Annotated in this window: 50 protein-coding genes and 5 pseudogenes (1 of these 55 only partly in view); 8 read left to right on the top strand and 47 right to left on the bottom strand. The window is 63.7% G+C overall.

The window, feature by feature from the left end; translation table 11 throughout:
* From HFGMBDPB_RS09195 to HFGMBDPB_RS09185, 3 genes are all read right to left on the bottom strand, one after another.
* On the bottom strand, window positions 1-1138 hold the 5' portion of the coding sequence (locus HFGMBDPB_RS09195; RefSeq protein ID WP_212645280.1) for a porin. Its footprint begins 14 nt before the window's first position; only the first 1138 of its 1152 coding nucleotides appear in the window; the start codon lies at window positions 1136-1138; the stop codon falls past the left edge of the window.
* Between the two features lie 91 nt (window positions 1139-1229).
* Entirely contained in the window at window positions 1230-2063 is an 834-nt protein-coding gene (locus HFGMBDPB_RS09190) for a shikimate dehydrogenase family protein (protein WP_212645279.1), read from the bottom strand.
* Between the two features lie 35 nt (window positions 2064-2098).
* Window positions 2099-3493: an MFS transporter gene (locus tag HFGMBDPB_RS09185; protein WP_203400766.1), complete on the bottom strand. Its 1395-nt coding sequence runs from the start codon at window positions 3491-3493 to the stop codon at window positions 2099-2101.
* Window positions 3494-3679: 186 nt separating this feature from the next.
* Here HFGMBDPB_RS09185 and HFGMBDPB_RS09180 point away from each other — a divergent pair, with 186 nt between their 5' ends.
* Together HFGMBDPB_RS09180 and HFGMBDPB_RS09175 are read left to right on the top strand one after the other, a co-directional pair.
* Entirely contained in the window at window positions 3680-4450 is a 771-nt protein-coding gene (locus HFGMBDPB_RS09180) for an IclR family transcriptional regulator domain-containing protein (protein ID WP_012206241.1), read from the top strand.
* A gap of 17 nt (window positions 4451-4467) precedes the next feature.
* Entirely contained in the window at window positions 4468-4905 is a 438-nt protein-coding gene (locus tag HFGMBDPB_RS09175; protein ID WP_249343398.1) for a nuclear transport factor 2 family protein, read from the top strand.
* A 16-nt stretch (window positions 4906-4921) separates the two neighbouring features.
* Here the strand turns inward: HFGMBDPB_RS09175 and HFGMBDPB_RS09170 are convergent, their stop codons facing one another.
* The 14 genes from HFGMBDPB_RS09170 to HFGMBDPB_RS09105 all read right to left on the bottom strand — a co-directional run bounded on the left by HFGMBDPB_RS09170 (window position 4922) and on the right by HFGMBDPB_RS09105 (window position 18518).
* On the bottom strand, window positions 4922-5947 hold the full coding sequence (locus tag HFGMBDPB_RS09170) for an aldo/keto reductase (RefSeq protein ID WP_016450426.1): 1026 nt from the start codon (window positions 5945-5947) through the stop codon (window positions 4922-4924).
* 74 nt (window positions 5948-6021) lie between these two features.
* Window positions 6022-6918, bottom strand: a complete 897-nt coding sequence (locus HFGMBDPB_RS09165; protein ID WP_016450427.1) for a sugar phosphate isomerase/epimerase family protein — start codon at window positions 6916-6918, stop codon at window positions 6022-6024.
* Window positions 6919-6983: 65 nt separating this feature from the next.
* Window positions 6984-7868, bottom strand: coding sequence for a hypothetical protein (locus HFGMBDPB_RS09160; protein WP_016451438.1), 885 nt, complete (start codon window positions 7866-7868; stop codon window positions 6984-6986).
* Between the two features lie 167 nt (window positions 7869-8035).
* Window positions 8036-8995 carry a Gfo/Idh/MocA family oxidoreductase gene (locus HFGMBDPB_RS09155; RefSeq protein ID WP_016450429.1) on the bottom strand — a complete coding sequence of 320 codons (960 nt, stop codon included), beginning with the start codon at window positions 8993-8995 and terminating at the stop codon, window positions 8036-8038.
* Between the two features lie 82 nt (window positions 8996-9077).
* On the bottom strand, window positions 9078-9947 hold the full coding sequence (locus tag HFGMBDPB_RS09150; RefSeq protein WP_047472058.1) for a class III extradiol dioxygenase subunit beta: 870 nt from the start codon (window positions 9945-9947) through the stop codon (window positions 9078-9080).
* 1 nt (window position 9948) lies between these two features.
* The gene (gene ligA / locus HFGMBDPB_RS09145) at window positions 9949-10407 is read right to left on the bottom strand and encodes a protocatechuate 4,5-dioxygenase subunit alpha (protein ID WP_016450431.1); all 459 of its coding nucleotides are present in this window, start codon (window positions 10405-10407) and stop codon (window positions 9949-9951) included.
* 48 nt (window positions 10408-10455) lie between these two features.
* Window positions 10456-11373, bottom strand: a complete 918-nt coding sequence (locus tag HFGMBDPB_RS09140) for an amidohydrolase family protein (RefSeq protein ID WP_212645277.1) — start codon at window positions 11371-11373, stop codon at window positions 10456-10458.
* 10 nt (window positions 11374-11383) lie between these two features.
* Complete coding sequence (ligK, locus tag HFGMBDPB_RS09135) at window positions 11384-12067, bottom strand: 4-carboxy-4-hydroxy-2-oxoadipate aldolase/oxaloacetate decarboxylase (RefSeq protein ID WP_012206250.1); 684 nt, start codon at window positions 12065-12067, stop codon at window positions 11384-11386.
* 32 nt (window positions 12068-12099) lie between these two features.
* Window positions 12100-13128, bottom strand: coding sequence for an amidohydrolase family protein (locus HFGMBDPB_RS09130; protein ID WP_016454681.1), 1029 nt, complete (start codon window positions 13126-13128; stop codon window positions 12100-12102).
* A 37-nt stretch (window positions 13129-13165) separates the two neighbouring features.
* Entirely contained in the window at window positions 13166-14542 is a 1377-nt protein-coding gene (locus HFGMBDPB_RS09125; RefSeq protein ID WP_133073722.1) for an MFS transporter, read from the bottom strand.
* Window positions 14543-14643: 101 nt separating this feature from the next.
* A complete protein-coding gene (locus tag HFGMBDPB_RS09120; protein WP_212645276.1) occupies window positions 14644-15768 on the bottom strand; it encodes a 4-oxalomesaconate tautomerase in 1125 nt (374 codons plus the stop codon).
* 180 nt (window positions 15769-15948) lie between these two features.
* The gene (locus tag HFGMBDPB_RS09115) at window positions 15949-16464 is read right to left on the bottom strand and encodes a hypothetical protein (protein WP_016450436.1); all 516 of its coding nucleotides are present in this window, start codon (window positions 16462-16464) and stop codon (window positions 15949-15951) included.
* 183 nt (window positions 16465-16647) lie between these two features.
* The gene (locus HFGMBDPB_RS09110) at window positions 16648-17649 is read right to left on the bottom strand and encodes a tripartite tricarboxylate transporter substrate binding protein (RefSeq protein WP_212645275.1); all 1002 of its coding nucleotides are present in this window, start codon (window positions 17647-17649) and stop codon (window positions 16648-16650) included.
* The gene (locus HFGMBDPB_RS09105) at window positions 17646-18518 is read right to left on the bottom strand and encodes an amidohydrolase family protein (RefSeq protein WP_212645274.1); all 873 of its coding nucleotides are present in this window, start codon (window positions 18516-18518) and stop codon (window positions 17646-17648) included. Before HFGMBDPB_RS09105 ends, HFGMBDPB_RS09110 begins: the two co-directional genes overlap by 4 nt.
* Window positions 18519-18641: 123 nt before the next feature.
* Here HFGMBDPB_RS09105 and HFGMBDPB_RS09100 point away from each other — a divergent pair, with 123 nt between their 5' ends.
* The 3 genes from HFGMBDPB_RS09100 (at window position 18642) to HFGMBDPB_RS09090 (ending at window position 21570) form a co-directional block, all read left to right on the top strand.
* On the top strand, window positions 18642-19529 hold the full coding sequence (locus HFGMBDPB_RS09100; RefSeq protein WP_016450439.1) for a LysR family transcriptional regulator: 888 nt from the start codon (window positions 18642-18644) through the stop codon (window positions 19527-19529).
* 105 nt (window positions 19530-19634) lie between these two features.
* Window positions 19635-20411, top strand: a complete 777-nt coding sequence (locus HFGMBDPB_RS09095) for an SDR family oxidoreductase (protein ID WP_016454678.1) — start codon at window positions 19635-19637, stop codon at window positions 20409-20411.
* A gap of 733 nt (window positions 20412-21144) precedes the next feature.
* The gene (locus HFGMBDPB_RS09090) at window positions 21145-21570 is read left to right on the top strand and encodes a Fur family transcriptional regulator (RefSeq protein ID WP_016450441.1); all 426 of its coding nucleotides are present in this window, start codon (window positions 21145-21147) and stop codon (window positions 21568-21570) included.
* 100 nt (window positions 21571-21670) lie between these two features.
* Here HFGMBDPB_RS09090 and HFGMBDPB_RS09085 read toward each other — a convergent pair whose 3' ends face one another.
* The 6 genes from HFGMBDPB_RS09085 to HFGMBDPB_RS09060 form a co-directional block, all read right to left on the bottom strand.
* Window positions 21671-23035, bottom strand: a complete 1365-nt coding sequence (locus HFGMBDPB_RS09085) for a DUF3526 domain-containing protein (protein ID WP_016450442.1) — start codon at window positions 23033-23035, stop codon at window positions 21671-21673.
* Window positions 23032-24459 (bottom strand): ABC transporter permease, encoded by a 1428-nt coding sequence (locus tag HFGMBDPB_RS09080; RefSeq protein ID WP_016454676.1) that lies wholly within the window; start codon window positions 24457-24459, stop codon window positions 23032-23034. The genes HFGMBDPB_RS09085 and HFGMBDPB_RS09080 overlap by 4 nt, the downstream gene beginning before the upstream one ends.
* Window positions 24456-25319 carry an ABC transporter ATP-binding protein gene (locus tag HFGMBDPB_RS09075; protein ID WP_212645273.1) on the bottom strand — a complete coding sequence of 288 codons (864 nt, stop codon included), beginning with the start codon at window positions 25317-25319 and terminating at the stop codon, window positions 24456-24458. Before HFGMBDPB_RS09075 ends, HFGMBDPB_RS09080 begins: the two co-directional genes overlap by 4 nt.
* Window positions 25320-25327: 8 nt before the next feature.
* Window positions 25328-27523: a TonB-dependent siderophore receptor gene (locus HFGMBDPB_RS09070; protein WP_043792450.1), complete on the bottom strand. Its 2196-nt coding sequence runs from the start codon at window positions 27521-27523 to the stop codon at window positions 25328-25330.
* Window positions 27524-27640: 117 nt separating this feature from the next.
* On the bottom strand, window positions 27641-27994 hold the full coding sequence (locus tag HFGMBDPB_RS09065; RefSeq protein WP_016454673.1) for a hypothetical protein: 354 nt from the start codon (window positions 27992-27994) through the stop codon (window positions 27641-27643).
* 132 nt (window positions 27995-28126) lie between these two features.
* Window positions 28127-28741: a TetR/AcrR family transcriptional regulator gene (locus tag HFGMBDPB_RS09060; RefSeq protein WP_016450638.1), complete on the bottom strand. Its 615-nt coding sequence runs from the start codon at window positions 28739-28741 to the stop codon at window positions 28127-28129.
* A gap of 766 nt (window positions 28742-29507) precedes the next feature.
* Between HFGMBDPB_RS09060 and HFGMBDPB_RS09055 the strand changes: the two genes are divergently transcribed.
* Window positions 29508-29786, top strand: a complete 279-nt coding sequence (locus HFGMBDPB_RS09055; RefSeq protein ID WP_016450637.1) for an H-NS histone family protein — start codon at window positions 29508-29510, stop codon at window positions 29784-29786.
* 66 nt (window positions 29787-29852) lie between these two features.
* On the opposite strand, the gene HFGMBDPB_RS09050 is transcribed toward HFGMBDPB_RS09055, so the two are convergent.
* The 7 genes from HFGMBDPB_RS09050 to HFGMBDPB_RS09020 all read right to left on the bottom strand — a co-directional run bounded on the left by HFGMBDPB_RS09050 (window position 29853) and on the right by HFGMBDPB_RS09020 (window position 37789).
* The gene (locus HFGMBDPB_RS09050) at window positions 29853-30257 is read right to left on the bottom strand and encodes a RidA family protein (protein WP_016450636.1); all 405 of its coding nucleotides are present in this window, start codon (window positions 30255-30257) and stop codon (window positions 29853-29855) included.
* A gap of 4 nt (window positions 30258-30261) precedes the next feature.
* A complete protein-coding gene (locus HFGMBDPB_RS09045) occupies window positions 30262-30714 on the bottom strand; it encodes an acyl-CoA thioesterase (RefSeq protein WP_133073900.1) in 453 nt (150 codons plus the stop codon).
* A 9-nt stretch (window positions 30715-30723) separates the two neighbouring features.
* On the bottom strand, window positions 30724-32364 hold the full coding sequence (locus HFGMBDPB_RS09040) for an AMP-binding protein (RefSeq protein ID WP_212645272.1): 1641 nt from the start codon (window positions 32362-32364) through the stop codon (window positions 30724-30726).
* A 41-nt stretch (window positions 32365-32405) separates the two neighbouring features.
* Complete coding sequence (locus tag HFGMBDPB_RS09035) at window positions 32406-33575, bottom strand: acyl-CoA dehydrogenase family protein (RefSeq protein WP_212645271.1); 1170 nt, start codon at window positions 33573-33575, stop codon at window positions 32406-32408.
* A 2-nt stretch (window positions 33576-33577) separates the two neighbouring features.
* The gene (locus HFGMBDPB_RS09030; RefSeq protein WP_016450632.1) at window positions 33578-34435 is read right to left on the bottom strand and encodes an enoyl-CoA hydratase family protein; all 858 of its coding nucleotides are present in this window, start codon (window positions 34433-34435) and stop codon (window positions 33578-33580) included.
* 42 nt (window positions 34436-34477) lie between these two features.
* Window positions 34478-35281: an SDR family NAD(P)-dependent oxidoreductase gene (locus HFGMBDPB_RS09025; RefSeq protein ID WP_046240937.1), complete on the bottom strand. Its 804-nt coding sequence runs from the start codon at window positions 35279-35281 to the stop codon at window positions 34478-34480.
* Between the two features lie 159 nt (window positions 35282-35440).
* Window positions 35441-37789, bottom strand: coding sequence for a bifunctional salicylyl-CoA 5-hydroxylase/oxidoreductase (locus HFGMBDPB_RS09020; RefSeq protein ID WP_212645270.1), 2349 nt, complete (start codon window positions 37787-37789; stop codon window positions 35441-35443).
* A gap of 180 nt (window positions 37790-37969) precedes the next feature.
* On the opposite strand from HFGMBDPB_RS09020, the gene HFGMBDPB_RS09015 reads away from it, so the two are divergent.
* Together HFGMBDPB_RS09015 and HFGMBDPB_RS09010 are read left to right on the top strand one after the other, a co-directional pair.
* Complete coding sequence (locus HFGMBDPB_RS09015) at window positions 37970-38188, top strand: DUF7661 family protein (protein WP_016450629.1); 219 nt, start codon at window positions 37970-37972, stop codon at window positions 38186-38188.
* A 59-nt stretch (window positions 38189-38247) separates the two neighbouring features.
* Entirely contained in the window at window positions 38248-38994 is a 747-nt protein-coding gene (locus HFGMBDPB_RS09010; RefSeq protein WP_016454668.1) for a hypothetical protein, read from the top strand.
* Window positions 38995-39013: 19 nt separating this feature from the next.
* Here the strand turns inward: HFGMBDPB_RS09010 and HFGMBDPB_RS09005 are convergent, their stop codons facing one another.
* The 17 genes and pseudogenes from HFGMBDPB_RS09005 to HFGMBDPB_RS08930 form a co-directional block, all read right to left on the bottom strand.
* Window positions 39014-39415, bottom strand: a complete 402-nt coding sequence (locus tag HFGMBDPB_RS09005) for a hypothetical protein (RefSeq protein ID WP_012206277.1) — start codon at window positions 39413-39415, stop codon at window positions 39014-39016.
* A 175-nt stretch (window positions 39416-39590) separates the two neighbouring features.
* Window positions 39591-39995 (bottom strand): SCO4402 family protein, encoded by a 405-nt coding sequence (locus HFGMBDPB_RS09000; protein WP_212645269.1) that lies wholly within the window; start codon window positions 39993-39995, stop codon window positions 39591-39593.
* Between the two features lie 126 nt (window positions 39996-40121).
* On the bottom strand, window positions 40122-40547 hold the full coding sequence (locus HFGMBDPB_RS08995; protein ID WP_156135986.1) for a DUF6896 domain-containing protein: 426 nt from the start codon (window positions 40545-40547) through the stop codon (window positions 40122-40124).
* A gap of 366 nt (window positions 40548-40913) precedes the next feature.
* A complete protein-coding gene (locus HFGMBDPB_RS08990) occupies window positions 40914-41231 on the bottom strand; it encodes a hypothetical protein (protein WP_139223910.1) in 318 nt (105 codons plus the stop codon).
* A pseudogene (locus tag HFGMBDPB_RS30025) lies at window positions 41228-41605 on the bottom strand (DUF6973 domain-containing protein); the annotation flags it as partial. The pseudogene HFGMBDPB_RS30025 and the gene HFGMBDPB_RS08990, both read right to left, overlap by 4 nt.
* A gap of 45 nt (window positions 41606-41650) precedes the next feature.
* A pseudogene (locus HFGMBDPB_RS29690) lies at window positions 41651-42727 on the bottom strand (RHS repeat-associated core domain-containing protein); the annotation flags it as partial.
* A gap of 184 nt (window positions 42728-42911) precedes the next feature.
* Window positions 42912-43382, bottom strand: coding sequence for a hypothetical protein (locus HFGMBDPB_RS08980; RefSeq protein ID WP_212645268.1), 471 nt, complete (start codon window positions 43380-43382; stop codon window positions 42912-42914).
* Window positions 43379-44623: pseudogene (locus HFGMBDPB_RS29890) on the bottom strand (RHS repeat domain-containing protein); the annotation flags it as partial. The pseudogene HFGMBDPB_RS29890 and the gene HFGMBDPB_RS08980, both read right to left, overlap by 4 nt.
* Before the next feature lie 264 nt (window positions 44624-44887).
* A complete protein-coding gene (locus tag HFGMBDPB_RS08970) occupies window positions 44888-45163 on the bottom strand; it encodes a hypothetical protein (RefSeq protein ID WP_212645267.1) in 276 nt (91 codons plus the stop codon).
* The gene (locus HFGMBDPB_RS08965; RefSeq protein WP_212645266.1) at window positions 45160-45408 is read right to left on the bottom strand and encodes a YbbD-related protein; all 249 of its coding nucleotides are present in this window, start codon (window positions 45406-45408) and stop codon (window positions 45160-45162) included. Before HFGMBDPB_RS08965 ends, HFGMBDPB_RS08970 begins: the two co-directional genes overlap by 4 nt.
* A 37-nt stretch (window positions 45409-45445) precedes the next feature.
* Entirely contained in the window at window positions 45446-46213 is a 768-nt protein-coding gene (locus HFGMBDPB_RS08960; protein WP_349305367.1) for an RHS repeat-associated core domain-containing protein, read from the bottom strand.
* 172 nt (window positions 46214-46385) lie between these two features.
* Window positions 46386-46829: a hypothetical protein gene (locus HFGMBDPB_RS08955; RefSeq protein WP_212645264.1), complete on the bottom strand. Its 444-nt coding sequence runs from the start codon at window positions 46827-46829 to the stop codon at window positions 46386-46388.
* A 5-nt stretch (window positions 46830-46834) separates the two neighbouring features.
* Window positions 46835-47647: pseudogene (locus HFGMBDPB_RS08950) on the bottom strand (RHS repeat-associated core domain-containing protein); the annotation flags it as partial.
* A gap of 153 nt (window positions 47648-47800) precedes the next feature.
* Complete coding sequence (locus HFGMBDPB_RS08945; protein ID WP_212645263.1) at window positions 47801-48367, bottom strand: DUF6714 family protein; 567 nt, start codon at window positions 48365-48367, stop codon at window positions 47801-47803.
* A gap of 2 nt (window positions 48368-48369) precedes the next feature.
* Window positions 48370-50301: pseudogene (locus HFGMBDPB_RS08940) on the bottom strand (RHS repeat-associated core domain-containing protein); the annotation flags it as partial.
* Window positions 50302-50306: 5 nt separating this feature from the next.
* The gene (locus tag HFGMBDPB_RS08935; protein ID WP_502757462.1) at window positions 50307-53444 is read right to left on the bottom strand and encodes a DUF6531 domain-containing protein; all 3138 of its coding nucleotides are present in this window, start codon (window positions 53442-53444) and stop codon (window positions 50307-50309) included.
* Window positions 53445-53517: 73 nt separating this feature from the next.
* Complete coding sequence (locus tag HFGMBDPB_RS08930; RefSeq protein WP_212645262.1) at window positions 53518-55857, bottom strand: type VI secretion system Vgr family protein; 2340 nt, start codon at window positions 55855-55857, stop codon at window positions 53518-53520.
* Window positions 55858-55971 lie beyond the last annotated feature (114 nt).

Below are 55971 nucleotides of genomic sequence, written 5' to 3'. Positions count from 1 at the left end.
GCACGCCCAGCTGCACGCCCTTGATGGTGCGGCCGTTGACGTCGTCGGCCGATGTGAAGTTGGGCTTCATGCCGCCCGAGGCCGCCAGCCTAAAGCCCGCATTGCGGTCGTTCTTCAACTGCTCGGCCACCGCGTAGAGCATGGTGCGCCTGGACAGGTCGTAGTAGGCCGCGATGGCCCCGCCCGATGCGCCGCGCCCGCTGTCCGAGCCATCCTGTATGCGGCCCCACAGTGCGCCCACGCGCAGCTGCGGCGTCACGCGGTAGTCGGCCGACAGCTGCCAGACGCGGTAGAAGCGGCGCACATCGGCATTCGTGCCCGCCACCAGCCCGCCCACATTGCCCAGCACCGTGCCCGTGTTGTTGCCCGCCGAGCCCGCCGTGCTGTTGTTGGACCGCACAAAGGCCAGCTGGACCTTGCCCTTGCCGTAGTCGTAGTTGGCGTAGAGGTTGTCGTAGCGGACCGCGTCGGTATAGGCCGCGCTCTGCGGCGCACGCGCATACAGCCCGGCATAGCCGACGCGGTAGGGGCCGTTCAGGTAGTCCAGGCCCAGCTGGTAGATGGCCTGGCGCGCTGGAGCACCGGTCTCGGCCATGGCGTAGTGGGCCTCGAACAGGAAGCCGGCCATGCGCGGCGAGGTGTAGGAGATGTCGTTGTCGAAGCGCGAGGGCACGCCGAAGTTGTTGACCATCGATCCCAAGGTGCGCGAGGTGAAGTCGATGTAGTCGCCGCGCCCGAAGATCACCGTGTTCTGCCGGCCCAGCCGCACCTCGCCCCAGCCGCCGCCCAGGCCCACCCAGCTTTGGCGGTCGAAGCCGCGCGTGCTGTCGGCCTGCGTGCCGTTGTCGGCGTTGATGCCCATCTCCAGCTGGAACTTCGCGTACAGGCCACCACCCAGGTCTTCCTGACCGCGAAAGCCCAGGCGGCTGCGCAGCAGGGCGCCGTCCTCCAGCGTGGTCATGGATGCGCCCGAGCTGCTGCGCATGTGGTTGATGTACTGGTCCACGCTGCCGTAGATGGTGACCGAGGACTGGGCCTGGGCGCCCGCGCCCCAGGCGCCCAGCACGGTGGTCAGGGCCAGGATGCGAAGGGCCCCGCGCTGCGGCACTCGCGGTGTCTGGTGCATTTGCTGTTGCATGGTCTTGTCTCCTTCTCTGTGAAAACTGCTTTTTCGGGCGTGGCTGCGCCCTGCCCCGGACGCATCCAGGGCCGGTTGTCTGTCGGCTGGATCAGTAGGAGATGTGGGCGGTGGCGCGCAGCTCGTCGGGCGTGGCGCTGCCGAAGCCGAAGAATTCGAGGTAGGCGGGAATCATCTCGAACAGCATGTCCGTGCCCACCTGGAAGTCGCAGCCCTTGTCGCGCACGGCGCGCAGCAGCGGCGTGAACTCGGACTTCATCACCACCTCGCCCACAAAGGCGGTGGGTGCGATGCGCTGCACATCGAACGGCAGCGGGTCATCGTCCTTCATGCCCAGCGGCGTGGCGTTGACGACCACGTCAAAGCCCCGCGGGTCCCTGGAGCCCGTGCCCACCTTCATCCTCGGGTAGTAGGCAGCGAGCCGCCCTGCCAGGGCCTGCGCGCTCTCGTCCCGCGTATCGAACAGCATCAGCTCGCCCACGCCGGCCGCCGCCAGCGAGGCGGCAATCGCCGAGCCCACGCCACCCGCCCCGGAAATCAGCACCCGCGCGCCCTGCAGCTGCCGCCCCTTGCGCAGCACGCCGCGCACAAAGCCCGCGCCGTCGAACTGGTCGCCCAGCAGCGTGCCGTCCTCGCGCCGCAGCACGGCATTGCAGGCGCCTGCAATGTGCACGGCGGGCGTGACCTCGTGCACCAGGTCCACCACGGACACCTTGTGCGGCATGGTGATCAGCGCGCCGCGCAGGTTGGTGAAACGCATGATGGCGGCAAAGTCGCTGGCGAAATGCGCCGCCTTCACGCCCATGGGCACGACGCAGGCGTCTATGCCCCGGCTGTCGAACCACGGGTTGTAGATCATGGGCGACTTGAAGGTCTCGGTCGGGTCGCCGATGTGCGCGATGAGGGTGGTTTTTCCGGAAATCATTTCCTGGGGCCTTCGGATGCCTTGGGTTGCAGGATTCAGCGGCCGGACTGGGCCAGGGCCTGGTTGCGCAGGCGGTCGTACTCGGCAGCTGCCACGGGCTGCGCACCGGCCTCGCCCAGGTCTTCCATGCGCACGCGGTAGGTCTCGCGGGCGCTCCACGCGGCCAGGGCGGCCACCACGGTGATGCCGAAGGCGATCAGGCCCACGGTCAGCCAGATGTTGTGCGCACCCGGAGGCGCCACGGCCGTGAACAGCGCGGGCAGCATGGCGGTGATGGCCGTGCCCACGTTCTGCGAGATGGCCATGGCCGAGACGCGGGTGCGGGTGGGGAACAGCTCGGGGTAGAAGCTGGGGAACACCGCGTTGTAGCCCTGGTAGACCACGCCCCACATCAGGATGGACATGGCGAAGGCCAGCGGCATGTTGCGTTCGCTGATGGCGTAGAGGTAGCCGATGGCCAGCAGGCCCGACAGCAGCGCGCCGAAGATGATGGGCGGGCGCCGGCCGATGCGGTCGGACAGGTTGCCCACCATGGGGATCACCAGCACCGCGACGATGTTGCCCACCACGGGAATCCACAGGTACATGTCCTTGGCGAAGCCGATGCCATAGGCGGGCTGCACGGCGTAGGCCGCGCCGAAGATGGTGGCCACCACCGGGATCACGTTCATCAGCGCCATGCAGACCACGCGCAGCATGTCGGGCGAATGGTGGCGGAAGGCCTCGACCACGGGCGAGCGCGGACGCGCCTTGCTGCGGCCTGCTGCCGTGAAGGCCGGGGTCTCGTTGACCTCGCGGCGGATGATCCAGCCCGCGATGATGACGACGAAGCTCAGGATGAAGGGAATGCGCCAGCCCCAGCTGTTGAACTGCTCGGGAGGCATGTAGTGCGCCAGCGGCAGGAACACAGCCGCTGCCAGGATCTGGCCGGCCTGCACGCCCTGCAGCGTGAAGCTGGCGAAGAAGCCGCGCCGCCCGAACGGGGCATGCTCCAGGATCATGGAGCTGGCGCCCGAGATCTCGCCGGCCACCGCGAAGCCCTGTATCAGCCGCATCAGCACCAGCAGCGCGGGCGCCCACAGGCCGACCTGGTCATAGGTGGGCAGCAGGCCCACGGCGATGGTGGAAAAGCCCATCAGGAACATGCACCACACCAGCACCTGCTTGCGCCCGTGCGTGTCGCCCAGGTGGCCCAGCACGAAGGCGCCGATGGGCCGCGCCACATAGCCCACGCCATAGGTGGCCAGCGAGGCGATGATGGCAATCGCCGGATCACCCTGCGGAAAGAAGATCTGCGGAAAGATCAGCGCAGCCGCCGTGGCGTAGATGAAGAAGTCGTAGTACTCCAGGGCCGAGCCTATCCAGCCGCTGGTGGCGGCCTTGCGCGGCTGGTGCCCGGTGGGCTGTGTGTGTATCGGGGTTGCGCTCATGTGTTGTCTCCTCCATGTAGAAAAGGCCCCTGCCCGATGCTTGCGGCCAGGCCGGCGGGATGTAAAAAATGTAGTTCCCGCCTATGGATGCGCCCAAGCCAATTTCGAAAGGCATGTGCGCTGATCGCACCGCGCTGTTCGATAATCGCACGCACCCAGGGTTAATACGGAAAAATCAAAACCGTCATGACAACACCTTCCACCCTCGCCCAGCGCGACTGGATTGCCGGACTGGAACGCGGCGTATCGATCATCGAAGCCTTTGACGACGCCCACCCGCGCATGACGGCCGCCGAGGCCGGCCAGCGCACGGGCATGACGCGCACCGCCGCGCGGCGCTACCTGCTGACGCTGCAGCACATGGGCTACGTGGCGGGGGACGGCAAGCTGTTCTGGCTCACGCCGCGCGTGCTGCGGCTGGGGCAGTCGTACCTGGAGTCGGCGCGGCTGCCGCGCATCGTCCAGCCGTTCCTGCAGCGCGTGGCCGCCGGCACCCATGAAACCGCCTACCTGGCGGTGCTGGACGACGACGAGGTGGTCTACATCGCGCGCAACGGACCCAACCGCAACATGAACACCGGCTACGTGCTGGGCGCGCGCGTGCCGGCCCAGGTCACGGCGGCCGGCATGCTGATGCTGTCCATGCGCAGCGACGCCGAGCTGGAGCACTGGCTGGACAACCGCGCGCTGACGGTCTTCACCTCGCACACCATCACCTGCCCCGCCGAAATGCGCCGCGAGCTGGCCTTGATCCGCACCCAGGACTGGGCGCTGTGCGAGCAGCAGCTGAACCTGGACTCGCGCGGCATTGCCGTGCCGCTGCGCGACCGCCACGGCGCGCTGGCCGGCGCCCTCAACATCACCATGCCCATGGGCCGCGAAACCGGCAAGGACGCCGTGGCGCGCGTGCTGCCCATGCTGCGCGAGACGGCGCAGGCCATGCGGGATCTGATCTGATGGTGAACAACACGGCCATGGCGCAACTTCCTGACCTGGACATGCATGGCGGCGACGACCATCTGCTGCAGCATCTGCAGGCACTGGAAGTGCGGCTGCACGATCCGCAGGTGCGATCGGACGCAGGCCAGCTGCAGGCGCTGCTGCATGAAGACTTTCTGGAATTCGGCCGATCGGGCGGCATGCACGACCGGGCCGCCACCGTGGACAGCCTGGCGGCCGCCTTGCCAGCACAGGCCCCTGCCCGGCTGGTGTCAGGCGGCTTTGCGCTGGCGCGCCTGGGACCGGACAGCGCGCTGCTGACCTACCGCTCGGCCAGCGTGGCCGAGGATGGAACGGCCGGCCGGCATACGCTGCGCTCCTCGGTCTGGCTGCGCACGGTGCGGGGCTGGCAGATGCGCTTCCACCAGGGCACGCCCACGGCGCCATTCGACCTGGCCGCATCCATGCCATGAGCGGCCTGCGGCGTGTTCAGACGGTCTCGAACGCGTACTTTTCCGTATCCACCTCGCGCTGCGAGGCCACGGCATAGCGGTCGCCCTGGATGCGCTCGGGCTTGAAGAGGTCGTCCAGTTCGGCCAGCAGGGCCGCATCCAGGCGCACGGCGCCGCCGCGCAGGTCTTCGTGCAGGTGGTCCACGCTGGTGGTGCCCGGCAGGGCAATCACATGCTCGCCCTGGTGCAGCACCCAGGCGATGGCCAGCTCGGCCAGCGTGCAGTCGGCGCGCTCGGCAATGGACTGCATGGGCGCGAGCAGCTGCAGGTTCTTCGCATAGGCCTCGGGCGCAAAGCGCGGCATGGCGGCGCGGATATCGCCCTTGACCAGGCCCTGGACCTCCTGGAGCTTGCCGGTGAGGAAGGCGCGGCCCAGCGGGCTGAAGGCCACGTAGGCAATGCCCAGTTCCTTGCAGGCCTGCAGCGTGCCCAGCTCGGCATTGCGCGACCACAGCGAATACTCGCTTTGCAGCGCGGCGATGGGGAAGGTGGCATGGGCGCGGCGCAGCGCGTCGGCGCCGATCTCGGACAGGCCCAGGGCGCGCACCTTGCCCTCTTCCACCAGGCGCGACATCTCGCCCACCGATTCCTCGATGGGCACGCGGCGGTCCCAGCGGTGCAGGTAGTAGAGGTCGATGACATCGGTGCCCAGGCGCTGCAGGCTGTCTTCGCAATTGCGGCGCAGGGTCCTGGGGTGGCCATCGATCACGCGGCGCACCACGCCGTCATCGCCGCGCACGCCGGCCATGCCGCATTTGCTGGCCAGGGTGATGTGGTTGCGGTGGGACTTGAGCACGGGGCCGACCAGGGATTCATTGGCGCCGAAGCCATACAGCGCCGCCGTATCGAACAGCGTGACACCGGCGTCCAGCGCCGCATGCAGCACGGCCCTGCCCTGCTCGGGCGACGGCGGATGGCCATAGGCGTGGCTGAGGTTCATGCAGCCCAGGCCGACGGCGCTGACGGAGAAGGGACCCAGGTTTCGTGTGGACAGGTTGGTCATGGTGGCTCACAGGGAAAAGAAGAAAGGGAGCGGCCGGCGCTCCCTTGCAGTGCATTCGCACAACGATTTTGCCGTCAAACCGCAGCGCCCCGCACGCCCGTGCGCGCCCAGGCTGGCAGCGGCACGGGCCGGTGCAGCACGTCGTCGTTGAGCCACTGCGCGCTGCGGCGCGCGCGCTCGGCCACGGTGTCCAGCGGCAGTTGCTGGTAGTCGTCGTTGAAGACCTCGAAGCTGTAGTCGCCACGGTAGCCCAGGCGGTCCAGGCGCAGCACCAGGTCGGCCAGGCGCTCGCTGTGCACGCCCTCGCCCGGAAACACGCGAAAGGTGCGCGCCGTGGCCATGCGTTCCTCGAAGGTGGGCGCGTCATGCCACATGAAGTCGGACAGCTGCACCAGGAAGATCTTGTCGCGGTCGATCAGCTCCAGCGCATCCAGCGGCGTCTTGGCGGCCAGGATGTGGAAGGAGTCCAGGCCGATGCCCAGGTTGGACATGTCGGCGCGGCAGACCACGTCCCAGCTGGTGGTGAATTCGTTGACGTTGCGGCCCCAGGACAGGCCCTCGTAGGCGATCTTCACGCCCAGCGGAATGCCGAGCATGGCCAGCTTGCGCAGGTCGCGCGCAATCACGTCGAGGTCGCCCGTGGCATGGCGCGAGGTGGACGAGCAGGCCAGCAGCACGGGGCTGCCGATCTCGGCGCACATCTCCAGCATGGATTTGGCGATGTCCACCTTGTAGTGGTGCAGATGGTCGGACAGGCCCTCGAAGTCGCGCAGCACCTGAAAGCCCGTGGGCCGCAGGCCGCTGGCGCGCACGGCCGCCGCTGCCGCCTTGACGCCGCCGGGGTGGCCGGCCAGGTCGCGCGCGCTGAGCATGACCTGGGTGAAGCCCGCGCGCCGGATGGCGTCGAGCTTGGCCTCCAGTGAGCCATTCAGAGTGATGGTGTCCATGCCATAGCTGTCCAGCAAGCCCATGTTGCCCTCCAGGATCGTTGTGTGTATCGGCGGTTGAATCGGACGGCGGCGCGCCAGGCTTTGCGCTAGGCGTCGCGGTGCACCAGCTCGAACACCACGGTGCCCATGGCGTTGCGCGTGAGCGCGCCGCGGTCATCGGGGTGCAGGCGGCTCGATTCCACGAACTCCACGCCGCGCTGGCGCAAGGCCTGCACGGCAGCAGGCACGTCGGTGGTGCCCAGGCCGATGCGCTGCAGGCGCTCGGGCATGTCGTCCCACTCCAGGCCCGGATCGGGCTCGATGAGCTGCCACAGGAAGCGCTTGCAAGGACTGCGCATGAGCTTGCCCTTGGGCAGGATGCCGAAGCGCTGCGCATCGGGCAGCAGGTGGAAGTCGAACATGCGTTCGAAGTAGGTGATCCAGTCGGCGCTGCGGCCACGCCCTATGTACTGGACCACGCCGAAATAGCCCAGGCCGGCCAGCGCCGGCGGATGGGGATCGGCCCCGGCAACGGGCTTGAAGTCGATGTCATAGATGGAGAACTCCTGCCATCGATCGACAAAGTAGAAGCGGCTGCCACCCGGGCCGTGGATGGCCGGGATGTGCAGCTCCATCGCCTGGGCCTGGCTGGGCGCCGCCCAGGCTCCCAGCTCGATGCAGCGCGTATGCGCCTGCAGGGCATCCTGCACGCGCAGCGCCACGGCCGAGATGACGGGCTGCCCGTCGGACGCGGCATGGGCCAGCACATCGGCGGCGCCCGCATTGACCACCAGGTTCATGTCCCCCTGCCGGTACAGCGTCACCTCGCGCGAGCGGTGCCGCGCCACGGGGCGAAAACCCAGCCCCTCCAGCACCTGGCCCAGGGCCTGGGGCTGGCTGGTCGTGTACTCGATGAACTCTATGCCGTCGATCCCGAGGCGATTGGACGCCTCGGGCACGTCTTCCCGGCTGCTGGAGGAGGAATCGGTCATTGCGGTACTCCGGGTGGAAACATGATCGTCGTGCCACGCCCAAGTGGCATCGCTCTCCTACGATCAAATACGCGTAAAACTGGCGCGGCCCAACTCAGAGACACCGAGGAAGGGCCGCCCCGCACCGAGGGTGTCGTCCCCCTTTCAGGGGGAAGACGCGAAGCGGCTCAGGGGGTGAGCTGTTTTTCCAGGTCGTGCAGGACCTGATAGCAGGGCAGCACCTGAGCCACGCTGGAATTGGGCTCGCGGCCTTCGCGGATGGCGGCGAAGAACTCGCGGTCCTGCAGCTCGATGCCGTTCATGGACACATCGACCTTGGAAACGTCGATCTTCTCTTCCTTGCCGTTGACCAGGTCGTCATAGCGCGCAATGTAGGTGCCGGTGTCGCCGATGTAGCGGAAGAAGGTGCCCAGCGGGCCGTCGTTGTTGAACGACAGGCTCAGCGTGCAGATGGCGCCATTGGCGGCCTTGAGCTGGATGCTCATGTCCATGGCAATGCCCAGTTCCGGGTGGATGGGGCCTTGCACGGCGTTGGCCTTCACGATGGGGCTGCCGGCCTGGTAGGCGAACAGGTCCACGGTGTGGGCAGCGTGGTGCCACAGCAGGTGGTCGGTCCAGCTGCGGGCCTGGCCCAGCGCGTTCATGTTGGTGCGGCGGAAGAAGTAGGTCTGCACATCCATCTGCTGGATGTTGAACTCGCCGGCCGCGATCTTCTTGTGCACCCACTGGTGGCTGGGGTTGAAGCGGCGCGTATGGCCGCACATGGCCACCAGGCCGGTCTGCTTTTGCAGATCGGCCACGGCCTGCGCGTCCTTGAGGCTGTCGGCCAGCGGGATCTCCACCTGCACATGCTTGCCGGCCTTCAGGCATTCGATGGCCTGGGCGGCGTGCATCTGCGTGGGCGTGCACAGGATGACGGCGTCCACCTCGGGCAGGGCCAGGCTGTCGGCCAGCTCGGTGGTCACATGCTGGATGCCGTACTTGTCGGCCACTTCCTGGGTCTTGGCCAGCTCGCGGCCCACCAGGGAGACGACTTCCACGCCGTCGATGTTCTTGATGCCGTCCAGGTGCTTGATGCCGAAGGCACCGGCGCCCGCCAGGGCGACTTTGATGGTCTTGTTGCTCATATGAGTCTCCGTAGAGCCGCCTCAAGGAGGCGAAGGCCCCCTCGGGGGGCAGTGAATACACGCAGTGATGAACGCGGGGGCCTCAGCCGTTCTCCAGGATGAGATGCCCGACAGCGGTGTTCGATGCCGGCACATGGTAGAAGCGGTGGTTGACCTTGGGCAGCGGCGCGGGGCCATCCACATCGGCCATGGCGCCGCGCGCGATCAGCCACATCACCAGCTCGATGCCTTCGGAGCCGGCCTCGCGCACGTAGTCGATATGCGGCATCTTGGCCAGGCCGGCAGGGTTCTCGATCAGCAGGTCCAGGAAGCGGTTGTCCCACTCCTTGTTGATCAGGCCCGCACGCGCGCCCTGCAGCTGGTGGCTCATGCCGCCCGTGCCCCAGATCTGCACGTTCAGGTCTTCGTCGAAGCTTTCCACGGCGCGGCGGATGGCGCGGCCCAGGTTGAAGCAGCGCTGGCCCGACGGCACGGGGTACTGCACCACGTTGACGGCAAACGGAATCACCGGGCAGGGCCAGGCGCCCGTGCGCGCGTCCTGCTCGCCGCACATCAGCGACAGCGGCACGGTCAGGCCGTGGTCCACGTCCATCTTGTTGACGATGGTCAGGTCGAAGTCCTGCTGGATCACCGACTGCGCAATGTGGCTGGCCAGTTCCGGATGGCCGATGACCTTGGGCACGGGGCGCGGGCCCCAGCCTTCGTCGGCGGGCTGGTATTCAGCGGCCGTGCCGATGGCAAACGTCGGGATGAAGTCCAGGCTGAACGCGGTCGCGTGGTCGTTGTAGACCAGGAAGATCACGTCGGGCTTGTTGTCCTTGAGCCATTGGCGCGAGTGCTCGAAGCCCTTGAACAGCGGCTGCCAATAGGGGTCGCCCACCTTGCCCAGGTCCATGGCCGCGCCGATGGCGGGCACATGCGAGGTGTAGACGGATGCGGTGATGCGCGCCATTTCAGTTGCCTTCCTTGTTGTTCTTGTCCACGCTGCCGGCCTTGCCCTGCGGCTGGCGGTGGGCCTGGGCATCGCCCTCCTCGCCCACGCGGCGGTTGCCTTCGGCCGAACGGCCTCCGCTCACCATCATGTTGCGGTATTCCTCTTCCGACATGCCGGTCATGGAGCCGGCCATTTGCTGGAAGCTCTTGCCATCCGTGGCGCCGATCTTGGCCAGGAAGTAGATGTTGCCGCCCGTGCGCATGCACCAGTTCAGATCGCGGGCCAGCACGGCCTGCTTCTGCTCCTCGCTCATGGCCCATTCGTCCAGGTAGGCACGCTCGTCGGCCTTGAAGCGCTCGCGATTCTCGGCCTTCATCAGCGACATGCAGAACTGGTTGAGCCAGTAGCCTTTGCGGGACTGCTCGGCATCGAAAATGATGGTGCCGGGCACGTCCAGATAGGGTTTGTCCAATGCCATGGATATCTCCTTGAATATGTCCGGCACCCAGGCCGGACATGGTCGCCTTCAGGCCTCTTCGGGCCAGTAAAGGCGCATGGGGTTGTCCACCAACAGCTTGCGCTGCAGTTCGGCCGTGGGGGCGATGTGCGGGATGAAATCGACCAGCAGGCCGTCGTCGGGCATGTGGTCCTTCAGATTGGGGTGGGGCCAGTCGGTTCCCCACAGCACGCGGTCGGGGAATTCCTCGACCACGCGGCGGGCGAAGGGCACCACGTCACGGTAGGCATTTTGCTCGCCGTCCAGCGCCTTGGGGCCGGTGACGGACAGGCGCTCGGGGCAGCTGACCTTGCTCCAGACGTTCTGGTGCTCGCGCATGAACTTGAGGAACAGCTCGAACTCGGGCCCGTCCACGGGCTTGCTCACGTCGGGGCGGCCCATGTGGTCCACGACCACGGTGGTGGGCAGGCTGGTGAAGAAATCCCACAGCTCGGGCAGGTCCACGGCCTCGAAGTAGATGACCACATGCCAGCCGAGCTTGGCGATGCGGCCCGCGATCTCCATCAGCTCGTCCTTGGGCGTGAAGTCCACCAGGCGCTTGACGAAGTTGAAGCGCACGCCGCGCACGCCGGCGGCGTGCAGTTCCTGCAGTTCCTCGTCGGTCACGCTGCGGCGCACCGTGGCCACGCCGCGCGCCTTGCCGCCGGCGGCCTTGCAGGCATCGACCATGGCGCGGTTGTCGGCGCCGTGGCAGGTGGCCTGCACGATGACGTTGCGCGCAAAGCCCAGGTGGTCGCGCAGCGCGAACAGCTGCTGCTTGCTGGCATCGCAGGGCGTGTACTTGCGCTCGGGCGCGAACGGGAATTCATCGCCAGGGCCGAAGACGTGGCAGTGGGCATCGACAGCGCCTGCGGGCACCTGGAACTTGGGCTTGGAGGGGCCGGCGTACCAGTCCAGCCAGCCGGGGGTCTTTTCAAAAGCGCTCATGTTCCCTCCTTCAATCGATGTAACGAAGGCCGGCCTTTTCGAGCGGCTCGCGCATCTTGTACATGTCCAGGCCCAGCACGCCGGAAGCCAGCTTGGCGCGCTTTTCGCCCTCGAAGCTCTCGCGCTTTTGCGCGGCAGCCAGGGTTTCGGCGGCCTTGGCGGCGGGCACGCAGACCACGCCGTCATCGTCGGCCACGATCACGTCGCCGGGCGTGACCCACATGCCTGCGCAGACCACGGGGATGTTGACCGAGCCCAGCGTGGCCTTGATCGTGCCCTTGGAGGAGATGGCGCGGCTCCACACGGGGAAGTTCATTTCCTGCAGCGTCTTCACGTCGCGCACGCCGGCGTCGATGATCAGCGCACGCGCGCCGCGCGCCTGGAAGCTGGTGGCCAGCAGGTCGCCGAAGTAGCCGTCCGTGCATTCCGAGGTCACGGCCGCGACCACGATGTCGCCGGGCTGGATCTGCTCTGCGGCCACATGCATCATCCAGTTGTCGCCGGGCTGCAGCAGCACGGTGACGGCCGTGCCCGAGACCTGCTGGCCCGCGTAGATGGGACGCATATAGGGCTTGAGCAGGCCCACGCGGCCCATGGCCTCGTGGACGGTGGCCGAGCCCAGGGCGGCCAGGCCGTCGGCGGCCGCGCGGTCGGCGCGCTGGATGTTGCGGTAAACCACACCGAGTTCGTACATGGTGCTCTCCTTGATCTGTGGTGGCGGCCTGCTTACAGGCCCTTTTGCTTGAGGGCGGCGTCCAGGCGCGGGAACACGCGGCGCGCGTTGCCTTCGTAGACCTGGTAGCGCTCTTCTTCGGTGAGGTTGGCCGTGGCCTCGATGTAGCGCTTGGTGTCGTCGTAGTAGTGGCCCGTGGTCGGATCGATGCCGCGCACGGCGCCGATCATCTCGCTGGCGAACAGGATGTTCTTGACCGGGATCACCTTGGTCAGCAGATCGATGCCCGGCTGGTGGTAGACGCAGGTGTCGAAGAAGATGTTGTTGAGCAGGTGCTCGTCCAGCAGCGGCTTCTTGAGTTCCTGCGCCAGGCCGCGGAAACGGCCCCAGTGGTAGGGCACGGCGCCGCCGCCATGGGGGATCAGGAACTTGAGCGTGGGGAAGTCCTTGAACAGGTCGCTGGTCAGGCACTGCATGAAGGCCGTGGTGTCGGCATTCAGGTAGTGGGCGCCCGTGGTGTGGAAGCACGCGTTGCAGCTGGTGGAGACGTGGACCATGGCCGGGATGTCGTACTCCACCATCTTTTCGTAGATGGGGTACCAGGAGCGGTCCGACAGCGGGGGCGAGGTCCAGTGGCCGCCTGACGGATCGGGGTTCAGGTTGATGCCCACGTTGCCGTACTGCTCCACGCACTTGACCAGCTCGGGAATGCAGGTCTTGGGGTCCACCCCGGGCGACTGCGGCAGCATGGCGGCCGGGATGAAGTGATCGGGGAACAGCTGGCTGACGCGGTAGCACAGCTCGTTGCAGATGGCGGCCCAGGTGCTCGATGTCTCGAAGTCGCCGATGTGGTGCGCCATGAAGCTGGCGCGCGGGCTGAAGATGGTGAGATCGGAGCCGCGCTGCTTCATCAGCTTGAGCTGGTTGGTCTCGATGGTCTCGCGGATCTCGTCGTCGCTGATCTTCAGCTCGCTGGCCCGCGGGGCCTTGGACGGGTCCTTGAGTCCCGCGATCTGCAGGTCGCGCCAGGCGCCCAGGGCCGCGGGCGCGGTGGTGTAGTGGCCGTGTACGTCGATGATCATCGGAGGGTCTCCTGCGTCTTTATGGGGTGGAAATGTGTCAATGAAGGGGTGCGGCAGGCACCGCGCCGCCCTGCGGCTCGGGACTGCTGTACTGCTTGATGATGAGGGCGGCCATGGCGATCACGCCAGGAATGGCCACCACGGCAAAGATCTCGCTGAAGGCCATGTGGCGCGCCGACAGCTCGGCCACCAGGAAAGAGCCCGCGATGCCGCCGAAGCGCCCGATGCCCAGCATCCAGGCCACGCCCGTGGCGCGGCCGCGTGTCGGATAGAAGGCGGCGGCCAGCGCCGGCATGGACGACTGGGCGGTGTTCATGATGGTGCCGGCCAGGAAGACGGCCACCACCAGCCAGCCCAGGTGGCCGGCCGTCTGGCCTATCCACCAGATGGAGGCCGCCGTCAGCGCATAGCCGATGGCGATGATGCGGTTGGCATTGAAGCGGTCCATGAGCCAGCCGAACAGCACGGCGCCCACGCCGCCCAGCGGGAACAGCGCCGCCACCAGGGTGCCGGTCTTGGGGTCCAGGCCCGCTTCCTTGAACAGCACGGGCATCCAGTTCATCAGCGCGTAGAAGATGACCAGGCCCATGAAGTAGGCGATCCACAGCATCACCGAGCCCACGCGGTACTGGCGCGACAGCACCACGCCCATGCCGCTGCCGGCCTGGGCCTCGGGCCTGGCCTCGGTCAGCACGAAACGCTGCACGCCCTGCACGGCATCACCGGCAATGCGCGCCAGCACCTTGCGGATGCGATCGGCCGGGTAGTTGTTGGCCACCATGTGGCGCACGGATTCAGGCAGCAGCACGACCAGGGCCACCAGCAGCAGCAGCGGCGCGGCACCGCCCAGGATGAGCACGCTGCGCCAGCCGAAATGCGGGATCATCCAGGCCGCCAGAAAGCCGCCGAAGGCCGCGCCCAGCGGAAATCCGCAAAACATGGCGTTGGTCAGCGTGGCACGGCGCGAATCAGGGCAGTACTCGCTCATCAGCGTGACGGCATTGGGCATGGCGGCGCCCAGGCCCAGGCCGGTGACGAAGCGCAGCACGGCCAGGGTCCAGATGTCGGGGGAAAAGCCGGAACCCAGGCAGGCCACGGCAAACACCGCGACCGAGCCCACGAGCACGGTCTTGCGGCCCAGGCGGTCGGCCAGCGGGCCCGAGAAGATCGCGCCTGCGGCCAGGCCGAACAGCGCAGCGCTGAGCACGGGCGCCAGCGCGGGCTTGCTCACGCCCCATTCGGTGATCAGCGAGGGCGCGATATAGCCGATGGCCGCCGTATCAAAGCCATCGAGCAGAACGATCAGGAAACACAGCGCAAAGATCACCCACTGGAATCCCGAAAACGGGTGCTCGTTGAGCAGGGTCTGCACATTGACGCCGGTTGCTGCGGCGTCCTTCTGGACGGATGTCATGACTTGTCTCTTCCACTGTCTCTCAGCCTGGCGGATACCGCATCTGCGCGCGCGGCCCGCCCCTTGCACCGCAGAGGCCGGCAAGCCCCTGCGCTGTTTCTTCAGTCCTGCCTGCGGCCGTCCCAGACCGAGCGCGGCACCATGACCTCGCCACGCATCAGCAGGCGCGCCGTGCGCAGCAGGGCCGCCTTGGTCACCACGTCGGGATGGGCCGGGTCGCTGTCCAGCGTGACGCTGAACTCGCCCGTGGGATGCTCCACCGAGACGGTGAGCGGACCCGTGCCCTGCTGCAGCTGTGCCACGCCCTCGCACACGGTGCCCGGCATCTTCACCGCCGTGCCCACGGTGACGGCCGCCAGCACGCCGATGGCGTCATGGCAGACATGGGGGATGAAGCTGCGCGTGGTCAGCGCGCCGCCATGCTGGGGCGGCGCGATCAGCGTCATCTTGGGGTAGTTCTTGGCCGAGACATCGCCCAGGCCCATGGTCTGCGAGATCTGCAGGCGCAGCGCCTCGATGCGGCGCTTGAGGTCGGTGTCGGCGTTGAGCTCGGCCACGGTCTCCTGCCCGGTGGCACCCACATCGGACGCCTTGAAGATCACCAGCGGCATGCCGTTGTCTATGCAGGTGACGTCAAGCGTGAAGGGCTCGAACCCCTCGCCCGTCACCGTGACCGTGTCCCGGGGCTTGCCCGTGGGCAGCAGGCCAGAGCAGACCGAGCCGGCCGTGTCCAGGAAACTGATTTCGATGGGTGCCGAGCTGCCGGGCGCGCCGTCGATGCGGGCCGAGCCTTCGTACTCGACCTGGCCGCCGGGCGTCTGCACCGTGATGTCGGCCGCCATGCCGGTGTTGAGTGTCAGCACGCGGAAGGTGCTGGTCTGGCCACGCGGCTGCACCATGCCGGTCTCCAGCGCAAAGGGAACCACGCCGGCCAGCATGTTGCCGCAGTTGGGCGTGGTGTCCACCGTGTCCTTGTCGGGCTGCAGCTGGGCGAAGAGGAATTCGAGGTCTATGCCCTCCTTGTCGGAGAGGCTGACGATGCCGACCTTGCTGGTCAGCGGATGCGCGCCACCCACGCCGTCGATCTGGCGCCTGTCGGGCGATCCCATGGCCGCCAGCAGCACGCGGTCGCGCGTGGGCAGGTCGGAGGGAAGATCGCTGGCCCGGAAGAAAGGGCCCTTGGAAGTACCGCCCCGCATCAGCAGGCAGGGAATGGCCGTTTGCATGGCTGTCTCTATCAGTATGGGTATGACAGCTATTGTGAGCATGGCGCGGGCCAGGCACTACTGGGCAAGCCCGCTAGCAGCTATAGCAAACCGGCATAGCTCAACGCCAAGCCTGGGCCGCAGGCTGCGACGCCGGGGCGCCGCAACTGCTTGATACAACTTATTGGGGCGCAGTGACGCTCAATCGCGGTCATGGCCCCGGCCGCGATCATGGCCATGCCCGCGGCCGCGGTGGTCGTCGTGGCGGTCATGCCGATCGTGGCGGTCGTGGCGGTCCCAGCGGCGGTCATCGCGGCGGTGCTCCCATTCGCGGTGGCGGCGCTCCTCGCGCCAGCGAGGATCGTGGCGCGGCGGCCCGGCGCGCCAGTGCGGCGGCGGATTGCGCAGGAAGTACACCGGGCGACCGCAGGCACCGTAGCGTGCGCAGTGCTTGCCCCAGTGCTTGGCATGGCCGGGCGGCACCCACATGTAGACCGGCGGCGGGGCCATGGGCGCCGGCGCGATGATGACGGGCCGCTGGTACAGCAGCGGCGGAGGCGGGGCATTGCCTATGTCCACGGTGCCGTAGACACCCGGAGCCAGCTGGCCCGAGACCGAGCCGCTGATATAGGTCTGCGCCTGGGCCGCAAGGGCCGAGCAGGCCAGCGCAAGGGCGGCCGCGGCGCGCAAGGTGGATCGCAAGGTGAGCATGGCCATGTTCTTTTGAAGGGGTGAAACAGGAAAGGCCCCGTTTCTACCAAGCGCCTGGGGCCGCATGGGCCATTGCGCCTGAAAAGGTGTAAGAACCCGTTCAAGCCAGCGCCCGTTCCTGCTCAACGCGCCAGGGCTGCCTGCGGTGTACAGCAGACCGCAATGGTCCGCTTTCTGGCCTGCACGCGCTCAGTCCAGCTTGAGCCGCGAGTCCTTCACCACCTTCTGCCATTTGGCGATCTCGGCGCGGCGGAATGTCTCCAGCTCGGCCGGCGTGGAGCCTATGGGCTCGGCACCTATGCCAGCGAGCCGCTCCACGATGGCAGGCTCGCGCAGCACCTTGGCCAGCACCGTGGACAGCCGGTTCACGATGGCGGGCGGCGTGCCGGCCGGCGCAAAGATGGCGTTCCACTCGTAGGTCTCGTAGCCGGGCACGCCCGACTCGGCAATGGTCGGCAGCTCGGGGGCGGCCTTGGAGCGCTCCAGCCCGCCCACGGCCACCGCGCGCAGCTTGCCGGTCTTCACGTGCTGCCAGGCCGAGCCCATGCTGGCAAACATCAGCGGCACCTGGCCCGACATCACGTCCATCATGGCCGGGCCGCCGCCCTTGTAGGCCACATGGTGCAGCTGCGTCCTGGCCAGCAGGTTGAACAGCTCGCCCGCCAGGTGCTGGGCCGAGCCCGGGCCTGCCGACGCAAAGTACAGATGCCCGCCCGCCTCGGAGCGGCCGGCCTGGATCAGGTCCTGCACGCTCTTGATGGGGGACGATGGCGCCACCACCAGCACATTGGGCACGCGCAGCAGCAGCGAGACCGGCGCGAAGGCCTTGAGCGTATCGAACTGCATGCGCGCGTGGATGGCGGGATTCTGCGCGTGGTTGGAGGCATCGAGCATCAGGGTGTAGCCGTCGGGCTGGGCCTTGGCCACCTGGGCGCCGCCGATCATGCCACCTGCCCCGCCCCGGTTCTCGATCACCACGGGCTGGCCCAGCTCGGCAGACAGACGGGGGCCGATCAGGCGCGCCACCACATCGACGGTGCCGCCCGGCGGATAGGTCACGACCAGGGTGACGGGGCGCTCGGGGTAGTTGGCCGCTGCAGCCGCAACGGCTGGCGCGGCCATGCCGGCAACGGCCGAGATCAGGCCTGCGGCCGCCCACAGGCCGGCGGTGCGTCTGGACAGGGATTTCATGGTGTGTCTCCTTGGGTTTGAATCGGGCTCGGAAATCGGAACAGCTCGACGGCGCTGCGGCCCAGCACGGCCTGCAGCGAGGCGGCATCGTCCAGCGGGTCCAGCCAGTCGTGCATCCAGCGCACGGCCGCCGGATAGCTGGCCTGGCCCGCGTGCTGGGTGTGCGGCCAGTCGCTGCCCCAGAGCAATCGCTCGGCCGCAAAGGCCTGCAGCAACTGCGCGGTGGCCTGCCGCCCCGAGGCGGCGCAGTCGGCGGCGGGCCAGATGCGGTAGGGCGCGGACAGCTTGACCCACACACGGCCGCTGCCGGCCTGTTGCAGCAGATAGCCAAAGCCAGGGTCGCGCACGCCCAGGGCCGGGTCAGGACGCCCGAAGTGGTCGACCACCACGCGGCAGCCGGCCGCCAGCAGGGTGGGCAGCAGGTCAGGCAAGCGCCCGGCCTGCAGGTGCAGCTCCACATGCCAGCCCAGGGTGTTGGCCTGCTCCAGCACGCGGCGCCAACCGGGCGCATTCAGATCGGGCAAAGACAGGCCGATCAGGTTCAGGCGCATGCCCACCACGCCGGCATCGGCCAGGGCCTGCAGTTGTTCATTGCCCGTGCGCTCATCCACCACGGCCACGCCGCGCAGGCGATGCGGCTGGGCGCGCAGCGCCTGGAGCAGGTAGCTGTTGTCCGTGCCCAGAAAGCTGGGCTGCACCAGCACGCCATGGGCCAGGCCGTGCGTGTCCAGGAGGTGCAGATAGGTGCCCAGGGGCGCGTCCTCGTCGGGCGCGTAGCGGCGCGCATCCGGCATGGGCAGGCCACGCTCGAAGACATGGGCGTGGGTATCGACGCTGGACGCAATGGCGAACCTGGGCAGGGCAGACACGGGGAAAAACTCCTTGCGGGTGGCGCGGCACAGGATGCGGCGCAGGGGGTATGCGGCCGGATTCTAGGAAGGGGGGATATATATTTCCATTCTTCAAAATGGATTTATTCATACTGGATCGATATGGAAACCCGGCATCTGCGCTACTTTCTGGCGGTGGTGGACCAGGGCAGCGTCAGCCGCGCAGCCGACTGGCTGGGCATTGCCCAGCCCGCGCTGAGCCAGACCCTGGCCCGCATGGAGAAAGACCTGGGCGTGCAGCTGTTCCAGCGCTCGCGCCAGGGCGCCCTGCCCACGCCGGCCGCCCTGGCCATGCTGGATGACGTGCGCACCAGCGTGGCCCGCATAGATGCCGCCGCCAGCCGCGCGCGCGAGATCGCCAGGGGCAGTGCAGGCCAGCTCACCGTGGGCCTGGTGTCTTCGGCGCTGTTCGGCACCCTGCCCCGCGCCCTGCGCGCGCTGCGGCAGCAGGCGCCCGGCGTGCGCGTCATCCTGCGCGAGATGAGCAATGCCGAGCAGGCCGAGGCCCTGCAGACCGGCGCCATCGACATCGGCCTCATGCACACACCCGTGGCCGTGGGCGGGCGCATGCGCGAGCGCCAGCTGCTGCGCGAGCGCCTGGTGGCCGCCGTGCCCGACGAATTCCAGATCGGCGAGGACGGCCAGGTCAGCCTGGCGCAGATCGCCGAGGCCGGGCTGGTCATGTACCCGCAGGCCCAGCTGCCCGTGCTGCATGCCGGCATCCTCGACGCGCTGCGCAAGGCAGGCCACGAAGCCCATGTGGCGCAGGAGGCCAACCGGACCCTCACCGTGCTGGCCTGCGTGGCCGGCGGCTGCGGCGTGGCACTGCTGCCCAGCTGGATACGCTCCATGGACTTTCGCGGCGTGCGATTTTGCGAAGTGCGCGATGGCCGGTCCCTGCCCAGCCTGGACCTCAGCGCCATCTGGCCCGCACGCTCCACGCCCACGCTGGCCGACCTGTTCGCACACCTGGACCTGGGCAAAGACTGAGTGCGGCCCGCATTGGCGCCGCACCGGTGCAAGAAACGGGATGCGCCCGCGCCTGCGCCGCACTACAAACCGCTTTCCCTCATTCACGGAAAGAAAAGGTGCCAGATGCAGCCATCGTCACAGCAACTCCACGGAAAAGTCGCCCTCATCACGGGCGCCAGCTCAGGCATAGGCCGCGAAGCCGCCAGGCTGTTCGCACGCCACGGCGCCAGGCTGGTGCTCACGGCCCGCCGCCAGCCGGAACTGCAGGCCCTGGTGGCGGAGATAGAGCAGGACGGCGGCCAGGCCATCGCGCTGGCCGGCGACGTGCGGGACGAGCCGCTGGCCCGGGCCCTGGTCGAAACCGCCACGGCGCGCTTTGGCGGCCTGGACATCGCCTTCAACAATGCCGGCATGACGGGCGATCCCTGCGCCCTGCCCGACCTGTCGCTGCAGGCCTGGCAGGAGGCCATCGCCACCAATCTCACCAGCGCCTTTCTGGGCGCCAAGCACCAGATACCAGCCCTGCTGGCACGCGGCGGCGGCTCGCTGATCTTCACCTCCACCTTCGTGGGCTACACGGCGGGCCTGCCCGGCATGGGTGCCTATGCCGCCAGCAAGGCCGGCCTCGTCGGCCTCACCCAGGTCATCGCGGCTGAATACGGCCCCCGCGGCCTGCGGGCCAACGCCCTGCTGCCCGGCGGCACCGACACGCCCATGGGCCGCGCCAGCACCCCCACGCCCGAGGCACGCGCCTTTGTCGAAAACCTGCACGCCCTCAAGCGCCTGGCCACACCGGCGGAGATTGCAGCGGCAGCGCTGTTCCTGGCGTCGGATGCATCCAGCTTCGTCACGGGAACGGCCATGGTGGTCGATGGCGGTGTGTCCATCCAACGGACTTGAAGCAGAGCCCCGCCAAAGCCGTCGCGGCAATGGCGGCCCGCTCGGATCTTCCGGTCGCCTGCGGCGGCGTTATCAGGGGAGTTTTGAAAGTGGCATTCCTGCCCCAGTAATTCCCCTGGAAACGATGCTTGTGCTTTCGCTGTTCATTCCCGCATCGTGGCCAAGGAGCTGGCTGATGTTTTCTGACCACGCAATTCACGACGAAGCAACTGCTCGGCAAATGGTGCCCGGATGCTGAATCGACATGGGGTGACATGAACCATTACGGGATGGCCGCACCTTTCTTCCAGGGAATGGATGATGGACAAACGAGGTGCATTGAGGCAATCTGCTTGAATCGGTAATACACTGCCCATGCAATCCATTGCATCGCGTCTCCAGCAATTACCGTCGGATTCAGGACCTGCGCGAAGTCCCGCACAACCCTTGTTTCAAGCATTCTTCAGACAATAGATCAATTACATCCCATTACAGCATTGTGGACGGCTATGGTATTTAACCTTTGCACAAGGTCCATCGAATGCTCACGACATATACTCGCGCAAAACCGCAAGAATGGAATACCTGTTGTCCGTCCGATGTGATTTTTTCTCTTTGAAGAAAAGAATCGTTGCAGGGATTGCATCCCCATGCTTGCAGGAGCTACAGGCAGGCACAGTTCCATTTCGGCTGTGAGCGTTCGTGAACACTGATTAATCGCGTCGAGATTGTTATAGTAAATAACGGAACTACCATGACTAGACACACTCAGCCCATCGTGGAGCGCTTGTTCAGGCCAATGGAACGCTCGACCCGCCAGCGCAGTTCGATACGCACGGTCATGGAAGAGGCTGGGCGCCCCCTGCTCCCCGCTGAAATCCTGGGCGCAGCGCAGCGCGAGGTGCCGGCCATCGGTCTGGCCACGGTGTACCGCAACATCAAGCAATTGATGGAAGCCGGTGAGGTGCAGGCCGTGGACCTGCCCGGCGAGGCCACGCGCTACGAACTCAGCGGCCGCGCCCATCACCACCATTTCCGCTGCATGAGCTGCAACCGCGTGTTCAACGTGCCCGGTTGCCTTGGCGACATGCAGCGCATCGTGCCCGAAGGCTTTGTGGTGGAGCGCCATGAGATGACGATGTACGGCATCTGCAGCGACTGCCACCAGAACGTGCAGTAGCGGCGGGCCCCGGGCCTCAGGCCCAGGCATCGGCAAGCCGACAGCCATGGCGCAGGCCTTCCCTGCGCCATGGCTGTTTCTTTTTCCCCGGTCCGCTGCCTCAGCGCCTGCCCGGCCGCACGCGGCCTGCGGCAACGCCCCCGGCCAGCAAGGCCAGCGCAGCCACCGCCCAGAGCATCGCCACCTGACCCCAGGTCTGCGGCGCATGGCGCGGACTGGCCGTGAAGACCGGCTGCGCTGCAAAGTCCTTCGCGCCGAATGGACGGTCCTCGAACAGATAGGGATAGAAGAAAGTCCGCAGCCGCGCATGGAAGGCGGCAATGTCGTCCTGGTAAGCCAGCTGCGCCAGCAGGTCGGTGCCGGCCTGGCGGTGCAATGCGGCCTGCACGCCCACGCCGGGCAGCAGCCAGCCCAGGCGCCCGGTCCAGGCCTGGCGCGCCTGCAGGCCTTCCCGATAGGCGGCGAACTGGGGGGCGACGCTTTCATCACCGAGCTGCTGGAAGGCGTAGTACCACTTCCAGTGAAAGCCCGCAGGCAGCGGCGCGGTGTTGCGCCATTCGGGGTGGTTGCGGAAGAAGCGCTCCATGGTCTGCTCGCGCGGCAGGTCCCAGGCACCATGCACGGTCTGGCGCTGGGCCAGCATCAGCTCCACGCCCTGGCTCACGGGCACGGCGCGCGACAGCGCGGCATTGGCCAGCGTGGGCAGCACCAGGGTCAGCACGGCCCAGCAGCCCATGAGGGCCATGGCGTTGGCCACCGAACTGCCGCCCAGCGTGGCGACCACCAGGCACAGCCCGCTCCAGAAGGCCACATAGGCCGTGGCGCTCAGCAGCACGGAGGCGATGGCACCCGCCTGCGCACCGCTGGCCAATGCCCCTGCCAGGGCCGGCAGCGCCAGGCATGCCAGCAACAGCACCGAACGCAGGCCCGCACGGCGCAGCCACAGCCGGCGCCCGCTGCCGGGCATGGCCTGAAGCGTGCCCAGGCGTCCCGATTCGCGCTCGCCCGAGACCAGGTCGTAGAGCAGTGCAATCAGGAACAGCGGCGCCAGGTAGACCAGCACAAAGGCGAAGTCGAAGCGGCCCGCCAGCGCCAGTTCGGGGTTGAAGCTCTCGCCTTCATGCAGCTGCGCCTGCAGCGCCAGGGCACGCACGCGCAGCACATAGGGCGCGGCATCGCGCAGGCCCAGGGCGAGGAAGGCCGTGGACGACGGTGCATCCCAGGTGCTGTGAAAGCCGTAGTAGGCCACCGAGCCCGCATCGCCGGACTGTGCATGCCGACCTGCCTGGGCCGCCATTTCCTGCTGCTGCATTTGGGCCAGACGGTCCAGGGTCTGGCGCTGCGACGAGATCTCGCGCAGGCCCGACAGCACGGCCAGCGTGGACAGCAACAGCAGCAGGGCCAGGGCGCACAGCGCCAGGCGCGAGCGCGTCAGAAGACGCCATTCATGTCGTAGCCAGCTCATCGCACCACCCTCCCCAGACGTTGCGTGGCCACCAGCAAGGCGGCCGCCAGCGCCGCCAGCCATCCCAGCAGCACGCAGGCTGCGGGTGCCGCGCGGCGCAAGGCCGCCAGCGGCGGATCGGGCTCGTGATGGAAGTCGGAGACGCCGCGCCAGTGCTCGTGGCTGATGCGGTTGTCTCGGCTGGAACGGTCACCCGCGTAGCTGAGCTTGTCCACCTGCAGCTGGTTGAGCGCCTGCACCATGCGGTAGCGATGCTGCTCGGCCTGCTCCAGAAAGCGCCGATAGCCTTGCAGGTCGGTGCCGGCCACGGCCATGGACAGGCGGCGCAGCGCAATCAAGGGGCTGACCAGGGCAAAGCCGTCGGCGCTGCGCAGTTGCCGGGCCTGCAGATCGAAGCTGGCCTCGGCATGGCGCCTGAAGAGCTCGCTGGTCAGCCGCTCGCCCTCCATGCCGACCAGGCCCTTGTAGTTGACGGGCAGATCCTCCACACGCGACACGCCGTACTGTGCAAGCACTTTGGCGCGAAAGGCGGCGAAGTAGGGATCGTCGGGATTGTGGCTGTCGCCCAGCGCCGCCAGCTCGCGCGCCGTGGCGATGTCGGTCTCGAAGCGCGTGGGCAATGCCAGGGCCGCGCCCACCAGCTCCGGCGCCAGCCGGGGCACCAGCACCACGCCAATGGCCCAGGCGGCCAGCAGGGCCAGCAAGGCATCGCGCCCGCGCCGCATGAGGGCCGAGACCGCGGTGATGCCCACGGCCCACAGCAGCAGCCACAGCACATGGCCAGCCGCCAGCGCGGCCACCAGGCTGATGGGCACGGGCGTGGCCACCGCCATCCAGGCCAGGGCCAGCAAGGCGGGCAGCAGCACCAGGGCCGCCACGCCCGTGAGCGCCAGCAGCTTGCCGGCCACGAACTGCCGCATGCCCACGCCCTGGGCCAGCAGCACGCGCAAGGTGCCGGCCTCGCGCTCTCGCGCGATGCAGGCATGGCCCACGAAGATCAGCAGCAGCGGTGCCAGCACCTGCAGCACAAAGGCCGGCGTGAGCTGGCCGAAGCGCAGCAGCAGCGACGACTGGCGCACATCGCCGAAGTTGGCGCTGTTCTGGCGGTGGCCTTCGAGAAACAGCGTGTGGCCGGTGTAGGCGTCTATGCCCGCATCGAAGGCCGCCAGCGGATTGAGCGGGCGGAACACGAAATGGCCGTAGTGCACCATGCGGTGCGGATGGCGGTCGGGCTGGGCCTCGAACTCGTGGTCCACCTGCGACTGGTGGCGTTCGCGCTGGGCCTGGGCCGCGCTGCGCTGGTCCCAGGCGGTGAAGGCGGCAGTAGCACCGAGCAGCAGCCACAGCACCATGCCCAGCACGGCCACGCGGTCGCGCAGCAGCAGGCGCCATTCCTCGCGTGCAATGGTCCAGGCCGTGCTCATGCCGCGGCCCCCTGCACGCCTGCGCCTGCGCCTGCGCCTGCGCCTGCGTCTGCGTCTGCGTGTGCGTGTGCGTGTGCGTGTGCGTTTGCGTCTGCACTCGCACCCGTACCTGTACCCGCGTAGTGGCGGTGCAGTGCCCGCACGTCAAAGCGCTCTTCCCCACGGGCCGCCACCTCCTCCACCAGCCTGCCGCCCGCGATGAAGCCCATGCGGTCGGCCACATCGGCAGCCCCCAGCAGGTCGTGCGTGACCATGAGAATGGCCACGCCCTGGCCGCGCAGCTGCGTGATCAGCCGGCTGAATTCGGCCGTGGCCTGCGGGTCCAGGCCCGAAGTGGGTTCGTCCAGCAGCAGTGCCGGCACCTTGCGTGCCAGCGCCAGCGCAATGGCCACCTTCTGCCGCATGCCCTTGGAAAAGCCCGAGACGCGCCGGTCATGCGCGGCCGCATCCAGCCCTGCAGCGGACAAGGCCTGGCCGATGGCATCCCTGCTGGCGGGCTGGCCCGCCAGGTCCAGCAGATAGGCCACGTTCTCGCGCGCGCTCAGGTGCTCGTACAGCGCCACGTTCTCGGGGATATAGGCGATCAGGCCGCGCGCCTGCGCGGCAGCCGTCACCGGGTCCACGCCCTGCACGCGCACCTGGCCGCTGCGCGGCCGCACAAAGCCCAGGAACAGGCTCAGCGTGGTGGTCTTGCCCGCGCCGTTGGCGCCCAGCAGCGCATAGATCTCGCCGGCATGCACGGCCAGGTCCAGGCCCTGGAGGATGGTGCGCTCGCCATAGTCCACCACGGCGCCCAGTGCTTGGAGCACGGGCGAGGAGGCAGAAGTGGGGTTGGAAGAAACAGGAAGGGATGGATGCATGGCGGGGCTCAGAACTTGGCTTGAAGGCCTACGGTGACGGTGCGGGCGGTGCCCGGCGTCACCCACAGCCGGCTGTACGAGCTGGTGTAGTAGGTCTTGTCAAAGAGGTTGTCCACGTCCAGCGTCAGGCGCAGCGTGGGGCTGATGCGCCAGTAGGCCACCAGCTTGGCGGTGGTGTAGCCGGGCAGATCGAAGGCCGCCTTGCCAGCGTCGGCCTCGGCCTGCGTGCGGGCCTGGCCCAGGCGCTTGCCCACGCGGGTGACGCCGCCGCCAATGCCGTAGCGCTGGCCGTTGGAGAAGGCGTTTTCGTAGACCGCCAGCACGCTGCCGTTGACCTTGGGCACGTTGAGCAGGCGCCCGCCCACTTCCAGCGTGTTGTCGCGCGAGATCTCCACGTCGTTGAGCACCAGGCTCGCATTCAGGCGCCAACGCTGCGTGACCTGGCCGGCAAAGTCGAACTCCAGCCCCCGGCTGCGGATCTCGCCGGCCGAGACCGAGTAGCCGGCGTTGCCCGGGTCGGCCGTCAGCACGTTGCGCTTGCGGATGTCGAACAGCGCGGCCGTGGCGCCCATGCGCCGGTCGGCGCTTTCCCACTTGGCGCCCAGCTCCATGGAGCGGCCGGATTCGGGACTGAAGCCCGCGCCGGCCACATCGACGCCCACGTTGGGCCGGAACGAGCGGCCCACGTTGGCATAGAAGGTCCATTGCGGCAGCGGCAGCCAGCTCAGGCCCAGGCGCGGAGAGGTCGAGGTCGGGTCCTGCTGCGTGGTCGCGCCCGTGCGGCGGTTGTGCAGCGACTGGTCATAGCGGTCCATGCGCAGGCCGGCCACCACGCGCCACTGGGGAGAGAGCTTGATGGCGTCCTGCAGGTAGAAGGCCGTGTTGCGCTGGCGCTCGAAGGTATCGGTATTGGCCGTGGGCACGGGCTGCGTGCCGCCGTAGACGGGGTTGTAGATATTGATGGCATAGGGATTGGCCGCCGTGGGGTTGGCGCGCAGCATCACCGTATCCATGTCGAAGCGAAAGCTCTCCAGGCCCAGCAGCAGCTCGTGTTCGACGGTGCCCGTTTTCACCGTGCCCTGCAGCTCGGCCTGCACGGCGATGTCGTCGGACTGGTAGTCGCGGAAACGCCGCTGGCGCGTCAGGTCGCCATTGGCCAGCAGCGCATGGGGTTCGGTGGAAAAGCCGTTGATCGAGGTCTCGCGGTAGGACAGGCCCAGGCGGCTGCGCCACTGCGCGCTCCACTCATGCGAGAGGATGAACTGGTGCGTGCGGTTTTCCACCGTCACATCGCCGTCGCGCGGGTCGCCCAGGAAGCGGCTGCGCGAGATGGCGCCCAGGCGGTCACCCACGGCCACCACGCCACGGTCCAGCGGCGTCTTGTGGCGCAGCAGCTCGCCCGAGTACTCCAGCACCGTATCGCGCCCCAGCTTCCAGGTGAAGGCCGGCGCAATCACCTGGCGGCTGGCGCCCACGAAGTCGCGGAAGCTGTCGCGGTCCTCCACGGCGATGTTGAGCCGGTAGGCAAAGTTCTCGCCAATCGGCCCCGTGCTGTCGAGCGCGCCGCGCCGCAGCCCGTAGCTGCCCGCATAGGCTTCCACGGAATGCGAAGGCGTCCACAGCGGACGCTTGGAGACGACGTTCAGCGTGCCGCCCGGCTCGCTGCTGCCGTAGAGCGCAGCGGCCGTGCCCTTGAGGAACTCGATGCGCTCCACGCCAGCCAGATCACGCGGCGCGTTGAAGCCGCGCCCCGAGGAAAAGCCGTTGAACAAGGTGGCCATGCCCACGTTCTGATCGCCGGGCAGGCCGCGAATGACGATGTTGTCCCACAGGCCGCCAAAGTTGTTCTGGCGCGAGACGCCGCCCACATAGTCCAGCACATCGTCGAGCTTGGTGGCTCCCAGGTCGTCCATGGCCTGGCGCGTGATCACGCGCACCGACTGCGGCAGCTCGCGCAGCGGCAGGTCGGTCTTGGCGCCTGCCGCCTCATCGGTGTGATAGGCGCCCGAGGCCGTGCGGCCCACGACTTCCACGGCAGGCAGCAGGGTCTGCTCCTGGGGCGACGGCGCTGACGGCACGGATGCCGCAGTTTGTTCCTGGCCCTGGGCCAGCACGGGCGTGGAGAAGAAAGCGGCAGCGCTCAGGGCAAGCGGCAGCGGGCGAAGGCCGGGGAGCGGCTTCGCGAGGATGGAGAAGGCAGTCATGATGAAAACGGGCACGGGCGCATGCCGCCGGCATCAGAAGCCGGCGCGCGCAAACACGGACTTGCCGCCAGCACCAACGGGTGCCGGCGGCAGAGAAGGAGAAAAGTGCTTGCGGATTCAGCGCGGCGGGTCGCGCGATGCAAAGGCCCAGCGGTTCTGCGAGGGGATGGCGCCGCCCACGGTGCGCGGCGGCACCCTCTCAGGCGGTGCGGCCACGGCCAGCGGCAGGCCGAAGTGCGGCAGCCAGGCCGCCGCATGCGGTGCATGGCCCATGCACCAGACGCAGAGGGCTTCCGCGGCTTCCGCCTTTTCACCGGCCGGCGCCTTGTCCTCGCAGCCGTTCAGGCCGGCAAACGCCTGGCCGGGCGCTGCCGCCGCCTGCCGGATATGCGTTGCGCCGTGCAGGGGCATGCCAATGGCCGTGTTGAAGAACACGGCCAGCAATAGCAGGCGCAAAACAAGCAGACGCATAAGACGGCGATCTTACTATTGACAATTCAATATCGTTAACTGTCCGCCGGCATTTTCAGCACGGGCCCCGGAGACAGCGCGGCAATATGGCACAGGCATGTGACAGCCGACTGGCGATTTCCCGCATTGTGCCTATTGATCTGCGGGCCCCACGCCCCGGAAGAACATGTCGCAGATCTGGTCCGCCACCTTCTCCAGCGAGCCCTTGCGGGGGTTGAACCAGGACTGTATGGAGTTGATGCTGCCCAGGATCATGATGCGCGCCAGGTGGATGTCGGCATCGGCCCGCAGGCGGCCTTCGGCGCGCAGGTCTTCGAGCAGGCCGCTCCAGAATTTCTGGTGGCGCTCGCGGCGCTTGATCTGGCGTTCGCGCACCTTGTCAGGCAGCTGGCCCAGCAGGCGGCCGTGGGCCAGGGCGAAGTCCCCATGCTTGATCAGGCCCGCCATCTGGCCCAGCACGGCTGCGCGGAAACGCTGCTCGGCCGTGGCGTCGGCGCCCAGCGCGGCAAGGCGCTCCTGCTGCTGGCTGATGATGCGGTTGCCGCCCTGCTCCATGACCTCGTCCACCAGCTCCTCCTTGGAGGCGAAGTGGTAGTAGATGCTGGCGGCCTCGATCCCGGACTGCTCGGCAATGTTGCGCATGGTGGTGGCAGAGTAGCCCTGCTCACCGAAGGTGCGGGCGGCCAGCTTGAGAAGGGTCTCGCGGGTCTCGTTGCCGTCGTGGGCGCTGGTCTGCCTTCTTGCCATGTCTGCCAGGGTGTGGATCGTTGTAGTGCGGCGATGCTAACAGGCTGTTGGTGGCACGCCAATCAAGCGTTCGGTACGCGCCCGCTGCCTGGCGGGCATGGCCGGGCCGCGAAACTGCGCCTGAAGAATCAGCCCCAAAGGCATTCCCGGGACTGCAATGGCCTGGCAATCAACGGCTCATGAATTTACGCGATATCGGCGGAAGATATTTCAAACCACGGCCAGGAATTCAATCCTCGCAATACAAAAAATCTATCCAGCCAATCGACAAGACAAATGAAACAACGCGTGTTAATCGCAAGATTAAATAGCAGAATCGAATCACATGTAATTTATTTTATAAATCGATAAATAAAATCGATTGATGAAACAAAATCAACACCCGCAACCGGTTCTGAAATGGGAACTTGTACGATCACCTCGTCGCGGCTGCCCTGCAAAAGCATGCCAGCACGCCCTCTCCAGAGGAGGAAGCGCCAACCACAATGCTCTGCAAATGTAACAAAGACGCAACAGCTTTTGTAAAGTGGCGGTTATCAAGATGCTGCTGGATATAATGCGGATCGCCTCGGAATATGCCCAGGCATGAGAAGAAGCTGTCTACACCCCATAGAACGCTCACATCATCAGTATTTATACTTACGGTGATATCTTCATCCCCCACTGCACATGCACCAACCTTGACCATTGCGTAAAGAGTTCCGGGTCGTTGTTCTTGCTGCGCAGTTTTCGACAAATAGCCGCACTTAGAAATTCTTCTATCAAGATGACTACATACCAAGAGCTGATTGCCCAGAAAAAACTGCTCGACCAGCAAATCGACGAGGCCCGCAAGCTGGAGTCCAAAGCGGCTCTGGCATCGGTGCAGGAACTGGTCCGGGAGTTTGGCTTCACGGCACAGCAGGTCTTCCCCTGGAAGCCCGATGGCAAGAAGAGCGCCCCCGCCAAGTACCAGGACCCCGAGTCCGGCAAGACCTGGACCGGCCGCGGCAAGCCGCCGAACTGGATCCTGGGCAAGGACCGCACCCTGTTCGAAATCAAGTGAGTCCCTGCCGCGCGTGGGCCCGCCCGCACGGCGGCGCACATGCGCGGGCACATGCTCAGAGGTGCGTCATGCAGGCACCACCGCCGTGACCTCGATCTCCACCTTGGCCCGGTCTTCCACCAGATCCGCCACCTCCACCGCCGTCATGGCGGGGAAATGCCGCCCGATCAGTTCGCGGTAGTGCTTTCCAATGGCCGGATAGGCCGCCACGTATTCCTGCTTGTCGGTCACATACCAGGTCATGCGCACGATGTGCTCGGGCCTGGCGCCGCCTTCGGCGAGGATGGCGACGATATTGGCCAGCGCCTGCCGCACCTGTCCGGCAAAGTCGTCCGTCTCGAATTGCTGCTGGCCGTTCCAGCCAATCTGCCCGCCGACGAACACCAGCCGGGAGCCGACCGTCATTTCGGTCAGGATGCCATTGGCATAGCCTCGGGGCGCCAGCCAGTCCGGGGGTTGCAGAGTCTTCATTGCTTCATCCTGTTCTCGTTGAATCCGTAAAACCGTCCTGCGGCACCAGATAGGCCTGCAGGCGCTCGCGCAGATCGGCCGGCAGTGGCGTGGCCTTCATGCTGCGCAAATCCATGGTGACGATGGTCATGCGCGCAGACAGCCGTCGCTGGCCGTCCGGCCCCTCGAAACGCACATCGAACTGGAACGATGCCCCGCCGATGCGGCGCACCTCCAATACCTGGCGCAGCGTGTCGTGCCAGCGGCTGGGCGCCGTGAAATCGCATTGCACCGACACCGTGGGCGTGCCCACCTGGCGCTGTACATGCAGGGTGTGGAATGGCAGGCCCATTCCCCTGTCGAACCATTCCTCGACCAGGTCGTTGACCATCTCGAAATAGCGCGGGTAAAAGACGATGCCGGCCGGATCGCAATGGCGAAACAGCACCTGCACCTGGCTGAAGAAGGCGGAGGCCATGGCGCGCGCTCACGGCATCTTGCGCAGCACGAATCGCTGCAGCTTGCCGGTCTCGGTGCGCGGCAGGGCCGGCACGAAGACAATGGCGCGCGGGTACTTGTAGGGCGCAATGCTGGCCTTGACGAAGGCCTGCAGCGTGGCGGCCATGTCGTCGCCGGCCGCAAAGCCGGGCTTGAGCACCACAAAGGCCTTGACCACCTGGCCGCGCTCGTCGTCTGCCGCGCCGATCACGCCGCATTCGGCCACGGCCTCGTGGCGCAGCAGCGCATCCTCCACCTCGGGGCCGGCGATGTTGTAGCCAGCCGAGATGATCATGTCGTCATTGCGCGCCTGGTAGAACAGATAGCCGTCGGCGTCGCGCACAAAGGTGTCGCCGGGCAGGTTCCAGCCGTTTTGCACAAAGCGCTTCTGGCGCTCGTCGGCAAGATACCGGCAGCCGGTCGGCCCCTTGATGGCCAGGCGGCCGGGCGTGCCGTCGGGCACGGGCTGCATGTCGTCATCCACCACCTGGGCCACATAGCCGGGCACGACCTTGCCGATGGCGCCCGCGCGCACCTCCTCGGGCGGGCTGGAGACAAAGACGTGGATCAGCTCGGTGCCGCCGATGCCGTCGATCATCTCGATGCCCGTGGCCTGCTTCCACAGCTGGCGCGTGGCGTCCGGCAGGGCCTCGCCGGCCGAGACGCTTTTCCTGAGTGACGACAGGTCGAAGCGCGCTGCCTGCGCCGCCATCTGCCGGTAGAAGGTGGGTGCGGTGAAGACGATGGTGGCGCGGAAATCCTGCACCAGCTGCAGCAGCCCTTCGGGCGTGAGCTTTTCGGCCAGCACGGTGCTGGCGCCCACGCGCAGCGGAAAGCACAGCAGCCCGCCCAGGCCAAAGGTGAAGGCCAGCGGCGGCGTGCCGCAGAAGATGTCGTCCGGGCCGGGCCGTATCACATGGCGCGGGAACAGGTCGCACATGGCCAGCACGTCGCGGTGGAAATGCATGCAGCCCTTGGGCGCGCCCGTGGTGCCGCTGGTGAAGGCGATCAGGCAGACATCGTCGGCCGCCGTGTCGCAGCAGGCAAAGGTGTCGGGCTTGGCTGCGGCCAGGGCGTCCAGCGCGTCGGCTGCGCCATCGTTGAAATACAGCACGCGCGAGAGGTCCGGGCAATGGTGTTCATGGCCGGGCTGCAGGCACAGCTGCACCTCGTCCTTGAGGCGCACATCGCACAGCACGGCCTGCACCCGGGCCTTGGCGATGATCTGCTGCAGCTCCTTGGCACGCAGCAGCGGCATGGTGGGCACCGTCACCAGCCCGGCCTTGATGGCGGCCAGCCAGGAAGCGGCCATCATGGCGTTGTTGGGGCCGCGCAGCAGCAGCCGGTTGCCGGGCACCAGCTGCAGGTCTTCCACCAGCACATGGGCGATGCGGTTGGTCAGCGCCTGCAGTTCGGCATAGGTCATGGCGGCCTGGTCCGCGCCCTGCCTCCAGCGCAGGGCCACGCGGTGGCCATGGCCGCGCGCCACCATGGCATCGACCAGTTCGGCCGCGCAGTTCAGGCGTTCGGGATAGGCCACGTCCGGCCCGTCGAGCAGGAACTCGGGCCATTGGTCGGGCGGCGGCAGGTTGTCCCGGGCGAAAGTATCGATGTGGGCGGAGGCTTGCATGCGATGTTCCCTGGCTTTGCGTTGAATGGGCAGCCTGCCGCTCAGGCCTTGAGCAGCTCGCGCGCGATGATGAGTTTCTGCACCTCGGTCGCGCCCTCGTAGATGCGCAGCGCGCGGATCTCGCGGTACAGCGTCTCCACCGGCATGCCCGAGACCACGCCCGCCCCGCCGAACATCTGCAGCGCGCGGTCGATCACGGCCTGGGCCGATTCAGTGGCCGTCATCTTGGCCATGGCCGCCTCGCGCGTGGTGCGCGTCTTCTTCACATCGCGCATCCAGGCGGCGCGGTAGGTCAGCAGGGCCGATGCGTCGATGGCCGTGTCCATGTCGCCCAGCGCGGCCTGGGTCAGTTGCAGGTCGCCCAGGGTCTGGCCGAACATGCGGCGCGACTTGGCGCGTGCCAGGCCTTCGTCCAGCGCGCGGCGCGCAAAGCCCAGTGCGGCGGCGGCCACCGAGGCGCGGAAGATGTCCAGCGTCATCATGGCCAGCTTGAAGCCCTGCCCCGGCTCGCCCAGGCGCTGCGACGCGGGTATGCGGCAGTTGTCGAAACGGATGGTGGCCAGCGGGTGCGGCGCGATCAGTTCGATGCGCTCGCCAATGGAGAAACCCGGCGTGTCCGCATCGACCACGAAGGCGCTGATGCCGCGCGCCCCCGGCGCCTCGCCCGTGCGGGCGAACACGCAGTAGAAGTCGGCGATGCCGCCGTTGGAGATCCAGGTCTTGGCGCCATTGAGCACATAGTGGTCGCCTTCGAGCCGCGCCTCGCAGGCCATGGCGGCCACGTCGGAGCCCGCATCGGGCTCGGACAGCGCAAAGGCCGCAATGGCCTCGCCACGCGCCACGCGCGGCAGGTAGCGCTGGCGCAGCGCTTCCGACCCCATGAGCGATATCGCACCGCTGCCCAGGCCCTGCATGGCAAAGGCGAAGTCGGCCAGGCCTTCATGGCGGGCCAGGGTCTCGCGCAGGATGCAGACCGCACGCGAGTCCACCTCGGGCAAGGCCCCGCCCCAGGCGCCGCCGGGGCCGGACGGCACGGCATAGCGCAGCCATCCGGCCTGGCCCAGGGCCTTCACCAGTTGGCGGCAGGCCGCATCGGCATCGTGGTGGTCCACATCGCCCAGGGATTGGGCGCACCAGGCGTCGGCCTCATGCGCCAGCGTGCGGTGGGCGTCGTCGAAGAAAGGCCAGTCCAGCCAGGAGGAATCACGCATTTTCAGTTTCCTTCGAAGACGGGCTTTTGCTTGGCCACGAAGGCCTCGTAGGCGCGGTGGAAATCGCGCGTCTGCATGCAGATGGCCTGGGCCTCGGCTTCGGCCTCGATGGCCTCGTCCACGCCCATGTTCCATTCCTGGTGCAGCAGCTTCTTGGTCACGCCATGGGCAAAGGTGGGGCCGGCGGCAAGCTGGGCGGCCAGCGCATGGGCGGCTTCGCCGATCTGCTCGGGGCTGTGCAATGCATTGAAGAAGCCCCAGGCAGCGCCCTCCTCGGCCGTCATGGCGCGGCCCGTGTACAGCAGCTCGGAGGCGCGGCCCTGGCCGATCATGCGCGGCAGCAGCGTGCAGGCGCCCATGTCGGCACCGGCCAGGCCTACGCGGGTGAAGAGAAACGCCGTGCGCGCGGCTGGCGTGCCCAGGCGCATGTCGGCCGCCAGCGCGACCATGGCGCCCGCGCCCGCGCAGATGCCGTCCACGGCCGCCACGATGGGCTGCGGGCAGGCGCGCATGGCCTTGATCAGGTCGCCCGTCATGCGCGTGAAGTCCAGCAGCTCGGGCATGCTCATCTTGGTGAGCGGGCCGATGATCTCGTGCACATCGCCGCCCGAGCAGAAATTGCCGCCCGCGCCCGTGACCACCACGGCCTTGATGTCGGTGGCATAGACCAGGGCGCGGAACAGGTCGCGCAGCTCGGCATAGGAGCCGAAGGTCAGCGGGTTCTTGCGCTCGGGCCGGTTCAGGGTGATGGTGCCGATCTTGCCGTCGGCCGATACCTGCCACACAAAGGTCCTGGCCTCGTAGCCGGCCAGGGGGCGCTTGTGGTGCTTCATGCTGTGTTCTTCGGGCTGGGTGCTCATGGTGTCTCCATCAAGAATTCAGAAAACGGGGGTGGACCGGGTTCAGCCGGTCATCACCTCGCCGCCATCGACGGCAATGGACTGGCCGTTGACCGAGGCGGACGCCGGCAGGGCCAGCCAGGCCACGGTCTCGGCCACTTCCTCGGGCTGGACCAGGCGGCCCTGCGGGTTGCGTTCGGCCAGCCTGGCACGGGCCTCATCCGCCGTCATGCCGGTCTTGTCCACGATGTTGGCCACGGCGCCGCGCACGATGTCGGTCTCGGTGTAGCCGGGGCAGACGGCGTTCACCGTCACGCCCTTGCCCGCCGTCTCCAGCGCCAGCGAGCGCGTGAGGCCGATCACGCCATGCTTGGCCGCGCAATAGGCGCTGACATAGGCATAGCCGATCAGCCCTGCCGTGCTGGCCACATTGATGATGCGGCCCCAGCGCGCAGCCAGCATGCCCGGCAGCGCGGCCTGCATGCAGTGGAAGGTGCCTGTGAGGTTGACGGCCAGCATCGCCTGCCACAGTGCGGCATCGGTGCGCTCGAACTTCTGGCTGCTGGCCTGGCCCGCGTTGTTGACCAGCACCTGCACGGGGCCGAAGGCCGCCTCGGCCTGCGCGAAGGCCTGGCGCACCGAGGCCTCGTCGGCAATATCCGCCTGCACGGACTGCACCATCTGTGCTGCCGGTGCCGTGCCGCCCAGCTCGCGCACGGCAGCCTCCAGCGCCGCACCATCGCGTCCCAACAGCGTGACCCGCGCGCCGCGCGCCAGCAGCGCCCGCGCGCAGGCCAGGCCTATGCCGCGCGCCCCGCCCGTCACCAGGGCATGGCGCCCTTCAAGAAGATTCAAAGATATGGTCATTTCAATCACCCGTGGCGATGCGAGCCACCCGCAACCTATGAAACCGGCGCGCCACACAGCGAGGGACGCCGAGGAAGGGCCGCCCCGCACCGACGGTGTCGTCCCCCTCCCGCGAAGCGAGAGAGGGGGAAGGCGCGAAGCGACTCAGGGGGTGTAGTTTCATTTCGCGTCCAACTGCGCCATGGCGGCGGCGCGTTCGAAGTTGGTTTCCAACTGGCGCTTGCCGGGCTGGTACTGCGGCGGCCAGTCCACATCGTGGGCGCCCAGGCGTGCGGCCTCGCGCAGCGTCCAGGCGGCATCGGCCAGGTGCGGACGCGCCAGCGCGCACAGGTCGGCCCGGCCCGAGGCGATGATGGCGTTGGCATGGTCGGCCTCGAAGATGGCGCCCACGGCAATGGTCGGTATGCCGGCCTCGTTGCGAACACGGTCGGCAAACGGCGTCTGGTACATGCGGCCGTACACGGGCTTCTGGTCGGGGCTGACCTGGCCCGAGGAGCAGTCGATCATGTCGGCGCCCGCCGCCTTGAAGCGGCGTGCGATCTCCACCGCATCGTCGGGCGTGATGCCGCCCTCCACCCAGTCATGGGCCGAGATGCGCACCGACATGGGCCGGTCCTGCGGCCAGGCTGCACGCACCGCCTCGAACACCTCCAGCGGAAAGCGCAGGCGGTTGTCCAGGCTGCCGCCATATTCGTCGTCGCGCCGGTTGGTCAGCGGCGAGATGAAGCTGGACAGCAGATAGCCGTGGGCGCAGTGCAGCTCCAGCCAGTCAAATCCCGCTGCCGCGGCGCGCCGCGTGGCGGCCACGAAGTCCTCGCGCACGCGGTCCATGTCGGCGCGGGTCATGGCGCGGGGCACTTGCGAGAGCCCCTCCAAGTACGGCAGTGCCGACGCCGACAGCAGCGGCCAGTTGCCCTGCTCCAGCGGATGGTCGATCTGCTGCCAGCCCAGTTGGGTGGAACCCTTGCGGCCCGCATGCCCCAGCTGCATACCAATGTGCGCCCCGCCCTGCGCGTGCACAAAATCGACAATGCGCGCAAAGGCCTGCGCCTGCTCGTCGTTCCACAGCCCGGGGCAGCCGGGCGTGATGCGTGCATCAGGCGAGGTGCAGGTCATCTCCACCATCACCAGGCCCGCGCCGCCCATGGCGCGCGCGCCCAGGTGCACCAGGTGGAAGTCGCCAGGCACGCCGTCGGTGCAGGAATACATGGCCATGGGCGAGACCACGATGCGGTTCTTCAGCCGCAGGCCGCGCGCCTGGTAGGGCGTGAGCATGGGCATGGGCGGGCGGCGGCCTTCGGGCACGGTCTCGCCCGCATGCTCGGCAATCCAGCGCTCGAAGCCCTGCAGCCAGGCGGCATCGCGCAGGCGCAGGTTCTCGTGCGAGATGCGCTGCGAGCGCGTCAGCAGCGAATAGGCGAACTGCTCCGGCTCCAGGCCCGCATAGCGCTCCACGTTCTCGAACCATTCCGTGGAATTGCGCGCCGCGTTCTGGATCTTGAGCACCTCCACGCTGCGCACCTCCTCGTAGTGGCGCAGGCCGGCCTCGATGCCCCCCGCAGACCGCAGGCTGCGCGCCAGCTCGATCGCATCCTCCAGCGCCAGCTTGGTGCCCGAGCCAATCGAGAAATGCGCCGTGTGCGCCGCATCGCCCATCAGCACCACGGGCACGCTGCGCGGGCCGCGCAGCGTGTCCAGCGCATTCCAGTGCACCCAGGTATTGCAGATCACGCGCGGAAAGCGGATCCAGATGGCCGAGCCGCGCAGGTGCGTGGCATTGCTGACCAGGGCATGGCCGTCCAGCCAGGGGGCGAACAGTTTTTCGCAATAGGCAATGCCCTCTTCCTGGCTCATCTGCTCTATGCCGGCGGCCTGCCAGGTCTCCTCGGGCGTCTCCACGATGAAGGTGGACATGCCGTCTTCATAGCGGTAGGCATGGGCCTGGAACCAGCCGTGCTCGGTCTGCACGAAGGCGAAGGTGAAGGCATCGAACACCTTGGTCGTGCCCAGCCACACGAAGCGGCAGCGGCGCTGGTCGATATCGGGCCGAAAGGTATCGGCATAGCGCGTGCGCACCTGGCTGTTGATGCCGTCCGAGGCGATGACCAGGTCTGCGTCGTACTCGCGCGCCATCGCCTGGTCGTCCTGCACGAAGTTCTCGAACACCAGCTTCACGCCCACGTCCTCGCAGCGCGCCTGCAGGATGTTGAGCAGCTTCTTGCGGCCTATGCCGATGAAGCCATGGCCGCTGCTGCGCAGGCTTCGGCCCTTGAAGTGGATGTCGATATCGTCCCAGTGGTTGAAGGCGTCACCAATCGTGCGGGCCGACACCGGATCGGCCTCGCGCAGGTTGTCCATGGTGGCGTCCGAGAACACCACGCCCCAGCCAAAGGTGTCGTAGGGCCGGTTGCGCTCCACCACCGTGACCTCGTTGGCGGGGTCCTGCAGCTTCATCAGCAGGCCGAAGTACAGGCCGGCGGGACCTCCACCGATACAGACGATCTTCATACCGCAAACCCTTTTCTCGACGGGCGGCAGGCGCCCCAGGTTCAGCAACAGTGCCCAATCACTTTAGGCCTGAATAGTTTAGGTTTGAAATATATGGACAAACCGCCACCACGGACATGGGGAGAACACGGATATGCCACCGGCTCCCGTTACGATGCCCGCTCACCAGGAGACACCCGCTTGGAGAAATACCGCTTCAATGTCTTTGGCCGCATCATCGCCATCGAACGGGCAGACGCCCACTGGCGCTGCTTCAACGTGGGCGCGGACGGCAAGCGTGCCCCTGCCCTGCTGGCCATCCCCGCCGACGTGACCCACGCCGAACTGGCCCAGTACCTGTACGACATCTATCACGAGAGCGCAGCCGCATCGGACCAGGACATCTTCGAGATCACCTGACACCCGGCCCGCAGCGCCCCCCGCATTCCCAACCCCCTCTATCCGCCAAGGAGCCCCTCTTGTCCCAGCCAACCGAAGTCCGCGAACTGAAGCCGGGCCTCACCCCCTTCCCCGCCGCCGCCGACATCTTCGTGGCCGACCAGCCCTGGCTGGCAGAGCACCTGCTGCCGCTGATCTCCATCGACCTGGGCCTGATGCGGCCCGAACTGGCCGGCACCGTGGTCCACATGCTGTGCCCCGTCGAGCCCTTCGAGGGCTGCATAGGCGATGAGACCGAAGCCCACCACAACGCCTTCACCGCCCCCAACTGGTTTGCGCTGGAACTGACGCCCGACAACCGCTACCGCTTCCTGGGCAACGAAGGCTTCTTCCAGCGCGCGCCGCAGCACGGCGGCCAGTTCACCAAGGACGCCTACGCCTGCGAGCACACCGACGAAATGCTGGCCAGCCACGCCAAGGCCAGTGCCTACTACGCCGAGCACGGCCGCTTGGCCAGCTACTCGCGCTACGGCAAGGGCGAGCCCGTGGAGCAGGACTACCTGGACAGCCTGGGCGGCGGCATCTGGTACGGCAACTGGACCAGCCACCCGCCCATTCCCCCGGCCTTCCAGCTGGACGAAGCGGAAAACGCCGGCATGGGCGATGAACTGGAAGACGACGGCATCCGCATCACCCGCGACGGCAAGCCCTTCTTCCACGTGGCCAACGTGGCCGGCTACAACTGGTGCGCCACGGGCGCGGACAGCATCCTGCTGTTCTACGAGCCGGAAAGCCGCACGGCGCTGTTCACCTTCGACTGGACCTGAGCCGGCCGAGCAGCGCCGCTCAGACGCGGCCCTGCTCGGGCGTGACGATCAGATGCGCCAGCAGCGGCCGGATGCGATCGTCCTGGTAGTAGCCGCCGTATTCCGTGTAGCGCAGAAAGGCGGCATTGCAATGGTGGCAGCGCCAGAGCGTGCAGCGGTTGTACGGGTGCCAGCCCAGGGCGATGGGGGCATCCGGTGACCACTGGTTCGTGCCCTGTGGGTGATATTCATCGAGCAGTTCCCGCGTCTCCGGCGTGCCCAGCGCACCAACCTGCTGCAGATGCGAAGTCTTGTCCGCCCCCGACAAGGACTCCCAGCCCGGCCTCCACAGCACAGCGCAGTCCGCGCATCGCTGCTGCTCGGCCGCCGCTGCGGCGAAGGCTCTCAATTCGGGTTCGGGAAGGGGGGTTGAAGTTGTCATGAAACGGGGCCTCGGTTTCCATGGATTGTCCGGCAGGTTTGGAGGACGGGCTACCAGTGGAAAACATCTTGCTGTTCCACGAACCTGGAAACGCTACGGTACTCTTCACCACCGACTGGACATCACGATCAGCCATGGCCTTGCCCCGGCTAGTCGGCTGGCAGGCATGCCCGTGTCAATCCAGCGGCTCGGGGCAGCCAGCGGCGTTGCTCCCCTCCAGACAATCGAACGCCCTTTCGGCACAGGCCTCCACTCTCGTCCATTCGCCAACTTGCATGTTGAAGCTTTCCGGCATGTCCGTGCCGTACGCCTCAAAGACGGCATTGATGGCATCCACCAACTGCCCCATCAGTGATGCCTCCTGCTCATCGAGAAGAATTTCACCGATCGCCATACGAGCATCACTGCCAAGATCCGTATCGTCAAAAATGAAATGTATGGCCAAATCAAGATGGTCGTATTGAACGTCTGCAGGAAATTCCTGATTCACCCAGGCTTTCATCTGATACTTCAAATCCTTGAGTTTCCTCAAATATCCGAGCAATTCCATTCTCATTTCAGGATATTTCAAGCGAGGCATCTCAATATCTTCCTATCCTGTTACCCGCCGATTGTGAGTAGCCCTGGAGCTTGTTATGCATTTTATAAAATCAATAAGATTTTACCCCCTTTATTAACTAGATTAACAATTAAATTAATGACAGCATTAAGATGAAAGTAACTTATAATACCCCGTCGGCAGCACCTTCACGATCTCTCCTGTAGATTCCAAATAAATCAAGGCTGATTTAATTGCATCATCAGCATATTGGTTTTTGAAATTAAATCCAATCGATTCAAAATAGAAGAATAATCTATTTGCGCTAAAAAAATCTCCATTCGACAGGAAATAATCATTTATATCAATAACCGCACCTTCATGAGAGAACTCATAACCACATCCATGCTTTTTAAATTCCCACTTATTCATCTCCTCATCAAAAACAAATCCGCTGCGAGGAAGAAATTCTATATTTGATAGCTTCACAAGATCACTATGGGTTCTCATGAAAGAAAGATGTAGAATCTCCTGTTTTTCTACATATTTTTTTATGCCAAAAGCAATATTTTTGATAAGGGAATAATCTACCACAATCAATACCTTGTTCTATTTGAACGAGCAACGGCGGCGTCTTAAGCGTGCCCAAAGCAGCCGCATCGCCTTGTGGATGCCCTGCGGGTTGTATTACTGCAGCGCATTGCTCCAGGGATACAGCTTGGCTGGCCCTCGCCGGTCCGTCAGGGCTATTGGTGTGCCCGAGTGGCCGCAATGGCAGTGGTAGTGGTGGATAGCGCTGTTACCGGCCTGCTGAAATGTTATAGATCGACGTGCACACCCACCTTTGCATAGATGCAATATCAAAAGTCTCGCTTAACTGCATGAGTGCATTAGCCAAGAAAAATCTATGCCACTTGGCACTAGTCTTTATCCCACGGAATATTAAATCATGGTAATATTTTATTTACCAAAACACCCATATTTACCCATCGAATTATTTATCACCATTTCTTCACCAGAAGAAATTATTTCTTTATTTTTTATAAAGAAATAAGTAAAAATTCCGTCATCCATTGATTCTTTGTATTTCATATTATCTTTTATATTATTTGAATATTTCTTCAAATCCTCAATAATAAATAATTTGGGCGTATATGGCGGAAATATGCAAACAAAATCGTAATCTCTATTTATATAATAACTAAAATCATCTTTTTTAAAGAAATACCAACTCAATATTATTGAAATAATAATAATTGCTGTTAATTTAATTTTCATGGAATTTGCCAATCTTGGCTTGTGGTGAGCGCGCCAGAATCTTTATCTATAAACCATAGACTGCCATCATCAAGACTATCTTGGCATTTATTTTCACAGTCATTTTTTGTTTTTGAAGATAGCGAGCAATTTCTGCCTTTTTGATTGTTGTGCAAATCCATTATTTCCTCCTTTTTTGCTTGACCTGCTTTTGTTCCATACTCCTCGTGAGTATCGCCAACAGATTTCGCCTGGTCTACCCCCATCCTTAAGCTCATAATGCAAGACCAATAACAATGACGGAATGCATCGCCCTTTCCATTGTGCAACTCATTTCTTGGAAATTTTCTCTGAGCTGTAGACAGGGCATCTTTATTATCAGATCTTGTACTAAGAGCATCCCATGGCCCGATATTCCATATATGACTCAGCTCTTCCATCAAACCTAGTGGATCTATGCCTTTGTTTGGATTTTTGACATAAATATTCTTATTAACCCCACCTGCCAACCCAATCGGATCCTGATTCACATAACTCCCCAACACCGGATCGTAATACCGATGCCGGTTGTAATACAGCCCCGTTTCCCTGTCATGGTGCTGTCCCGGCAGCCGGATCGCCTGGTGGATGCCTTGCGGGTTGTATTCCTGCAGCACATTGCCCCAGGGGTCCAGCTTGGCCGCCCAGGTGACTAGCCCCCGTTGGTCGGTCAGGGCCATGGGTGTGCCCAGGTGGTCGCAGTGGTAGTGGTGGATGGCGATGCGGGCTTGTTGTTCTTTTTCCTGTTCCTGCAGCTTTGCCTGCATGCCGCTGAGCAGGCGCGTGGTGCTGTCTGCCTGTTCGCCCAGCATGGCCTGGGCGCCGGGCGGCAGGCCGTGGTCCAGGGTGTGGCGCAGGTGGCGGGCCGCGTCTTGCTGCATGTCGCGCGGCATGGCGTCGAGCATGGTTTGCATCAGGGCCAGGGCCGGCGCGTGGTTGGGGTCGTCCGGGTCAGGCAGGCCTGCGGCGATGGCTTGCACCAGCAGGTGGGGCTCGTCTTGGGGGTCGCCGCTGGCCGTGGTGCTCAGGCGCACCAGGGGCGTGAAGCTGCCCGGCTCGTAGATGGTGTGTTCTATGTGGCGGGTGTCGTCGCCATGCTGCAGGCGTTCGGTGTGGATGAGGCGGTCACCGTCCCAGCCGTAGTAGTGGGTGCGGGTGGATTCTGTGGAGTCCGCGCTTTCCACTTGCTGCTTCAGGCGCCTGCCCAGGGCGTCGTAGGTGTAGCGGCTGTGGTGGCGCAACTGCTCGGCGTTGCCCTGGATCTGGCTGTTGCGCACGGCGATGAGCTGGTGTGCTCCGTCGTAGTGCAGTTGCTGCTGGCTGTGGTCTGCATGCATTTGCGCAATGCGGTTGCCGCAGGGGTCGTAGCGCCAGACGCGGTCTTCGGTGAAGCCGATGCGGTTGTCTTCCCAGCGCTGCACGGGGCCTTGCCGCTGGCCTGCGAGGTGGCCTAGGCCCATGAGGTTGAAGTCGGTGCTTTGGCAGCGAGGATGGCGTGCGTATTCAAGCGTTTTTTGTAGGAGCGAGCTGAGGCAATCCTCTGACGGCAAGGGCATATCTCCTGAATCCACTTTACAAATCACTTGCAATCAAAATATTGTATTTCAGGTTTTAAATCAACCCCAAAAGCGTCCACCTCGACTAAACCAATTACAGACAACATCATCTATTTTTATAGCAGTTTTTGGGAATTACAAAGAATCCATTACTCTTGCGCTTGTAATCGGAATTTATAGTTATGAAATTATAGAACCAGAATATATATATATCCTCGTTTTCATTTTCCTTACTCATCTCACCAAGATAAGGGCTTATATTCACATTTCTTTCTACTAAATCTCCTTTTTTCAATCTTATCTCCTTTCCAGATCCATAATCAAAAAAGTCTTGCTTGATATTTTTTGGCTTATCCTTCCGAGCATAAGCATAATACCTAACCCCATAGTCACTTGGAGACCAGGGGGCAGCAAAATCATAAATAACCTTATCCGAATCTGTATTATTTCTTATGGCATGCCTTATATTGATAGATCCATTTTCTCCGCAATCAATGAAATTAACCTCAAGATCCACTTGAGATCTCGCTTGCAATGCGACGAAAATTAACAAGTAGAAAATTAGATAATTTTTCATGGATAATTTCCAGTGTCAACTTTGTTCTTGATTTGCCAGTCAATTATTCTCATCTTTGAGTTATATCTACTTTTGCAACTTGGAATAGTTTCATTTTCCGATTCTTGGCTCAAACATTGAATTTCTTTCTGCATTGCTCGTCTTTCCGAGTCAAGCCTTTTGACGTCATCGGAATTGGTGACAATTACCGATCCGGAATTATTGGCACATATGTTCTTGTTGAAATTCAGCGCATCATTTAAATGAGATTTTTCATGCTCTTCTGTGCATTTTTTTATCCCAGGACATTCTTCAAATTCAAGTTTCTGCACGAATATCTCTGGTGATTTTCCATCGCAAAATATTGTACTAATCCCCGATCCCAAGCTCTGAGGAGATCTCCCAATCGGATCGACTTGCCACTCAAGCCCAAGGGGATCTTGATATTTATTGGGTTTATTATCTGCATATACAGTCTTTATGATCCCCCCTCTAAGACCAATCGGATCCTGATTCACATAACTCCCCACCACCGGATCGTAATACCGATGCCGGTTGTAATACAGCCCCGTTTCCCTGTCATGGTGCTGCCCTGGCAGCCGGATCGCTTGGTGGATGCCTTGCGGGTTGTACTCCTGCAGCACATTGCCCCAAGGGTCCAGCTTGGCCGCCCAGGTGACTAGCCCCCGTTGGTCGGTCAGGGCCATGGGCGTGCCCAGATGGTCGCAGTGGTAGTGGTGGATGGCGATGCGGGCGTGCTGTTCTTTTTCCTGTTTCTGCAGTTGGGTCTGCATGCCGGTGAGCAGGCGGGCCGTGCCCTCGGCCTGTTCGCCCAGCATGGCCTGGGCGCCGGACGGCAGGCCGTGGTCCAGGGTGTGGCGCAGGTGGCGGGCCGCGTCTTGCTGCATGTCGCGCTGCACGGGGCCTTGCCGCTGGCCTGCAAGGTGGCCCAGGCCCATGAGGTTGAAGTCGGTGTGCCGCCAGTGGGCGTGGACCTGGGCGGCCCAGCTGTCCTGGGTGTTCGTCTGGCCCGGTGCACCGGGTGCACCGAGTGCTGGCAGGCGGTTGCCGGCAGGGTCGATCTGCCAGCGGGCGGTGGTCTGGGGGTCCTGGCTGTCGGTGGCCGCTCTGAGGCGCCCGGCGCTGTCGTAGCCGTAGCGCAGCAGTTGTGCGGCCTGGCCCGGGGCGCCGGCCTGTTCGATGGCAACGAGCTGGCCCAGGCTGTCGTAGTGGTAGCGGCGGCCGAGGATCTGGCCTATGAGCTGGCCGCAGTGGAAAGCAATGGATAGGGTTGCCACATGCAAGAAATCCGATGTCTATTGATGGCGGGTCAATGGATTCAAAGGCCACCCGGGACTAGACGGTCTACTGGAACATAATCTGTGAATTAAATTCGCCATGACAGCTTCGCCGTGTCAGGCCAGCAAGAAATAGGGCGATTTTTCAGGAGATTGCTGCATTAGCGATGTCAGGCTGAGTCGATCTTCTGTCTGCAAGTGTACATATCATGTATTCCACTGTGCAAATTACCGGTGATTCAAGTGTCGCATTTCAGGATTGAATTCGCCAAGCCTGCAGTATTTCTTTGCGATTTCATCAATATATTCAGCCGAGTTCAATTTAACCCCAGTGCTTGCCTTCGTCAAATAATAGCTTTCTTCACTGGAATTTATTTCTCCGATCAGATATAAATTCTCCCCAAATCCATCCGATGCGTCCTGAAAAACACACCACCCCGATTTTACTCCTTCAGCACCTTTCTGAAGAACCGACAAGCCTTCATTTGAAGTCTCAATGTTCATTTTCCCTCGAAAATCAACATTTTTTTCTTCTCAAGCTGAAAAAACATATAAAAATAGTTTGTTTCAACGTGAGTATATATTCTTATATTAAATGCCTCTTTTGGCAAAAATCCGGGTATCCAAGATCTATATTTTCCCCCATATTTTTCCAAATCCTCATAAGAAGAGAACGTGCTTTCCTTCTGATTTTCAGCCGTTGAAATCAAAAGAACAAAGCATAGAAATATGACCCCAGAGATCAACATGAAGAATATCTTCATTTTTTGCTTCATTTTTATGTATTTAATATCCTCGACTTCTTAGAACAGCTCTAGTTTTGTTAGCCTCCGCAGGCAACTTAATATCGCAGTGCTCAGAGCAATCTTTATTCTGCGGGCATGAAAGACCATAGTCATTGACGATCAAATCTCCCTTGCTGTCAGCAAGTATTTCATCGAACGACAGTTTGCCAGCCCCATATAAACCAACAGTATTCAACGCAATATCTCTTGCCTCTTTAATGTTTCCTAGTACTTTGGCCCATGTCGTATTTGCAGATTTTGATTTTGAAACCCTGCAAAATGCCATGCAATGAAAGAACTGATCGCCCCCCATCAAATTCATGCTTTTCATATCATTGTGTGTTTGATTCAAAATAGTGGTAGAACCACTATTCATATACCATGGCTCAGGAGTAGCAGGAATACAAGATCCATTCGGGCAGAAAGCATGGGCAAGAGCCTGCCAACCATCGAGCCCCAAGGGGTCTATAAACTCCAGCGGGCGCGCATTTCCATATCGAAATTTATTCATACCCCCCATCAACCCAATCGGATCCTGATTCACATAACTCCCCACCACCGGATCGTAATACCGATGCCGGTTGTAATACAGCCCCGTCTCCTTGTTATGGTGCGGCCCCGGCAGCCGGATCGCCTGGTGCATGCACTGCGGGTTGTATTCCTGCAGCACATTGCCCCAGGGGTCCAGCTTTGCGGCCCAGGCCACTTGGCCGGTCTGGTCCGTCAGGGCCATGGGCGTGCCCAGATGGTCGCAGTTGTAATGATGGATGGCTACGGAGCCCTGTCGCGCTCGCTCCTGCTTTTGCAGTTACTTGCGCATCTCCTGCAGCATTTTTATGGTGTGCTCGTCGTGGATACCCAACATGACCAAGCGATCTGCACGCGTTTTGGCCCCATCTTGTTATAACCCATGGGGCTGAACAATCCACGCATATCGAGACTCACTGTGACTGGTGATCTTTATTTTCAACAATCTCTTTACTTATTAGAAAATCACCGTATGGCCATACGGTTATGGTGGTCGTTCTAATAAAATTGTTATTTCCGTCAGATCTTGAGTGTTTTGATAACTTGAAATAATGAGTTTCTTCCCCCAATGTATTTGAAATACTTATTGATGCAGGGAAAGCAGTTGGTTTAATGTTCGATTCTTTTATCCTAAGTTCGACATTTTGACGAATTAGATAACGATGGCTTTGCCATCCCAGTATATCTTTGATACTCAAATCATAGTCTGGATTTCCCAGTTTATTAAAAATATAAGATAAATTAAATCCCTCTATATCCGATAAATCAATTTTCATTGGTGCCATCAAGAAAGTTAGCAAAGATATTATTTGAAAACCAAGCGTTGCGGCTATTATGTAAAATACTGTCTTCATCATCTTTCTCAATCTTTGCATCTTCTATATATTGGATTGCCTTTAGGCGATGCCCCATTCCATGGCCAACCTGTTGAATGTGATCCGTCTTCTGAGCCTGCGCCAATGGTTGTACTACTCCCTGTCACGACTGCCACATGCCCAGTAGCGTCCCCATATGGATATGCCACCGCAACAATATCACCAGGCTTTGGAGACGTAACAATTTCGAATCCGGGAATCGCTTTTTGTGGATTTGCCCAATCTCCAGCAGTTGCTGGTCCTCTTGGGATAATTCCAAATCTGTAGCGCGAGGGAGATTCGACATCTGCATTTTCTAGCACTTCATGAACAAAGAGATTACATTTATTTCTCTTTGACCCAAAGCCATAATTCGAGGCGTATGAGTATCTTTCTTGATTATTTAATTTCTCCGCTGCTTTCAAAATTCTCTCTGCACACGTTTTTACGGGGGCCAAGTCCAAAGGATCCATGGAAATCATGGGATTTATCGCATATATACTTTTGTTAACCCCTCCGGCCAACCCAATCGGATCCTGATTCACATAACTCCCCACCACCGGATCGTAATACCGATGCCGGTTGTAATACAGCCCCGTCTCCCTGTCATGGTGCTGCCCCAGCAGCCGGATTGCCTGGTGGATGCCTTGCGGGTTGTACTCGTGCAGCACATTGCCCCAAGGGTCCAGCTTTGCCGCCCAGGTGACTAGCCCCCGTTGGTCGGTCAGCGCCATGGGCGTGCCCAGGTAGTCGCAGTGGTAGTGGTGGATGGCGATGCGGGCTTGTTGTTCTTTTTCCTGTTCCTGAAGCTTTGTCTGCATGTCGTAGCAGTGTTTCAGGTTATGTTCTGGAGATAATAATTAGAGTAGCATAGCCAACTCTTGGCCATTACTCTTTTATATCAATCTAATTATCATTACTCAAAGAATGAATGCATTAATCAATAAGATTATATGAACCCCTTGATTTATTAATCAGAATAGTAAAAAATTACCCCAATAGTTGGTTAGCGCTCTCTGCGCTTGCGCCTTCTCCATGTAGCCATCTGGAAGCAAATTAGCTGTATTTACCAAAAACAATGCAACAAGCTTGGATTGCTCGTGACTCAATTTGTTGAATCCAGAATAATCCTGCCGTCGTCTGCCTGCGTTGTAAGTAGCCTTGGATTCATTCAGCCCCAACTCCAACTTATCCATAAAATAAATATAATATTCCAATGCAAAATGTTTTAGATCATAGAAATATAACAAAAAAGACGGAAGGTAATAAATAAAACCGTCGTCATTCAACATTAAAAACTGCACATATTCTTCATATAAATAATCAAGATCAACTTCGGTCCATTTTTTTCCTCGAAATAGTCTAATACCCTTCTCATAGTCAATAGCATCATCTCCGGAGAATGTATTATCAATAAACAATCCGCAATTCGGCAGATCATCAGAAAATTCTTTCTTTAATGCAATGTTGTATCTTTCCCGCAAAGAAGGCTCAAGCTTACTTTCACGTAATCTTTTTGAAATTATATTATTCAAATTCATTTTTATTCCGCCTGCCCTGTGCATTTGCCTATTATGGAATACAATTGATTTATTTGTGTATTATGCCCTTTATCACCACCATTAAAGCATTTTCTTGCAATGTTTATTCGAGCATCAATACATTTCTTGATCTTATCCGCCTTCCCATAATCAATTTCATTTTTCCCGCACGTAAGTCCTTTTGATTTATCGCATGCATCCTTCTTTTCATCGTCAAGTTTGTCATGATCATCTGGCGTGCAATTCCCTCCGTACCCTTGATACGATGAGCGATCACCTATCTGGGCTGCATTATTGTGTGCAATAGATAATTCACTTGCCGTTTTTGATACAGAAGTCGTATTTGAACTTGGCCTGGATGCCATCCAAATAACCCCCAGAACCGCGACACCAATCGCAGCCCCCACTACTGCACCTATTGGTCCACCAACAGAAGCCCCGACTCCTGCCCCTATAGCGACTGTATTCAACCCTGTGGGATCAATTTTTAATGTCGGAGAAGACTCTGAGTACAAAATTTTATTTACACCACCTGTCAATCCAATCGGATCCTGATTGATATAGCTCCCCACCACCGGATCGTAATACCGATGCCGGTTGTAATACAGCCCCGTTTCCCTGTCATGGTGCTGCCCTGGCAGCCGGATCGCTTGGTGGATGCCTCGCGGGTTGTACTCCTGCAGCACATTGCCCCAAGGGTCCAGCTTGGCCGCCCAGGTGACTAGCCCCCGTTGGTCGGTCAGCGCCATGGGCGTGCCCAGATGGTCGCAGTGGTAGTGGTGGATGGCGATGCGGGCGTGCTGTTCTTTTTCCTGTTTCTGCAGTTGGGTCTGCATGCCGGTGAGCAGGCGGGCCGTGCCCTCGGCCTGTTCGCCCAGCATCGCCGGGGCGCCGGGCGGCAGGCCGTGGTCCAGGGTGTGGCGCAGGTGGCGGGCCGCGTCTTGCTGCATGTCGCGCGGCATGGCGTCGAGCATGGTTTGCATCAGGGCCAGGGCCGGCGTGTGGTTGGGGTCGTCCGGGTCGGGCAGGCCTGCGGTGATGGCTTGCACCAGCAGGTGGGGCTCGTCTTGGGGGTCGCCGCTGGCCGTGGTGCTCAGGCGCACCAGGGGCGTGAAGCTGCCGGGTTCGTAGATGGTGTGTTCTATGTGGCGCGTGTCATCGCCATGCTGCAGGCGCTCGGTGTGGATGAGGCGGTCGCCGTCCCAGCCGTAGTAGTGGGTGCGGGTGGGCAGTTCCGTGTCTGCGCTTTGCACTTGCTGCTTGAGCCTGCGGCCCAGGGCGTCGTAGGTGTAGCGGCTGTGGTGGCGCAGTTGCTCGGCGTTGCCCTGGATCTGGCTGCTGCGCACGGCGATGAGTTGGTGTGCTCCGTCGTAGTGCAGTTGCTGCTGGCTGTGGTCTGCATGCATTTGCGCGATGCGGTTGCCGCAGGGGTCGTAGCGCCAGACGCGGTCTTCGNTGAAGCCNATGCGGTTGTCTTCCCAGCGCTGCACGGGGCCTTGCCGCTGGCCTGCAAGGTGGCCCAGGCCCATGAGGTTGAAGTCGGTGTGCCGCCAGTGGGCGTGGACCTGGGCGGCCCAGCTGTCCTGGGTGTTCGTCTGGCCCGGTGCACCGGGTGCACCGAGTGCTGGCAGGCGGTTGCCGGCAGGGTCGATCTGCCAGCGGGCGGTGGTCTGGGGGTCCTGGCTGTCGGTGGCCGCTCTGAGGCGCCCGGCGCTGTCGTAGCCGTAGCGCAGCAGTTGTGCGGCCTGGCNCGGGGCGCCGGCCTGTTCGATGGCAACGAGCTGGCCCAGGCTGTCGTAGTGGTAGCGGCGGCCAAGGATCTGGCCGATGAGGGGCTGGACGAGGTGNTCCCTGCCTTCCNTGCTTTGCAGGCCTGTGGTGCCCAGGGCCGTGAGGCGGCCCATGCTGTCCCATTGGCGTTGCACCTGCAGGGGCACCTTCAGGGGGGGCCTTGCCGCTGGCCTGCAAGGTGGCCCAGGCCCATGAGGTTGAAGTCGGTGTGCCGCCAGTGGGCGTGGACCTGGGCGGCCCAGCTGTCCTGGGTGTTCGTCTGGCCCGGTGCACCGGGTGCACCGAGTGCTGGCAGGCGGTTGCCGGCAGGGTCGATCTGCCAGCGGGCGGTGGTCTGGGGGTCCTGGCTGTCGGTGGCCGCTCTGAGGCGCCCGGCGCTGTCGTAGCCGTAGCGCAGCAGTTGTGCGGCCTGGCNCGGGGCGCCGGCCTGTTCGATGGCAACGAGCTGGCCCAGGCTGTCGTAGTGGTAGCGGCGGCCAAGGATCTGGCCGATGAGGGGCTGGACGAGGTGNTCCCTGCCTTCCNTGCTTTGCAGGCCTGTGGTGCCCAGGGCCGTGAGGCGGCCCATGCTGTCCCATTGGCGTTGCACCTGCAGGGGGTGGTGTGCGTCTGCGTCTGCATCTGCTTCTGCTTCTGCTGCGGGGGTGGGTGGGTGCAGGCTGCGGCGGACTTCGCGGTGCAGGGCGTCGCGTTCGAAGTCGATGAGGCCGGCGCCGTTGAGCTGCAGTCCGTGCACATGGCCTGAGCCGTAGGTGAGCCAGGCGATCTTTCCCAGGCCTTGCAGCTGGCTGTGCTGGCGTGCGCCCAGCGCATCCAGGGTGTGGGCGATGCGGTGTTCGTATTCGATCTGGTCTGCGCCGCCGTCCTTGCCTGGCCGGTACAGCTGCTGCACTTCTGCGGTGATGCGGCCCAGGGCATCGCGTTCCAGTGCTATGCGGCTTTGCAGTTGGATGATGTTCTCTGCGGTGTTCTCGACGGTGTGCTGCCAGACGCTGGCGGCCATGAGACGTCCGGCCGCATCCCATTCGTAGCGGTGGGTCTGGGCCGGCGCATGGGCCGTGGCGGGCAGCTGGCGTTCGACCAATCTGCCGCCTTCGTCCCAGCGGTAGTGGCTGCTGCTTTGCCGTGCAGCGTTGCCGTCCGTGGCTTCCATGAGCTGGCCTGCCGCATCCCAGCGGTAGCGCTGCAGCCGCTGGTCAAACCCTTCTTCCTGCACGAGCCGGTCCAGCGCGTCCCAGGCAAAGCGGCTTTGGGCTCCGTTTTCGTTGACGAGGCGCGTGAGGCGGCCGGCGCTGTCGTATTCGAAGGCCAGGGTGAGGCCGCCATGTGTTCGCTGGACCAGCCTGCCCCAGAGGTCGTAGCGCAGGTGGATGCTGGGGTCGGCGGCCGGTGCAGCAGGGCTTTGTGCCCCCATGAGAGGGGTGAGCGGGGGCTGGGCCGGTTCGATGCGCGTGAGGTGGCCTGCGCTGTCGTAGTGGTAGCGCTCGATCTGGCCGTTGGGCAGTTCGCTGGCCACGATGCGGCCCTGGCCGTCGCGCTGGTGGCATTGGCGCTGGCCCAGGGCGTTGCCCACTTCGATGAGCGCACCCCAGCGGTCGTAGTGGTAGTGCGTGCTGTGGCCCGAGCAGTCGGTGTAGCTGAGCAGTTGGCCCGCGTCGCTCCAGGCCAGCTGTTTGCTGCCGCCCTGGGCGTCTTCGATGCGCCGGGGGCTGTCGCAGGTGAGCGGCGCTTCCTGGGGGTCGGGGTAGTGGTAGCGCTCGGTGCTGCCGTCGGCCTGGGTGATCTGGGTGAGACGGCCCCAGGCGTCGTATTGGTAGCCGGTGGTGGCCCCTGCGGTGTCGGTGGCGCTGAGCAGGCGGCCCGTGGCATCGTCATGCTCCTGCTGGGTGCTGCGCCCGTCGGGCAGTTGCACGCCGATGAGCCGGCCCTGGCCATCACGCCTGAGGTGCACGCTGCGGCCCAGCGGGTCGGTGCGCGAGGCCAGGCGGCCGAAGCTGTCGTAGGCCTGCAGCCAGCGGCTGCCGTCGGCCTTGTGGTGGGCGATGAGGCGCGACAGGCCCGCCGCACCTTCGAAGTAGTAGGTCTCGATGCGATCCAGGCTGTCGCTGACGCGGGTGGCCGCGCGCGGCTGGCCGTCCGGGCCCGGCGGTTGGCTGAGGTAGTCGAAGCGGTAGGACAGCCCTTCCTGGTTGCTGTGTTCGATGACGCGGGCGCCGGGCTGGGCGCTCTCGTAGCGGTAGCGGTGCCAGGGTCCGCTGGCATGGCGGTGGGCGCTGATGCGGTGGTGGTCCCATTCGAATTCGCGCACGAGCTGGCCTGCGCGGTCGTGGACGGTGATGAGATCGCCTGCACTGCTGTAGCCGTAGCGCACGAGCGTGATGGAAGCGATGGGGGTGGACAGGGGATGCAACGGGTCCTGCGTGAGGTCGACCCCGATGAGGCGCCAGCCATCGTCGGCGCCCCACAGTCCGTTCAGGCCCTGCGCGTCCTTGCCGCCGTGGATGCGCTGGTGCAGCAGGCGGTAGCGCCGGCCTGTGCCGTCGCTCAGGGAGACCAGGCGGCCTGCGGGCAGCGGTTCCGGACTGCCGTTGACGTCCGGGGCCGTGGTCTTGCCGTCGCTGTAGTGGTAGAGCTGGCGGCGCCCGAAGCGGTCGATCTGGGCCATGAGGCGCCAGGGGCCATCGACCGACTCACCGGGCGGGGGGCCAAAGCCCCAGAGGGTGTCGCCATCGCCGCTGAAGGCCAGGATGGCCTCGGGATTGCACGCCAGCGCCGCCTCCACATGCGACCAGCGCGGGTTCGCAGCCCAGGGCGCTGTGCCGCCGTCCGGCTCCGGGCTGCCGCCGCGCAGCAGCCAGATGTCTTCGCTGGCACTGTGCAGCTGGCCGCCCGGCGCCAGGGGCTGGTCGAAGGTGATGACGCGGCCGCTGGCGTCCAGCAGCAAGGTGGCCTCTTCCTGCAGGCGGATGCTGAGCTCCTGCAGCAGGTGCCAGCCATGGCCCAGCAGGCCGCAGGCCGCGCCGTGCTCGGGGTTGACGTAGCTGCTGTACTGGCGCTGCCAGGCCACGGGCAGCGCAGCCGATGGCAGGGCGAAGTCCAGGTCTTGTGCGCCCAGCAGGACCTTGGCGCCGAGCTGGGGGTTGACGGGGGAGCTGACGGTGATGCCGCCCGGGCAGACGGAGCAGGCCAGGCCCCCCTGGCTGCCGATGAGCACGGTGCGCGAGCCGGTGACGATCTTGCCCTTGACGACGCTGTCGGTGATGCGGGCTGCGGGTTGGCCACTCATGCGAGGCTGCTCCTGGAGAGATGGGGGAGAACGGGAATGCGGATACGGGGAACGCGGTACGGGCTGTCTGCCTTCAGCAGTTGAGCCGGTCCATGGGCGAGAGAATCTGGATGTCGCCGGGCGTGATGCGGATGGTGCTTTCGCCGCAGGTCAGCAGGATTTCCTGCTGGGCTTCGAGCCGGATCTTGGCGGCGTTGAGCTCAATGCTTTGCCCATCCATGGTGAGCTGGGAGGCCTTGCCTCCACCACCGCCACCGCCACCGGGCGCCGTGATGTTCATGGCCATGCCGCCACCGGCGCCACCTCCCGCGCCACCGCCACCGCCACCTCCGCCACCACCACCCACGGTCAGCGAGTACTGCGAGCCCACTTCGGTGCTTTGCTTGCTGCCGACCTTGACCTGGCGCTCCTGCCCCACGGTGAGGCTCTGGTTCATGCCCACATGGGTCTGCATGGCCACGCCGATGTTTTCCATGTAGTTGACGCCGATGTTCGTCATCTTCATCCCACCCACGTTCTGCATGTAGGCCATGCCTATGGTCTGGGTCTTGAGCAGGCCGACCGTGACGTGCCAGTTCTGGCCTATCTTGTCGGTCTCGGTCTTGCCGATGGTCTTGCTGCGGTTCTTGCCGATGGAGATGTTCTCGTCGATGCCAACGTCTTCATTGCGGTTGTCGCCGATGCTGATCTTCTCGTCGTGGTCCACCCGCTCCGTGCGGTTGTTGTGAACGGTGATGGTCTCGTCGCGGTCCACGGTCTCGGTGCGGTCGCGGTGGATGACGCTGGTCTCGTCCCGGTCGATGGTCTTGCGCCGGTCGTTGCCCACCCATTTGTCCTCGTCGTTCTCGACCTCGGTGAGCTGGTCCTTTTGCGCATGCAGCCACAGCTGTTCGGCGCCCGCCTTGTCCTCGAAGCGGATGGCGTTGGCGTCGCCCGGGCCGTTCTTCATGCCCGCGCCTGCGGCACCGCCCTTGCTCGACCGGGTCTTGATGCCCGATTGCGTGGCGTTGGCCGGCAGCGCCCAGGGCGGCATGTTGGCCGCGTTGTAGACGCAGCCCGTGACGATGGGATAGTCCGGGTCGCCGTTGAGGAAGTCCACCACCACCTCGTGCCCTATGCGCGGGATGGAGATGGCGCCAAAGCCCGGGCCGGCCCAGTTGGTGGCCACGCGGATCCAGCAGCTGGAGTTCTGGTCCTTGCTGCCCAGCCGGTCCCAGTGGAACTGCACCTTGATGCGGCCGTATTCGTCGGTCCAGATTTCTTCTCCGGCCGGACCCACGACGACGGCGGTCTGCGGGCCGGTGGTGCGCGGCTTGGGCGTGGTGCGCGCGGGTGTGTAGGCAAGACTTGTGGGCTGGGCCTGCAACTCGTAGCGCTGGAAGGAGCCGTCTTCGGCGGCGCTGCCCTTGGCGCCCGGGGCCACAGCGCTGACGCGGGGGTTCTCCTTGAGGTGGTAGCTCAGGCCCGTGATCAGGTACTGCCGGTTCTGGTCCCCGCGCGGGTAGTTGTAGAGGCTGAAGGTGTAGCCCGTGGCCAGCGCCCGGTGGCAGGACCAGCCCCGCACCCGGCTGTGGCCCGTGAGGCCTTGCTTCAGGCGCACGCGGATGTAGGCATCTCCATCACCGTACTCCGTGTAGCCGCCCGGCCATTCGTAGGTTTCATGGCCGTCGTGCGCATGGCCCGGTGGATCGCGGCGCATGTGGGACAGTTCGGCCCGGGGCTTTTTGAAGTCGTAGTCGTCGATGTAATGGCGGCCCGGCTTGATTTCCTGCTCCAGCTGCCAGGCGTGGATGTTTTCCTGNTCGCCTGCGGCGGCTTTTTCCGGGGGATAGAAGGGAATGGATTCACCACCGGGCAATGCGCCGTGCGAGGCAATGATGTCGTCGCACAGCACCAGGGTGTGCNGGCCCGATGCGTGCTCGAAGAAATAGTAGATGCCTTCGTGCTCCATCAATCGCGAGACGAAGTCGCAATCGCTTTCGTTGTATTGCACGCAGTAATCCCAACTGCGATAGGCGCGGGTGAGTTTCCTTTGCATTGGATGGCCATAGACGCCCAATACCTGCTCGACGATGTCGGGCACGTTGAGGTTCTGGAAGATGCGAAAGTCGCTCTTGCGCGTGGCCAGCCACAGCCAGGGGCTCAGGCGGGCCTTGTAGGCGTAGTGGCGGTGGTCCTGGCCCTGCATGCCGAAGCGGGTGACGATGCCGTCGATGAAGCGCCTGCCGCCGCCCTGGGTTTCAATTTCTATGGTGGCGTTTTTGCCCAATAGGGCCTTGGGATCGATGCTTTCGTTTTCGCTGAGCATTTCCACATCGAGGCTGAAGAGCTGGCTGATGTTTTCCTGGCCGCGCAATTCACGGAAATGCAGCTCATCGCCCAATGGCGTATGGATGGTGACTCGGCGTGTCATTGTATGAACCGCCCTGGGGGCGGCCTCCCGTCTCTTGGTGAGCGGGGATCATAGACAAGCCTATGGCTATAGAGCAATCAAATGCAGGGTCAGATACATCCTCAGATACATCCT

Source organism: Delftia sp. PE138, from assembly GCF_018320755.1.
Lineage (GTDB): Bacteria > Pseudomonadota > Gammaproteobacteria > Burkholderiales > Burkholderiaceae_C > Comamonas > Comamonas tsuruhatensis.
The sequence above is the reverse complement of the archived record's forward strand: the minus strand, read 5'-3'. Positions and strand labels throughout refer to the sequence as shown.

What these genes read in the sequence shown, in the direction of transcription:
- HFGMBDPB_RS09190 (WP_212645279.1), bottom strand. Translation starts at nt 2,063, where the DNA reads ATGATTTCCGGAAAAACCACCCTCATCGCGCACATCGGCGACCCGACC.
- HFGMBDPB_RS09185 (WP_203400766.1), bottom strand. Translation starts at nt 3,493, where the DNA reads ATGAGCGCAACCCCGATACACACACAGCCCACCGGGCACCAGCCGCGC.
- HFGMBDPB_RS09180 (WP_012206241.1), top strand. Translation starts at nt 3,680, where the DNA reads ATGACAACACCTTCCACCCTCGCCCAGCGCGACTGGATTGCCGGACTG.
- HFGMBDPB_RS09175 (WP_249343398.1), top strand. Translation starts at nt 4,468, where the DNA reads ATGGCGCAACTTCCTGACCTGGACATGCATGGCGGCGACGACCATCTG.
- HFGMBDPB_RS09170 (WP_016450426.1), bottom strand. Translation starts at nt 5,947, where the DNA reads ATGACCAACCTGTCCACACGAAACCTGGGTCCCTTCTCCGTCAGCGCC.
- HFGMBDPB_RS09165 (WP_016450427.1), bottom strand. Translation starts at nt 6,918, where the DNA reads ATGGGCTTGCTGGACAGCTATGGCATGGACACCATCACTCTGAATGGC.
- HFGMBDPB_RS09160 (WP_016451438.1), bottom strand. Translation starts at nt 7,868, where the DNA reads ATGACCGATTCCTCCTCCAGCAGCCGGGAAGACGTGCCCGAGGCGTCC.
- HFGMBDPB_RS09155 (WP_016450429.1), bottom strand. Translation starts at nt 8,995, where the DNA reads ATGAGCAACAAGACCATCAAAGTCGCCCTGGCGGGCGCCGGTGCCTTC.
- HFGMBDPB_RS09150 (WP_047472058.1), bottom strand. Translation starts at nt 9,947, where the DNA reads ATGGCGCGCATCACCGCATCCGTCTACACCTCGCATGTGCCCGCCATC.
- ligA (WP_016450431.1), bottom strand. Translation starts at nt 10,407, where the DNA reads ATGGCATTGGACAAACCCTATCTGGACGTGCCCGGCACCATCATTTTC.
- HFGMBDPB_RS09140 (WP_212645277.1), bottom strand. Translation starts at nt 11,373, where the DNA reads ATGAGCGCTTTTGAAAAGACCCCCGGCTGGCTGGACTGGTACGCCGGC.
- ligK (WP_012206250.1), bottom strand. Translation starts at nt 12,067, where the DNA reads ATGTACGAACTCGGTGTGGTTTACCGCAACATCCAGCGCGCCGACCGC.
- HFGMBDPB_RS09130 (WP_016454681.1), bottom strand. Translation starts at nt 13,128, where the DNA reads ATGATCATCGACGTACACGGCCACTACACCACCGCGCCCGCGGCCCTG.
- HFGMBDPB_RS09125 (WP_133073722.1), bottom strand. Translation starts at nt 14,542, where the DNA reads ATGACATCCGTCCAGAAGGACGCCGCAGCAACCGGCGTCAATGTGCAG.
- HFGMBDPB_RS09120 (WP_212645276.1), bottom strand. Translation starts at nt 15,768, where the DNA reads ATGCAAACGGCCATTCCCTGCCTGCTGATGCGGGGCGGTACTTCCAAG.
- HFGMBDPB_RS09115 (WP_016450436.1), bottom strand. Translation starts at nt 16,464, where the DNA reads ATGGCCATGCTCACCTTGCGATCCACCTTGCGCGCCGCGGCCGCCCTT.
- HFGMBDPB_RS09110 (WP_212645275.1), bottom strand. Translation starts at nt 17,649, where the DNA reads ATGAAATCCCTGTCCAGACGCACCGCCGGCCTGTGGGCGGCCGCAGGC.
- HFGMBDPB_RS09100 (WP_016450439.1), top strand. Translation starts at nt 18,642, where the DNA reads ATGGAAACCCGGCATCTGCGCTACTTTCTGGCGGTGGTGGACCAGGGC.
- HFGMBDPB_RS09095 (WP_016454678.1), top strand. Translation starts at nt 19,635, where the DNA reads ATGCAGCCATCGTCACAGCAACTCCACGGAAAAGTCGCCCTCATCACG.
- HFGMBDPB_RS09090 (WP_016450441.1), top strand. Translation starts at nt 21,145, where the DNA reads ATGACTAGACACACTCAGCCCATCGTGGAGCGCTTGTTCAGGCCAATG.
- HFGMBDPB_RS09085 (WP_016450442.1), bottom strand. Translation starts at nt 23,035, where the DNA reads ATGAGCTGGCTACGACATGAATGGCGTCTTCTGACGCGCTCGCGCCTG.
- HFGMBDPB_RS09080 (WP_016454676.1), bottom strand. Translation starts at nt 24,459, where the DNA reads ATGAGCACGGCCTGGACCATTGCACGCGAGGAATGGCGCCTGCTGCTG.
- HFGMBDPB_RS09075 (WP_212645273.1), bottom strand. Translation starts at nt 25,319, where the DNA reads ATGCATCCATCCCTTCCTGTTTCTTCCAACCCCACTTCTGCCTCCTCG.
- HFGMBDPB_RS09070 (WP_043792450.1), bottom strand. Translation starts at nt 27,523, where the DNA reads ATGACTGCCTTCTCCATCCTCGCGAAGCCGCTCCCCGGCCTTCGCCCG.
- HFGMBDPB_RS09065 (WP_016454673.1), bottom strand. Translation starts at nt 27,994, where the DNA reads ATGCGTCTGCTTGTTTTGCGCCTGCTATTGCTGGCCGTGTTCTTCAAC.
- HFGMBDPB_RS09060 (WP_016450638.1), bottom strand. Translation starts at nt 28,741, where the DNA reads ATGGCAAGAAGGCAGACCAGCGCCCACGACGGCAACGAGACCCGCGAG.
- HFGMBDPB_RS09055 (WP_016450637.1), top strand. Translation starts at nt 29,508, where the DNA reads ATGACTACATACCAAGAGCTGATTGCCCAGAAAAAACTGCTCGACCAG.
- HFGMBDPB_RS09050 (WP_016450636.1), bottom strand. Translation starts at nt 30,257, where the DNA reads ATGAAGACTCTGCAACCCCCGGACTGGCTGGCGCCCCGAGGCTATGCC.
- HFGMBDPB_RS09045 (WP_133073900.1), bottom strand. Translation starts at nt 30,714, where the DNA reads ATGGCCTCCGCCTTCTTCAGCCAGGTGCAGGTGCTGTTTCGCCATTGC.
- HFGMBDPB_RS09040 (WP_212645272.1), bottom strand. Translation starts at nt 32,364, where the DNA reads ATGCAAGCCTCCGCCCACATCGATACTTTCGCCCGGGACAACCTGCCG.
- HFGMBDPB_RS09035 (WP_212645271.1), bottom strand. Translation starts at nt 33,575, where the DNA reads ATGCGTGATTCCTCCTGGCTGGACTGGCCTTTCTTCGACGACGCCCAC.
- HFGMBDPB_RS09030 (WP_016450632.1), bottom strand. Translation starts at nt 34,435, where the DNA reads ATGAGCACCCAGCCCGAAGAACACAGCATGAAGCACCACAAGCGCCCC.
- HFGMBDPB_RS09025 (WP_046240937.1), bottom strand. Translation starts at nt 35,281, where the DNA reads ATGACCATATCTTTGAATCTTCTTGAAGGGCGCCATGCCCTGGTGACG.
- HFGMBDPB_RS09020 (WP_212645270.1), bottom strand. Translation starts at nt 37,789, where the DNA reads ATGAAGATCGTCTGTATCGGTGGAGGTCCCGCCGGCCTGTACTTCGGC.
- HFGMBDPB_RS09005 (WP_012206277.1), bottom strand. Translation starts at nt 39,415, where the DNA reads ATGACAACTTCAACCCCCCTTCCCGAACCCGAATTGAGAGCCTTCGCC.
- HFGMBDPB_RS09000 (WP_212645269.1), bottom strand. Translation starts at nt 39,995, where the DNA reads ATGCCTCGCTTGAAATATCCTGAAATGAGAATGGAATTGCTCGGATAT.
- HFGMBDPB_RS08990 (WP_139223910.1), bottom strand. Translation starts at nt 41,231, where the DNA reads ATGAAAATTAAATTAACAGCAATTATTATTATTTCAATAATATTGAGT.
- HFGMBDPB_RS08980 (WP_212645268.1), bottom strand. Translation starts at nt 43,382, where the DNA reads ATGAAAAATTATCTAATTTTCTACTTGTTAATTTTCGTCGCATTGCAA.
- HFGMBDPB_RS08970 (WP_212645267.1), bottom strand. Translation starts at nt 45,163, where the DNA reads ATGAACATTGAGACTTCAAATGAAGGCTTGTCGGTTCTTCAGAAAGGT.
- HFGMBDPB_RS08965 (WP_212645266.1), bottom strand. Translation starts at nt 45,408, where the DNA reads ATGTTGATCTCTGGGGTCATATTTCTATGCTTTGTTCTTTTGATTTCA.
- HFGMBDPB_RS08955 (WP_212645264.1), bottom strand. Translation starts at nt 46,829, where the DNA reads ATGATGAAGACAGTATTTTACATAATAGCCGCAACGCTTGGTTTTCAA.
- HFGMBDPB_RS08945 (WP_212645263.1), bottom strand. Translation starts at nt 48,367, where the DNA reads ATGAATTTGAATAATATAATTTCAAAAAGATTACGTGAAAGTAAGCTT.